Origin of the sequence: Shimia biformata (genome assembly GCF_016888515.1) — a bacterium.
GTDB lineage: Bacteria > Pseudomonadota > Alphaproteobacteria > Rhodobacterales > Rhodobacteraceae > Shimia_A > Shimia_A biformata.
Genome location: NZ_JAFEJK010000001.1, coordinates 341,574 through 397,578, shown reverse-complemented (window position 1 = coordinate 397,578; position 56,005 = coordinate 341,574). Strand labels below are relative to the sequence as shown.

58 protein-coding genes (2 of these 58 only partly in view) are annotated in these 56,005 nt (G+C 59.0%); 34 read left to right on the top strand and 24 right to left on the bottom strand.

Annotated elements, in window-relative coordinates:
* Positions 1-262, bottom strand: partial view of a uroporphyrinogen-III synthase gene (locus JQ863_RS01825; protein ID WP_204112627.1) — the 5' portion only. It extends 461 nt beyond the left edge of the window; 262 of the gene's 723 nt are visible here — the first part of the coding sequence; the start codon lies at positions 260-262; its stop codon lies off the left edge, out of view.
* A gap of 72 nt (positions 263-334) precedes the next feature.
* Here JQ863_RS01825 and tsaD point away from each other — a divergent pair, with 72 nt between their 5' ends.
* The 5 genes from tsaD (at position 335) to JQ863_RS01800 (ending at position 3,564) form a co-directional block, all read left to right on the top strand.
* Positions 335-1,432, top strand: coding sequence for a tRNA (adenosine(37)-N6)-threonylcarbamoyltransferase complex transferase subunit TsaD (gene tsaD, locus JQ863_RS01820; protein ID WP_204112626.1), 1,098 nt, complete (start codon positions 335-337; stop codon positions 1,430-1,432).
* Complete coding sequence (locus JQ863_RS01815; RefSeq protein WP_204112625.1) at positions 1,429-2,388, top strand: NAD(P)H-dependent glycerol-3-phosphate dehydrogenase; 960 nt, start codon at positions 1,429-1,431, stop codon at positions 2,386-2,388. The genes tsaD and JQ863_RS01815 overlap by 4 nt, the downstream gene beginning before the upstream one ends.
* Positions 2,389-2,391: 3 nt before the next feature.
* Positions 2,392-2,661: a YciI family protein gene (locus JQ863_RS01810; protein WP_204112624.1), complete on the top strand. Its 270-nt coding sequence runs from the start codon at positions 2,392-2,394 to the stop codon at positions 2,659-2,661.
* Positions 2,661-3,080, top strand: coding sequence for an EVE domain-containing protein (locus JQ863_RS01805; protein ID WP_204112623.1), 420 nt, complete (start codon positions 2,661-2,663; stop codon positions 3,078-3,080). Before JQ863_RS01810 ends, JQ863_RS01805 begins: the two co-directional genes overlap by 1 nt.
* A gap of 88 nt (positions 3,081-3,168) precedes the next feature.
* Positions 3,169-3,564 (top strand): DUF1761 domain-containing protein, encoded by a 396-nt coding sequence (locus JQ863_RS01800; RefSeq protein ID WP_204112622.1) that lies wholly within the window; start codon positions 3,169-3,171, stop codon positions 3,562-3,564.
* Positions 3,565-3,810: 246 nt separating this feature from the next.
* Here the strand turns inward: JQ863_RS01800 and JQ863_RS01795 are convergent, their stop codons facing one another.
* The 3 genes from JQ863_RS01795 to JQ863_RS01785 form a co-directional block, all read right to left on the bottom strand.
* Positions 3,811-4,152 carry a DUF2853 family protein gene (locus JQ863_RS01795; RefSeq protein ID WP_204112621.1) on the bottom strand — a complete coding sequence of 114 codons (342 nt, stop codon included), beginning with the start codon at positions 4,150-4,152 and terminating at the stop codon, positions 3,811-3,813.
* Positions 4,153-4,379: 227 nt separating this feature from the next.
* Entirely contained in the window at positions 4,380-5,774 is a 1,395-nt protein-coding gene (ahcY, locus tag JQ863_RS01790) for an adenosylhomocysteinase (RefSeq protein WP_204112620.1), read from the bottom strand.
* 66 nt (positions 5,775-5,840) lie between these two features.
* Positions 5,841-6,155 carry a hypothetical protein gene (locus JQ863_RS01785; protein ID WP_204112619.1) on the bottom strand — a complete coding sequence of 105 codons (315 nt, stop codon included), beginning with the start codon at positions 6,153-6,155 and terminating at the stop codon, positions 5,841-5,843.
* A gap of 278 nt (positions 6,156-6,433) precedes the next feature.
* Between JQ863_RS01785 and JQ863_RS01780 the strand changes: the two genes are divergently transcribed.
* Positions 6,434-7,018 (top strand): HD domain-containing protein, encoded by a 585-nt coding sequence (locus JQ863_RS01780; RefSeq protein ID WP_204112618.1) that lies wholly within the window; start codon positions 6,434-6,436, stop codon positions 7,016-7,018.
* Positions 7,019-7,059: 41 nt separating this feature from the next.
* On the top strand, positions 7,060-7,503 hold the full coding sequence (locus JQ863_RS01775; protein ID WP_204112617.1) for a GNAT family N-acetyltransferase: 444 nt from the start codon (positions 7,060-7,062) through the stop codon (positions 7,501-7,503).
* A 46-nt stretch (positions 7,504-7,549) separates the two neighbouring features.
* On the opposite strand, the gene JQ863_RS01770 is transcribed toward JQ863_RS01775, so the two are convergent.
* Positions 7,550-8,104 carry an ActR/PrrA/RegA family redox response regulator transcription factor gene (locus tag JQ863_RS01770; protein ID WP_204112616.1) on the bottom strand — a complete coding sequence of 185 codons (555 nt, stop codon included), beginning with the start codon at positions 8,102-8,104 and terminating at the stop codon, positions 7,550-7,552.
* Between the two features lie 78 nt (positions 8,105-8,182).
* Positions 8,183-8,809 (bottom strand): SCO family protein, encoded by a 627-nt coding sequence (locus tag JQ863_RS01765; RefSeq protein WP_204112615.1) that lies wholly within the window; start codon positions 8,807-8,809, stop codon positions 8,183-8,185.
* Between the two features lie 83 nt (positions 8,810-8,892).
* On the opposite strand from JQ863_RS01765, the gene regB reads away from it, so the two are divergent.
* From regB to trxA, 8 genes are all read left to right on the top strand, one after another.
* A complete protein-coding gene (gene regB / locus JQ863_RS01760) occupies positions 8,893-10,284 on the top strand; it encodes a sensor histidine kinase RegB (RefSeq protein ID WP_204112614.1) in 1,392 nt (463 codons plus the stop codon).
* An 87-nt stretch (positions 10,285-10,371) separates the two neighbouring features.
* Positions 10,372-11,892 carry a PAS-domain containing protein gene (locus JQ863_RS01755; protein ID WP_204112613.1) on the top strand — a complete coding sequence of 507 codons (1,521 nt, stop codon included), beginning with the start codon at positions 10,372-10,374 and terminating at the stop codon, positions 11,890-11,892.
* A gap of 48 nt (positions 11,893-11,940) precedes the next feature.
* On the top strand, positions 11,941-12,414 hold the full coding sequence (tsaE, locus tag JQ863_RS01750; RefSeq protein WP_204112612.1) for a tRNA (adenosine(37)-N6)-threonylcarbamoyltransferase complex ATPase subunit type 1 TsaE: 474 nt from the start codon (positions 11,941-11,943) through the stop codon (positions 12,412-12,414).
* Positions 12,407-13,435: an aminoglycoside phosphotransferase family protein gene (locus JQ863_RS01745; RefSeq protein WP_204112611.1), complete on the top strand. Its 1,029-nt coding sequence runs from the start codon at positions 12,407-12,409 to the stop codon at positions 13,433-13,435. Before tsaE ends, JQ863_RS01745 begins: the two co-directional genes overlap by 8 nt.
* Positions 13,411-14,103 carry a nucleotidyltransferase family protein gene (locus JQ863_RS01740; RefSeq protein WP_204112610.1) on the top strand — a complete coding sequence of 231 codons (693 nt, stop codon included), beginning with the start codon at positions 13,411-13,413 and terminating at the stop codon, positions 14,101-14,103. Before JQ863_RS01745 ends, JQ863_RS01740 begins: the two co-directional genes overlap by 25 nt.
* Positions 14,096-17,026, top strand: a complete 2,931-nt coding sequence (gene addB / locus JQ863_RS01735) for a double-strand break repair protein AddB (protein ID WP_204112609.1) — start codon at positions 14,096-14,098, stop codon at positions 17,024-17,026. Before JQ863_RS01740 ends, addB begins: the two co-directional genes overlap by 8 nt.
* Positions 17,023-20,394, top strand: coding sequence for a double-strand break repair helicase AddA (addA, locus tag JQ863_RS01730; protein ID WP_204112608.1), 3,372 nt, complete (start codon positions 17,023-17,025; stop codon positions 20,392-20,394). The genes addB and addA overlap by 4 nt, the downstream gene beginning before the upstream one ends.
* 60 nt (positions 20,395-20,454) lie before the next feature.
* Positions 20,455-20,775 carry a thioredoxin gene (gene trxA, locus JQ863_RS01725; protein WP_204112607.1) on the top strand — a complete coding sequence of 107 codons (321 nt, stop codon included), beginning with the start codon at positions 20,455-20,457 and terminating at the stop codon, positions 20,773-20,775.
* Positions 20,776-20,920: 145 nt separating this feature from the next.
* Here trxA and JQ863_RS01720 read toward each other — a convergent pair whose 3' ends face one another.
* Complete coding sequence (locus tag JQ863_RS01720; RefSeq protein WP_204112606.1) at positions 20,921-21,112, bottom strand: DUF1127 domain-containing protein; 192 nt, start codon at positions 21,110-21,112, stop codon at positions 20,921-20,923.
* A 224-nt stretch (positions 21,113-21,336) separates the two neighbouring features.
* Here JQ863_RS01720 and hslV point away from each other — a divergent pair, with 224 nt between their 5' ends.
* From hslV to JQ863_RS01705, 3 genes are all read left to right on the top strand, one after another.
* Positions 21,337-21,894: an ATP-dependent protease subunit HslV gene (gene hslV / locus JQ863_RS01715; RefSeq protein ID WP_204112605.1), complete on the top strand. Its 558-nt coding sequence runs from the start codon at positions 21,337-21,339 to the stop codon at positions 21,892-21,894.
* A 55-nt stretch (positions 21,895-21,949) separates the two neighbouring features.
* On the top strand, positions 21,950-23,260 hold the full coding sequence (hslU, locus tag JQ863_RS01710) for an ATP-dependent protease ATPase subunit HslU (protein WP_204112604.1): 1,311 nt from the start codon (positions 21,950-21,952) through the stop codon (positions 23,258-23,260).
* Between the two features lie 61 nt (positions 23,261-23,321).
* The gene (locus JQ863_RS01705; protein ID WP_204112603.1) at positions 23,322-24,428 is read left to right on the top strand and encodes an alpha/beta hydrolase; all 1,107 of its coding nucleotides are present in this window, start codon (positions 23,322-23,324) and stop codon (positions 24,426-24,428) included.
* A gap of 73 nt (positions 24,429-24,501) precedes the next feature.
* Here JQ863_RS01705 and JQ863_RS19585 read toward each other — a convergent pair whose 3' ends face one another.
* The 3 genes from JQ863_RS19585 to JQ863_RS01690 all read right to left on the bottom strand — a co-directional run bounded on the left by JQ863_RS19585 (position 24,502) and on the right by JQ863_RS01690 (position 26,770).
* Positions 24,502-24,837, bottom strand: coding sequence for a Smr/MutS family protein (locus JQ863_RS19585; protein WP_338055466.1), 336 nt, complete (start codon positions 24,835-24,837; stop codon positions 24,502-24,504).
* A gap of 242 nt (positions 24,838-25,079) precedes the next feature.
* Complete coding sequence (gene mltA / locus JQ863_RS01695; protein WP_204112601.1) at positions 25,080-26,117, bottom strand: murein transglycosylase A; 1,038 nt, start codon at positions 26,115-26,117, stop codon at positions 25,080-25,082.
* Positions 26,114-26,770, bottom strand: a complete 657-nt coding sequence (locus JQ863_RS01690) for a Tim44/TimA family putative adaptor protein (protein WP_204112600.1) — start codon at positions 26,768-26,770, stop codon at positions 26,114-26,116. Before JQ863_RS01690 ends, mltA begins: the two co-directional genes overlap by 4 nt.
* Before the next feature lie 101 nt (positions 26,771-26,871).
* Here JQ863_RS01690 and JQ863_RS01685 point away from each other — a divergent pair, with 101 nt between their 5' ends.
* Together JQ863_RS01685 and secB are read left to right on the top strand one after the other, a co-directional pair.
* Positions 26,872-27,354, top strand: coding sequence for an FxsA family protein (locus tag JQ863_RS01685; protein ID WP_204112599.1), 483 nt, complete (start codon positions 26,872-26,874; stop codon positions 27,352-27,354).
* 58 nt (positions 27,355-27,412) lie between these two features.
* Positions 27,413-27,895, top strand: a complete 483-nt coding sequence (gene secB, locus JQ863_RS01680; protein WP_204112598.1) for a protein-export chaperone SecB — start codon at positions 27,413-27,415, stop codon at positions 27,893-27,895.
* Positions 27,896-27,943: 48 nt separating this feature from the next.
* Here the strand turns inward: secB and dnaQ are convergent, their stop codons facing one another.
* The 4 genes from dnaQ to JQ863_RS01660 are packed head-to-tail and all read right to left on the bottom strand — an operon-like array spanning position 27,944 to position 30,693.
* The gene (dnaQ, locus tag JQ863_RS01675; RefSeq protein ID WP_204112597.1) at positions 27,944-28,669 is read right to left on the bottom strand and encodes a DNA polymerase III subunit epsilon; all 726 of its coding nucleotides are present in this window, start codon (positions 28,667-28,669) and stop codon (positions 27,944-27,946) included.
* Positions 28,662-29,255, bottom strand: coding sequence for a dephospho-CoA kinase (gene coaE, locus JQ863_RS01670; protein WP_204112596.1), 594 nt, complete (start codon positions 29,253-29,255; stop codon positions 28,662-28,664). The genes dnaQ and coaE overlap by 8 nt, the downstream gene beginning before the upstream one ends.
* The gene (locus JQ863_RS01665; RefSeq protein WP_204112595.1) at positions 29,252-30,085 is read right to left on the bottom strand and encodes a shikimate dehydrogenase; all 834 of its coding nucleotides are present in this window, start codon (positions 30,083-30,085) and stop codon (positions 29,252-29,254) included. Before JQ863_RS01665 ends, coaE begins: the two co-directional genes overlap by 4 nt.
* A complete protein-coding gene (locus JQ863_RS01660; protein ID WP_204112594.1) occupies positions 30,082-30,693 on the bottom strand; it encodes a Maf family protein in 612 nt (203 codons plus the stop codon). Before JQ863_RS01660 ends, JQ863_RS01665 begins: the two co-directional genes overlap by 4 nt.
* Before the next feature lie 412 nt (positions 30,694-31,105).
* Between JQ863_RS01660 and JQ863_RS01655 the strand changes: the two genes are divergently transcribed.
* From JQ863_RS01655 to JQ863_RS01625, 7 genes are all read left to right on the top strand, one after another.
* The gene (locus tag JQ863_RS01655) at positions 31,106-31,555 is read left to right on the top strand and encodes a CopD family protein (protein ID WP_204115024.1); all 450 of its coding nucleotides are present in this window, start codon (positions 31,106-31,108) and stop codon (positions 31,553-31,555) included.
* Between the two features lie 124 nt (positions 31,556-31,679).
* A complete protein-coding gene (gene rho, locus JQ863_RS01650) occupies positions 31,680-32,951 on the top strand; it encodes a transcription termination factor Rho (RefSeq protein WP_204112593.1) in 1,272 nt (423 codons plus the stop codon).
* Between the two features lie 4 nt (positions 32,952-32,955).
* Positions 32,956-34,251 (top strand): tRNA uridine-5-carboxymethylaminomethyl(34) synthesis GTPase MnmE, encoded by a 1,296-nt coding sequence (mnmE, locus tag JQ863_RS01645; protein ID WP_204112592.1) that lies wholly within the window; start codon positions 32,956-32,958, stop codon positions 34,249-34,251.
* 3 nt (positions 34,252-34,254) lie between these two features.
* Complete coding sequence (gene mnmG, locus JQ863_RS01640) at positions 34,255-36,126, top strand: tRNA uridine-5-carboxymethylaminomethyl(34) synthesis enzyme MnmG (protein ID WP_204112591.1); 1,872 nt, start codon at positions 34,255-34,257, stop codon at positions 36,124-36,126.
* Positions 36,126-36,746 carry a 16S rRNA (guanine(527)-N(7))-methyltransferase RsmG gene (gene rsmG, locus JQ863_RS01635; RefSeq protein WP_204112590.1) on the top strand — a complete coding sequence of 207 codons (621 nt, stop codon included), beginning with the start codon at positions 36,126-36,128 and terminating at the stop codon, positions 36,744-36,746. The genes mnmG and rsmG overlap by 1 nt, the downstream gene beginning before the upstream one ends.
* Positions 36,739-37,548 (top strand): AAA family ATPase, encoded by an 810-nt coding sequence (locus JQ863_RS01630; RefSeq protein ID WP_204112589.1) that lies wholly within the window; start codon positions 36,739-36,741, stop codon positions 37,546-37,548. Before rsmG ends, JQ863_RS01630 begins: the two co-directional genes overlap by 8 nt.
* 13 nt (positions 37,549-37,561) lie before the next feature.
* Positions 37,562-38,452, top strand: a complete 891-nt coding sequence (locus tag JQ863_RS01625; RefSeq protein WP_204115023.1) for a ParB/RepB/Spo0J family partition protein — start codon at positions 37,562-37,564, stop codon at positions 38,450-38,452.
* 49 nt (positions 38,453-38,501) lie between these two features.
* Here the strand turns inward: JQ863_RS01625 and JQ863_RS01620 are convergent, their stop codons facing one another.
* The 4 genes from JQ863_RS01620 to rph are packed head-to-tail and all read right to left on the bottom strand — an operon-like array spanning position 38,502 to position 41,327.
* Complete coding sequence (locus JQ863_RS01620) at positions 38,502-38,855, bottom strand: YbaN family protein (RefSeq protein ID WP_204112588.1); 354 nt, start codon at positions 38,853-38,855, stop codon at positions 38,502-38,504.
* A gap of 3 nt (positions 38,856-38,858) precedes the next feature.
* Entirely contained in the window at positions 38,859-40,013 is a 1,155-nt protein-coding gene (gene hemW, locus JQ863_RS01615) for a radical SAM family heme chaperone HemW (protein ID WP_204112587.1), read from the bottom strand.
* The gene (gene rdgB, locus JQ863_RS01610) at positions 40,006-40,617 is read right to left on the bottom strand and encodes an RdgB/HAM1 family non-canonical purine NTP pyrophosphatase (RefSeq protein ID WP_204112586.1); all 612 of its coding nucleotides are present in this window, start codon (positions 40,615-40,617) and stop codon (positions 40,006-40,008) included. The genes hemW and rdgB overlap by 8 nt, the downstream gene beginning before the upstream one ends.
* Positions 40,614-41,327, bottom strand: coding sequence for a ribonuclease PH (rph, locus tag JQ863_RS01605; protein ID WP_204112585.1), 714 nt, complete (start codon positions 41,325-41,327; stop codon positions 40,614-40,616). The genes rdgB and rph overlap by 4 nt, the downstream gene beginning before the upstream one ends.
* Before the next feature lie 117 nt (positions 41,328-41,444).
* Here rph and hrcA point away from each other — a divergent pair, with 117 nt between their 5' ends.
* Genes hrcA through JQ863_RS01590 form a run of 3 tightly spaced genes read left to right on the top strand, consistent with a single transcriptional unit; the run spans position 41,445 to position 44,190 of the window.
* Positions 41,445-42,515: a heat-inducible transcriptional repressor HrcA gene (hrcA, locus tag JQ863_RS01600; RefSeq protein WP_204112584.1), complete on the top strand. Its 1,071-nt coding sequence runs from the start codon at positions 41,445-41,447 to the stop codon at positions 42,513-42,515.
* A 3-nt stretch (positions 42,516-42,518) separates the two neighbouring features.
* On the top strand, positions 42,519-43,079 hold the full coding sequence (locus JQ863_RS01595) for a nucleotide exchange factor GrpE (protein ID WP_204112583.1): 561 nt from the start codon (positions 42,519-42,521) through the stop codon (positions 43,077-43,079).
* A complete protein-coding gene (locus tag JQ863_RS01590; RefSeq protein ID WP_204112582.1) occupies positions 43,027-44,190 on the top strand; it encodes a TPM domain-containing protein in 1,164 nt (387 codons plus the stop codon). The genes JQ863_RS01595 and JQ863_RS01590 overlap by 53 nt, the downstream gene beginning before the upstream one ends.
* Here JQ863_RS01590 and mutS read toward each other — a convergent pair whose 3' ends face one another.
* Positions 44,191-46,806: a DNA mismatch repair protein MutS gene (mutS, locus tag JQ863_RS01585; protein WP_204115022.1), complete on the bottom strand. Its 2,616-nt coding sequence runs from the start codon at positions 46,804-46,806 to the stop codon at positions 44,191-44,193.
* Between the two features lie 195 nt (positions 46,807-47,001).
* On the opposite strand from mutS, the gene JQ863_RS01580 reads away from it, so the two are divergent.
* Both JQ863_RS01580 and JQ863_RS01575 read left to right on the top strand, forming a co-directional pair.
* A complete protein-coding gene (locus JQ863_RS01580; RefSeq protein WP_204112581.1) occupies positions 47,002-49,257 on the top strand; it encodes an NADP-dependent malic enzyme in 2,256 nt (751 codons plus the stop codon).
* Positions 49,258-49,329: 72 nt separating this feature from the next.
* Positions 49,330-50,199 (top strand): ribokinase, encoded by an 870-nt coding sequence (locus JQ863_RS01575; RefSeq protein ID WP_204112580.1) that lies wholly within the window; start codon positions 49,330-49,332, stop codon positions 50,197-50,199.
* On the opposite strand, the gene JQ863_RS01570 is transcribed toward JQ863_RS01575, so the two are convergent.
* Both JQ863_RS01570 and JQ863_RS01565 read right to left on the bottom strand, forming a co-directional pair.
* Positions 50,196-50,912, bottom strand: coding sequence for a sulfotransferase-like domain-containing protein (locus tag JQ863_RS01570; RefSeq protein WP_204112579.1), 717 nt, complete (start codon positions 50,910-50,912; stop codon positions 50,196-50,198). The two genes, JQ863_RS01575 and JQ863_RS01570, sit on opposite strands and share 4 nt — an antisense overlap.
* The gene (locus JQ863_RS01565) at positions 50,909-51,820 is read right to left on the bottom strand and encodes a D-amino acid aminotransferase (RefSeq protein WP_204112578.1); all 912 of its coding nucleotides are present in this window, start codon (positions 51,818-51,820) and stop codon (positions 50,909-50,911) included. The genes JQ863_RS01570 and JQ863_RS01565 overlap by 4 nt, the downstream gene beginning before the upstream one ends.
* A gap of 150 nt (positions 51,821-51,970) precedes the next feature.
* Here JQ863_RS01565 and msrA point away from each other — a divergent pair, with 150 nt between their 5' ends.
* Complete coding sequence (gene msrA, locus JQ863_RS01560; RefSeq protein WP_204112577.1) at positions 51,971-52,630, top strand: peptide-methionine (S)-S-oxide reductase MsrA; 660 nt, start codon at positions 51,971-51,973, stop codon at positions 52,628-52,630.
* 73 nt (positions 52,631-52,703) lie between these two features.
* Here the strand turns inward: msrA and JQ863_RS01555 are convergent, their stop codons facing one another.
* From JQ863_RS01555 to JQ863_RS01545, 3 genes are all read right to left on the bottom strand, one after another.
* Positions 52,704-52,988, bottom strand: a complete 285-nt coding sequence (locus tag JQ863_RS01555) for an SCP2 sterol-binding domain-containing protein (protein WP_204112576.1) — start codon at positions 52,986-52,988, stop codon at positions 52,704-52,706.
* An 86-nt stretch (positions 52,989-53,074) separates the two neighbouring features.
* Positions 53,075-54,301 carry an argininosuccinate synthase gene (locus JQ863_RS01550; RefSeq protein WP_204112575.1) on the bottom strand — a complete coding sequence of 409 codons (1,227 nt, stop codon included), beginning with the start codon at positions 54,299-54,301 and terminating at the stop codon, positions 53,075-53,077.
* Between the two features lie 84 nt (positions 54,302-54,385).
* Complete coding sequence (locus tag JQ863_RS01545; protein ID WP_338055465.1) at positions 54,386-54,757, bottom strand: Hpt domain-containing protein; 372 nt, start codon at positions 54,755-54,757, stop codon at positions 54,386-54,388.
* Positions 54,758-54,847: 90 nt separating this feature from the next.
* On the opposite strand from JQ863_RS01545, the gene JQ863_RS01540 reads away from it, so the two are divergent.
* A protein-coding gene (locus JQ863_RS01540) for a PP2C family protein-serine/threonine phosphatase (protein ID WP_204112574.1) crosses the window boundary here: on the top strand, positions 54,848-56,005 show its 5' portion. It continues 117 nt past the right edge of the window; only the first 1,158 of its 1,275 coding nucleotides appear in the window; its start codon is at positions 54,848-54,850; its stop codon lies off the right edge, out of view.

Genomic DNA, 56,005 nt, shown 5'->3' with positions numbered 1-56,005 from the left:
CGGCGGCGCGGGCGGCTCGGGAGGTCTCATCTCCGACGCACCATGCGGGCATCCCCGGTCGCGGTGCAGGAAGCACGCCGTTGGCCGAGGTAAAGATCGCGCCGCGCATGTCTGGGGGCATCTCAAACGGGAGTGGCGCCATGCGCAGCACTGGCGACAGGATGATCTCTCCTGAATACCCCCTGCCCTGCAACTGCTCGGCAAAACGTCGCGCCGCCGCCTCTGGGCGGGTCAGGATAATCGGGGGATGTCCAGCGTTCATATTGTGGCCGGGATTGTTTGTGCCGTCTTGTGGTGTTACCTGCCGATGAGGGCGCGCGCAACGGAAACGGGCATGTCGGATCAGATCACACTCCTTGGACTAGAAAGCAGCTGCGACGATACAGCCGCAGCGGTCCTGCGCGGCGTGCCGGGTCAGCGGGCCGAGATCCTGTCCTCGGTTGTCGCGGGTCAAACGGAACTGCACGCGCCGTTTGGCGGCGTTGTCCCCGAAATCGCCGCCCGCGCACACGCCGAAAAGCTGGACACCTGTGTCGAAGAGGCGCTCACCGAGGCCGCTCTGTCACTCAACGATATCGACGCCATCGCGGTGACGGCCGGGCCGGGGCTGATTGGCGGTGTCCTTTCGGGTGTGATGTGCGCCAAGGGCCTGGCGCTGGGTCTTGGGGTGCCGCTGATTGGCGTGAACCACCTAGCCGGGCACGCGCTGACCCCACGCCTGACGGATGGGGTGGACTTCCCCTATCTGATGCTGCTGGTTTCGGGCGGGCATTGCCAGTTCCTGATCGCCCACGGTCCCGAAGAATTCACCCGACTTGGCGGCACAATCGACGACGCGCCGGGCGAAGCCTTTGACAAGACTGCGCGGCTGCTGGGACTGCCCCAACCGGGCGGCCCCTCAGTCGAGGCCGAAGCGCGGACAGGTGATGCCAAGCGCTTCCGTTTCCCACGTCCGCTGTTGGACCGGGACGGTTGTGATATGAGCTTTTCAGGATTGAAAACAGCGATTTTACGTACTCGCGATCAACTGGTTGCCGAACATGGCGGGCTGCATGTGACCGACCGCGCAGATATCTGCGCCGGGTTCCAGGCGGCGGTGGTGGATGTTCTGTCGGAAAAAACTCGTCGTGCGCTTGGGGTCTATCTGCAGATAAACCCGGACAGTCCGACACTGGCAGTTGCCGGAGGTGTCGCGGCGAATGGGGCAATTCGGGCCGGGTTAGAGACTGTTTGCGCCGATCTCGACGTTGCATTCACTGCGCCGCCGCTGTCGCTTTGTACCGATAATGCTGCGATGATCGCTTATGCCGGGATGGAACGCTTCGCGACCGGCGGACGGGATGATATGACATTGGTGGCAAGACCGCGCTGGCCTTTGGATCAAAGCGCCCCGGCCTTGTTGGGCGGCGGTAGGAAAGGGGCCAAGGCATGAGCATTTCGGTCGTCGGGGCTGGCGCGTTTGGCACCGCTTTGGCAATCTCGCTGGCTCGGTCGGGAACACCCGTGACGCTGTGGGCGCGGGATGCTGGTGCGGCGCACCGGATGCAGGGCTCAAGGCAGAATGCGGCCCGCCTGCCGGGTATCGCCTTTCCAGACAGCTTGACCGTGACCGCTGACCTTGGCGCGGCGCTTGCCGACAACATCCTTCTTTCCGTCCCGATGCAGATGCTGCGCGATCTATTGGTCGATCACCCCGAACTGGATGGGCATTGCCTGATTGCCTGCTGCAAGGGGGTCGAACTGACCACGCTTCTTGGTCCGGTCGAGGTCATCCGCGAGGTCGCCCCGACCGCAACCCCGGCGATCCTGACGGGGCCTAGTTTTGCCGCCGATATTGCGCGGGGCTTGCCGACGGCGCTGACGCTGGCCACACCGCTAGACGAAGACGGAAGACGCATCCAAACCGATCTGCAAGCGCCGAACCTGCGCATTTATCGCACTACCGACACGATTGGTGCCGAACTGGGCGGGGCGTTGAAAAACGTCATGGCCATCGCCTGCGGCGCAGCGATCGGCGCGGGTCTGGGCGAAAGTGCCCGGGCCGCGCTGATGACCCGCGGCTATGCCGAAATGCAGCGTATGGCGCGGCGCCTTGGCGCGCGCGAGGATACCTTGGCCGGACTCTCGGGGTTCGGCGACCTTGCGCTGACCTGCACCTCGGAACTCTCTCGAAACTATCGCTTCGGCCAGTCTCTGGGCCGAGGTGACAGCTTTGACCCGGCCGTGACAGTCGAAGGGGCCGCCACCGCCCGCGCTGTGCATGACCGCGCGCGCAACATGAACATCGACATGCCGATCACCGCCGCAGTGGTTGCGCTCTTGTCCCAGAAAGTGACCGTCAAGGACGTGATGGAGATGCTTCTATCCCGACCCCAGAAAGAGGAATAACCCATGAAAACCGCTCTGATCGCCAAAGACAAACCCGGTGCGCTTGACATTCGCAAGGCCAATCGCGACGCCCACGTCGCCTATCTGAAAGCAACCGATGCCGTTGAATTGGCCGGTCCGTTCGTGGACGAAAACGGCGATATGTGCGGCTCTCTCATCATCCTCGACATGGACATGGCCGCCGCTCAGGATTGGGCTGACAACGACCCCTATAAAAAAGCGGATCTATTCGCATCGGTCGAGCTGATCGCGTGGAACAAGGTCATAGGCTGATGCGCTACTGGCTGTTCAAATCCGAACCCTCGACCTGGAGCTGGGACAACCAGGTTGCCAAGGGGGACGCCGGCGAAGAATGGGATGGCGTGCGCAATTACCAGGCGCGCAATTTCATGCGTGACATGGCGGTTGGTGATCGCGGTTTCTTCTACCACAGCCAGAAGGAAAAGGCCGTGGTCGGCATCGTTGAGGTCATCGCCGAAGCGCATCCTGACTCAACCACCGATGATGAGCGCTGGGAGTGCGTGGACATCAAGGCCGTCGCCCCCATTCCCAATCCGGTCACGCTGGATATGATCAAGGCCGACCCGCGGCTGGCCGAAATGGTGCTGGTCAAGAACTCTCGTTTGTCCGTTCAGCCGGTTACCGAAAGCGAATGGCAGGTTATCTGCACACTCGGCGGCGTCGATACCTGAACCTGTGACCGCCGACAAATATCGCTATGCCAACGCCGTTTTTCCCGGTCATACTGCCCGCATAACGCAATAGGGACAGGAGTAGGAAATGGAACTGGTAAGCGTGATTGTTGCTGCGGTGGCGTCTTTTGCATTTGGTGCGGTCTGGTACATGGTGCTGGGCGACCGCTGGATGGCCGCAGCCGGAGTTGCAAAGGGTGAAGATGGACGGCCCGCAAACGCCGCCGACAAAAGCACCTATATCATTGCCTTAATCTGCGCACTGATTGTGGCCGGTATGATGCGCCACATCTTTGGCCTCAGTGGAATTGACGGCGCGGTCAAGGGTCTGGTCGCGGGTTTTGGGATCGGTGCATTCCTGGCAACTCCGTGGCTGGTCACCAATTACACCTTTGCCGACAAACCGAGCGATCTCAAATGGATCGACGGCGGATATGCCACCTTTGGCTGTACGGTGATGGGACTGGTTCTGGGAATACTGTAACCGATACAGACTCTGGTTTCGGGAAGGCCACCGAACGCGAATGGGGGATTCGGTTAAAAAAGCCGAACCCCCCATTGCCCCACGTGCTCCCTACTCACCACACGCGTATCTTTTTAGGGTTCGGCCATCCTGACCGTTGTCCAAGACCTAGCGGAACGGGTGGCGCTGGGCAAATACCAAGTGTCTAAGATTAAAATAAAAACGCCCACCTACTGGCGGGCGCTTTCTTGCAGATCGGTGGGTTGGTCAACCGTAAACGGCTTCTTTCCCGAAATGCTTGCACAGCATGTAATAGACCACGGCACGATACTTGTTGCGCTCAGAGCGGCCATAGGTGTCAATGACCGAGTCAATGGCGGCATCCAGTTCCGGCCCATCCTTCAGACCCAACTTCTTGATCAGATAGTTGTTTTTTACCGTCTCGATCTCACCTTCCTGGGTGGCGGCCACGGTCGAGGCATCCGCGTCGTAAATCGCCGGCCCGCAGCCGATGGTGACCTTGGTCAGCAGGTCCATGTCCGGCGTCATGCCACACTTGTTTTTCAGATCATCCGCATATTGTGCAATCAGATCGTCGCGTTTACCCATTAGTTCACTCCCAAGAATTGTCGGGCCATCTGCCCTTGAATAAAATTTCAGACGTGGTCGCCTGTGTGACAACGTTAGACAACTCAACCGGCATCACAAAGGGAAAAGACACAACGCTTTCCCCACCACAACCCATGTGACCTCACGAACCCTGTCGCGTCTCTGGATCCCAACACAACAAAAAAGGCCGCCCTTTCGGACGGCCTCTTGGTGTCATCAACAGCCAATCAATAGCGGTAATGCTCGGGCTTGAACGGCCCGTCGACCGCGACGCCGATATAATCGGCCTGTTCCGGTGCAAGCTTCGACAGTTTTGCGCCAACCCGCGCCAGATGCAGCCGGGCGACCTTTTCATCCAGGTGCTTGGGCAGAACATAGACCTTGTTGTCATAGTTCTCGCCGCGGGTCCAAAGCTCGATCTGGGCCAGGGTCTGGTTGGTAAACGAGGCCGACATCACGAAGCTGGGGTGCCCGGTTGCGTTGCCAAGGTTCAGCAGGCGTCCCTCGGACAGAAGGATGATCTTGTTGCCCGAGGGCATTTCGATCATGTCGACCTGATCCTTGATGTTCGTCCACTTGTGGTTCTTCAGCGCGGCGACCTGAATTTCGTTGTCGAAATGGCCGATGTTGCCAACGATGGCCATGTTCTTCATCTTGCGCATATGCTCGATGCGGATCACGTCCTTGTTGCCGGTGGTGGTGATGAAGATGTCTGCGGTGGCAGCTTCGTCTTCCAAGGTTGTGACCTCAAAACCGTCCATTGCGGCTTGCAGCGCACAGATCGGGTCAACCTCGGTCACTTTCACACGCGCACCTGCACCGCGCAGCGATGCGGCCGAGCCCTTGCCCACATCACCGTAGCCACAAACCACGGCGACCTTGCCCGCCATCATCGTGTCGGTGGCGCGGCGAATGCCGTCGACCAGCGATTCCTTGCAGCCATACTTGTTGTCGAATTTCGACTTGGTCACGCTGTCATTGACGTTGATCGCGGGGAAAGGCAGGTGGCCCTTCTCCATCATCTGATAGAGGCGATGCACGCCGGTGGTGGTTTCCTCGGTCACACCCTTGATCATCTCGCGCTGCTTTGTGAACCAGCCCGGGCTTGCCTTCAGGCGTTTCTTGATCTGGGCAAACAGCGCCACCTCTTCTTCCGAGGTCGGAACCTCGATCAGGTTGGTCTCGCCGGCTTCGACCCGTGCGCCCATCAGGATGTACAGCGTCGCGTCGCCGCCGTCGTCCAGGATCATGTTGCAGCCGCCTTCTTCGAACATGAAGATGCGGTCGGCATAGTCCCAGTATTCTTCCAGCGTCTCACCCTTGATCGCAAAAACGGGAATCCCGGCAGCGGCAATCGCGGCGGCGGCGTGATCCTGGGTTGAGAAGATGTTGCATGACGCCCAGCGCACTTCAGCGCCCAGGGCGACCAGCGTTTCGATCAGAACGGCAGTCTGGATCGTCATATGGAGCGACCCGGCAATCCGCGCGCCCTTCAGCGGCTGGCTGTCCCCGTATTCTTCGCGCAGGGCCATCAGGCCCGGCATTTCGGTCTCGGCGATGTCCAGTTCCTTGCGACCGAACTCGGCCAAGCCGATGTCCTTGATAATATATTCTGTCGGCATGCTGGCCGTGCTCCTTCGGCAAATCGGTTTTGCCTCAGATAGCACTGGCAGAGCGGGGCGGCAATGTCAGCTTGGGCTGTCGGTTACCATTGGTGTCGGGTCGGTTTGGAACCAGTCGGTTCCCGTCGCCACCACGCAGGACACCCCGCGCGCATTGGTGACGATGACGGTAAAGGTGCCGGTGGCATCAGAGGACCAGACCTCGACCATGGTCTGTGCGCCGGATCCAGCCTGCAACCCCGCTGCAGTCAGGCTTTCGGCGAACTTCGTTTCAAGGTGGTCCACAAGCGCGTCGCGCATCGCGCAATTGGCTGCAAAAGCAGGTGGCGCGGTGGCGGCCATGCCGAACAACAAGGCGGTAGATAAGATACGTTTGAACATCTGGTGTCTCCTGCGAACAAGGGAAGGTCCGAAGGGGACACGCGGGAGGAAAACGTGCCCCCCTCGTTCCTTATGTCGTGTTGCACCGCACGGAATACAAAACACACCACTTCACGGTTCCGTCGGCAGCAGGTGAACGCGATAGAAAGAAGGGTAACGCCGAAATGTGGCAAAACCGTGGCGGTGGCTTTTTTGCGCAATGTCACGGTCCCGGCTTTTCGGGCAGGAATGATTTGGGTATCCCTTTCCGAAACAAGACATTGCACGAAGGAAAAGCCATGGCGCGCGCTTGGCAAAGGATGCTTTCGGGGCGGCGACTGGACCTGCTGGACCCGACACCGATGGATATCGAGATCGAGGACATCGCCCATGGCCTTGCCTTCGTTGCGCGCTGGAACGGCCAGACGGTCGGGGACTTTGCCTATTCCGTCGCCGAACACTCGATCCTGGTCGAAACCCTGTTTAGCCGCATGTATCCGAAAGCGCCCATGAAGTGGCGCCTGGCCGCACTGCTGCACGACGCGCCGGAATACGTGATCGGCGACATGATCTCGCCGGTCAAGGCTGCGGTGGGATCGGGGTACGGCGCGCTGGATGAACGACTGACCGCAGCGATTCACCTGCGCTTCGGCCTGCCCGCCGCCCTGCCTAAAACGGTGAAAGCGCAGATCAAGCGCGCAGACAAGATCAGCGCCTGGATGGAGGCAACCCAGATCGCGGGGTTTTCCGAGATCGAGGCCAACAAGTTTTTTGGCAAACCAAAGCCCGAAGTAATCGACGGGCTGACAATCGACCTGCGGCCACCTCTTGAAACCCGCCACGCCTTTACGTCGCGGTTTGATGCACTGATGGCGGCGTTGTGACACTTCATATCCGACGCGCCTCACGTGCCGACACGAGGGCCATGGCTGATCTTTTGAACGAGATCATCACCATCGGCGGCACCACGGCCATGACAAACCCGGTCAATTACACCGATCTGGCGAGATGGATGGACGAGGGCAGCGATCGCGTTGCCTGGCATGTCGCCGAGGACAATTCCAGCGCGCTTTTGGGGTTTCAGTGGATCGGTCCCCACCCTGACCTACCCACAGACGCCTGCGACATCGCCACATTTGCCGCGATTGGCAAAACCGGTATTGGCGTCGGTTCAGCCCTGTTTGAGACTACGAAATCCGCGGCCCGGCGTCTCGGATACAAATGGATCAACGCAAATATCCGCGCCGACAACACCGGTGGTCTGACTTATTACCAGAGCCGGGGATTCGAAGATTATGGCCGCAAAACCGATGTTACGCTCGACAACGGCCAGACCGTCGACAAGGTATTGAAACGGTTCGATCTCTGATTCAACCAGCGCTTTTTACTGGTCGCAAATACCCAATTCCGACGGTTCAGCGCGGACTGCGCTTGGCAAGGATGCGCTGAAGCGTGCGGCGGTGCATGTTTAGGCGACGCGCCGTTTCCGACACGTTGCGGTCGCACAGCTCATAGACCCGCTGGATATGCTCCCAACGCACCCGGTCGGCGCTCATGGGGTTTTCAGGAGGCGGCGGAAGTTCGTCCTCGGGACTGAGAAGCGCGTTCATGATATCGGCGGCGTCGGCGGGCTTGGACAGGTAATCCGTCGCGCCAATCTTGACTGCGGCAACCGCAGTGGCAATGGCGCCATAGCCCGTCAGGACCACGATCCGGGCGTCTTCGCGTTTCTCGCGCAGAACTTCGACCACATCCAGACCATTGCCATCCTCAAGCCGCAGATCGACCACGGCAAAGGCCGGTGGGCGCGCGGTTGCGATGGCTTTGCCGGCGGCAACGGAACCGGCGGTTTCAACCTCGAAGCCGCGCTTTTCCATGGCCTTGGCCAGACGCCTCAGAAACGGCTCGTCATCGTCCACCAGAAGCAAGGACTTGTCCGGGCCGATCTCCCTCAGCGTCTTTTCCGCCATGCATTTGTCCCCTTGTAACGAAACAGCCTTTGCCAAGTATTAGCCCGCAGGCACAAGGTGGTCAAACGCCGCGGGCAATTACATCTTGTCTACGAAACAGCCGACGGTTTTGGCCATCTGTTCCGGCGTCACGTCGCGTTTGAAATACTCGACAAACCCGTGTCCCGGCAGGGTCAGGTAGGTAAAGGTCGAATGATCGACCAGATAGAACTCATCCTCGGACGCCTGCTTGCGATAATAGGTGCGATAGGCCTGGCTTGCTGCCTTGACCTGTTCCGCCGTCCCGGTGAGACCAAGCATTCGCGGATGCAAATAGTCGGTAAACTCGGCCATGACCTCGGGAGTGTCGCGCTCGGGGTCAATGGTGATCATGACGGGCTGCACGATCTTGCCCTTGGATTCAAGGATTTCCACTGCCTCGGCATTGCGCGATACGTCCATCGGGCAGACATCGGGGCAGAAGGTATAGCCGAAATAGATCAGCGACGGCTGTTCGGACAGAACATCGGCATCGGTCACCGTTTTCCCAGTCTCATCCACCAGCTCAAACGGCCCACCAATGGCTGCGGCCCCACCTGCAACTGCGGATTGGCGACATTGGGCGAACTGGTCACCGCCATCGCCGACCTGAAGGTTGAGATATACCATCCACCCCAGGAAGACGATTACGATCAAGACAGCAAGAACGGCAATGGCGCGCAACATGGGTCCCATCCTCGGGCGTTGTTGATTGATCCTGCGGGGACACCTAACAATTGTGGCGTGACGAACAAGGGTAAAGGTGCCGCATGACTGATTTCTCGGCCGAACTTCTTTCCGGCCAGCGCCGCGGCAACTGGATCCGGTTGCGCACCATCATCCTTGTGCGCTGGATTGCGATCATCGGACAGGTTGTGGCGCTGATCGTGGCGCAGCAGGTGTTCAAGCTGAACCTGGAATACGGGCTGTGCTACCTTGCCGTCGGCATCTCGGTCAGCGGCAACCTGATCGCAAAATTCGTCTTCCCCGAGAACAAGCTTCTGTCGGAATACGAAAACTTCCTGATGATCCTGTTCGACCTGTTGCAGCTGTGTTTCCTTTTGTTCCTGACCGGAGGGCTGCACAATCCGTTCTCGATCCTTGTCGTCGGGCCTGTCACGATCTCTGCCTCGGTGCTGGCGGTGCGATCGACCGTGCTTTTGGCGTCGGTCGCCATTTTCCTGGTGACGCTAATGGTCGAGTTTCACTTTCCCCTGCGCACCGAACAGGGGTTTATCCTCAGGATTCCCGACATCTTTCTTTATGGAACATGGTGCGCAATCGTGATCGCGATCCTTTTCTCGTCGATCTACTCGCGCCGCGTCGTCAGCGAAATGGCATCCATGGCCGAAGCACTGGCCGCCACCCAGATGGCCTTGTCGCGGGAACAGAAGCTAACGGACCTCGGCGGAGTCGTGGCAGCAGCGGCGCATGAACTGGGCACGCCTCTGGCGACGATCAAGCTGACCTCGGCGGAACTGATGGAAGAATTGTCCGACGATCCCGACCTTTACGAGGACGCAGCGTTGATCCGGGAACAGGCCGACCGGTGCCGTGATATTCTGCGGTCGATGGGGCGTGCGGGCAAGGATGACCTGCACCTGCGGCAAGCCCCCCTGCCAACAGTGATCGAGGAAGCGGCCGAACCGCATCTGGATCGTGGCAAGGCTGTGCATTTCGAAACGCTTCTGTCTGAAAACAATGACGGCCAGATCCCGTCCATCCTGCGCCGCCCCGAGATCATCCACGGACTGCGCAACCTGATCCAGAACGCGGTAGATTTCGCCCGCGCCAATGTCTGGATCGAGACCGGCTGGACCGATCAGGTAATCACCATTCGCATCATGGATGACGGCAAGGGCTATCCGTCGCACCTGATCGGGCGCATCGGCGATCCGTTTGTGCGCAAGCGGCGATCGGAACGCAAACAGCGCCCCGGATACGAGGGCATGGGACTGGGTCTTTTCATTGCCAAAACTCTTCTGGAACGGTCGGGGGCCGAGCTGATCTTTGCTAACGGGTCCGACACGTTCTCACCCCGGCAAGGCACCGGCGAACGGCGCGGCGCCATCGTCGAGGTGATCTGGCCACGGGCTGAAATCGACGCCAAGTCCGGGGATCACGCGGTTGGAATGGGCGACAACCCATTGATTGATACATGACAATTTCAAAAGCTTAACCGCCTGTTAACGATTTGACCTGCTAGGATAGGGCTCGGAGCGGGTGCTGGGGTCAGGAAGGGACGGTCCATGGCATCGAACATTATTGAATACCTTGCGATTGCTGCGTTGGGATTGTCATTGGCGGTGGTGCTGACCCGGCTATTACCGATGGGAAAGCGCGCCGCCTTGCCTCCGGCCACGCCTGATCTGGACGGGTTGGAGGCATCGCATCAGGATCCCTTGATGATTTTTCGTCAGGGCATGCTGATCGCCTGTAACGCCAATGGACGTCGATATCTGGGTGATGCTGCTCTTGACCCCGACACAGCGGACTGGCCGGTGGTGTCGAAACTCCTGGGTCAGAGGTACAAGAACATCCCTGACGTTCTGGGTCTTTCACCGCAACCCGACACCGTGCATCCATCAAGCCGGGGCGACACTGCCACCGCCGTGCGGATCGAACGGTTGGAGGACCGGACAAAGGTCTTTGTTACCGCTCTCCCGGAAACACCGGAAACCCGCAAGGCCACCACCGAAATCAGCGCCGCAGCGCGACTTGCGCCCTATCCGATCTGGCGCACAAATTCGGCGGGTCAGCTGATTTGGGCCAATGACGCCTATCACTCAATGCACAATGAACTGGGGCTGGCGACTGGCACGGCCCTGGCCGCCCCAGGCGATGGCACCGGACCGACACGCACCCGCCTGGGTGAAGGAGAGACCACGCGCTGGGTGGATGTGACCGAAGTACAGGCCTATGGCGATCGGTTCTTTTTCGCCACCGATGCCGGACCCGCAGTCCGCGCCGAGATCGCCCAGCGCAACTTTGTGCAGACACTGACCAAGACATTTGCCCATCTTTCAATCGGGCTGGCGATTTTCGATCGGCACCGGCAATTGGTCCTGTTCAACCCCGCCCTGATCGACCTGACAGCGCTTCCAGCGGATTTTCTGTCAGCCCGTCCGAACCTTCTGACGTTTTTCGACCGGATGCGCGACAATCGGATCATTCCTGAGCCCAAGAACTATTCCACGTGGCGCGAACGGATTGCCGAACTGGTCGCGGCGGCCTCGGATGACCGATTCTCCGAGACATGGACCCTGCCATCCGGCCTGACCTACCGCGTTTCGGGCCGCCCCCACCCGGACGGAGCGATCGCTTTCCTTTTTGAGGATATCTCGGCCGAAATCTCGCTGACGCGCCGGTTCCGCGCTGACCTTGAGTTGGGTCAGTCGGTTCTGGATGCGGTCGATCCCGCCGTCGTGGTCTTTGCCACCAATGGCGTCCTGTCGCTGTGCAATACGGCCTATTGCACGCTTTGGGACAGTGATCCCGAAACCGGCCTTGGCGAATACGCGATCAGCGAGGCCCTGAATGTCTGGGAATCAGCCTGTCAGCCCAGTGCGATCTGGGAACGGGTGGCCGACAGCATCATGACCGACGGGGCCCGCGAACCGTGGTCTGGCCAGGTTTCACTGCGGTCCGGGCGGGTCTTGAACCTGCATCTGCGACCGGTATCCGGCGGCGCCACTGTCATCGTGTTCGAGGATGCGCCGAAAATGGGCCTCTCGCGCCCTGGCCTTGCCCGCAAAAAAGAAAGCGCCTGAGCCCCGTTCCACCTTGCAGGGGATGGGCGGCGATGCGATCATTTGCAGATGTCGCAGGCGACCGAATTTTCCCTTTCCTCCCCTGATGCCACCGCTGATCTTGCGGCGCAACTGGCGGTGCGCCTTTTGCCCGGTGACGTGGTGCTTCTGGAAGGGGATATCGGCACTGGAAAGACCCATTTTGCCCGCAGCCTGATCCAGCATCTTCTGCCCATCCCCGAGGACGTACCCTCCCCGACTTTCACACTGGTCCAGACCTATGACACCGCAGACTTTGAAATCTGGCACGCCGACCTGTATCGGCTGACGTCGCCCGATGAAGTGGTCGAACTGGGGCTTGTCGACGCGTTCGAAGATTGTCTTTGCCTGATCGAATGGCCAGATCGCCTGGCCGACCTGACCCCGGAGAACGCCCTTCTGCTACAGTTTTCACTTGGTCCGGTCGAAGGCAGCCGCACCCTGCGCGCATCCTGGAGCGACCCGAAATGGACCGCCCGACTGCAAGGCGTTTCCAATGGCTGACCGTGACGCGCTGATCCGCGCTTTCCTGGCCCGAGTTGGATGGGGCGCCGCTGCACGTCGGGAAATTGCCGGGGATGCCTCGGCCCGCCGGTATGAGCGCCTGATCGGGGACGCGGGGCAATCCGCGATACTGATGGACGCTGACCCAGCCAAAGGCGAAGACATCGACCGATTTCAGCAGGTTGCGCGCCACCTGACGTCGTTGTCCCTGTCCGCGCCTGCCATACTGGCCGCCGATTCCGTCAATGGTTTCCTTCTGTTGGAAGACCTGGGTGACGCGGTTTTTGCCCGCCTGATCGAGGCAGAACCGTCACGGGAAAAGGAGCTTTATGATGGTGCGACCGACCTTCTTTTGACGCTTCATCAACACCCCGCCCCGGAGTGGCTGGTGCGTTTTACACCACAACTGATGACGGAACAGGCCGGGTTTGCCTATTCGTGGTATATGCGCGGCGCCGTTGACGCAGACACGGCAGGCGCCGCTGAGCTTCGCGCCCTGCCCGTCCTGCACGCGCTTCTGAACTCTCATGCCGCGCAGAGCGACGTGATGATCCTGCGCGACTATCACAGCGAAAACGTAATCTGGCTGCCTGAACGAACCGATGCGGCGCGGGTTGGCCTGTTGGATTTCCAAGACGCGCTGGCGGGGCACCGGGCCTATGATCTGGTGTCATTCCTGCAGGACGTGCGACGCGATGTGACTCCCGAAGTCGCAACCTCCCAGATCGACCGCTATGCAAATGCGGCGGGGCTGGATATTGACGCGTTTTCAGCCTCTTGCGCCGTTCTGGGCCTGCAGCGCAACCTGCGGATACTTGGGGTTTTTGCCCGGTTGTCCCTTGTTGCGGGCAAGTCAGACTATATCGACCTGATCCCGCGCGTCTGGGCCCATATTGAAAGCGCGTTTGACCACCCTGCCCTTCGCCCCGCACGCGCCGAACTGATTGGCGCCCTGCCCCCGCCTTCGCCTGAAATCCTTTTGCGACTGAAAGACCAATGCCCCACGACCCCGACGCCATGATGCTGTTTGCCGCCGGGTTCGGAACCCGGATGCGGCCACTGACGGATACCGTGCCAAAGCCGTTGATCGAAGTTGGCGGCCGCGCCCTCATCGACCACACGCTGGACCTGGCCCGAGCGCTTGATCCACGGGTCATCGTTGTCAACGGCCACTACCGCGCCGCGCAGCTTGCCACGCATCTGGCCGGGTCCGGGGTAATCTTTCGCCACGAAACACCCGACATCCTTGATACTGGCGGCGGGCTGAAAGCCGCCCTGCCCGATCTGGGCGACGGCCCGGTCTATACGTCGAATACCGACGCGATCTGGTCCGGCCCGAACCCGTTCCGGGTGCTGCGTGACAATTGGGACGCCGAACGGATGGATGCGCTTTTGCTGTGTGTTCCGGTGGCCAACGCCAACTCGCACGCCGGGAATGGCGATTTCACTCTGGGCTCTAACGGCCGGCTGGCCCGCGGTCCCGGCCTGGTCTTTGGCGGCGTTCAGATCATACAGCAAGATCCGGTCATGCGAACGAACGGCACCGTCTTTTCACTCAACCGAACCTGGGATCAGATCGCCGCTGATGGCCGTCTTTTCGGGGTCAGCTATACCGGTTCGTGGTGCGATGTCGGATCGCCTGCGGGGATCGCACAAGCGGAACGGATGTTGGAGTCACCCGATGTTTGAGCCTAACGAATCCCCGCGGTTGTTCGGGCTGGCGCCCGGTGTCGATTTCCCCAAGGCATTGGTCGATGGTCTGCGCGCACGAATGGCCGGGCGCGCGCCCGAGGACATGGCCCGCGTGCGGCTAATCGTGAACACACGCCGGATGCAGCGCCGGGTCCGCGCCATTTTTGACCAAGGGCCACCTACGATCCTTCCGCGCATTCAGCTGGTCACCGATTTCGGCGCCGAGGTTCAGGCCGCCGAGCTTGCCCGCCCGGTGCCCCCTTTGCAGCGCCGTTTTGAGTTGATTGAGCTGATATCGCGCCTTCTTGACGCCGAACCTGACCTTGCTGCGCGTGCTTCGCTTTTTGATCTGGCCGACAGCCTTGCGGGGCTATTTTCTGAAATGGCCGGTGAGGGCGTCACACCCGATACAATTGCCAGTCTGGATGTGTCCGACCTTTCCGGTCATTGGCAAAGGGCGCTGCGGTTTATCGACATTGCCCGGACATTTCTTGACGCCACCGACACCGCGCCGGACGCGGAAACCCGCCAACGCAAGGTGATTGAGGCGCTGGCCGATCAATGGGCGCAGGTCCCGCCACAGGATCCGATCATCCTGGCCGGCTCGACAGGGTCGCGCGGCCAGACGATGCTGCTGATGCAGGCCATTGCACGGCTGCCGCAAGGTGCGATCGTCCTGCCCGGGTTCGACTTTGACACGCCTGACACGGTCTGGGCACGCATGGATGATGCGCTGACGGCCGAAGATCATCCGCAATTCCGGTTCCGCAAACTTGCCGATATGCTGGACACAACCCCGGCTTCTGTCCGTCCCTGGATCGAGGCGGCACCGCCTAACTCTGCGCGCAACAAGCTGGTGTCTCTGGCCCTGCGCCCAGCACCTGTAACCGATGCCTGGTTGGGTGAGGGTCCCGCCTTGCCCGATCTGGTCCCTGCGCTGGCACAGGTTACACTGCTCAAGGCACCTTCCCAGCGGGACGAGGCTTTGGCGATCGCGCTCAGACTGCGCGAGGCCGCAGAACAGGGCCAGACGGCTGCGTTAATCACACCTGATCGCATGCTGACTCGTCAGGTTTCAGCCGCTCTTGAGCAATGGAACATCCGCCCGGATGACAGCGCGGGCATGCCGCTGCAACTTAGTCCGCCGGGGCGGTTCCTGCGGCATGTTTCGACCCTGTTTCACCGCAAAATCACAGCCGAGACTTTGCTGACCCTGCTCAAGCATCCCCTGTGTCACAGCGGCACGGACCGCGCCGACCACCTGCTGAACACCCGCGATCTTGAGCTTTGGATACGTGACAAAGGCGTGGTTTACCCCGACGGTCCAACCCTGGCGGCATGGGCAGTGGGACGGAAGCGGGACGTGTCGGATTGGGTAGAGTGGATTGCAAACTGGCTGACCGCTGACACCAAGGACGTGGCAAGAACCCTGTCGGAAAGGCTGGACACCCATATTGCCGTCGCCGAACGGATTGCGCAGGGGCCCGGCGACGGGGCAGGCAGGCTTTGGGATGAAAACGCTGGCCGGGAAGCGGCCCGGTTGGTACAGGACATCGCCGAATCTGCGCCTCATGCAGGCGAGATCTCGGCACCGGATTACAGCGATTTGTTTGGCGCAGTCATGGCGGGCCGCGAAGTGCGCGACCGCGATGCCGGACATCCACATATCCTGATCTGGGGCACACTTGAAGCGCGGGTTCAGGGGGCGGACCTGGTCATTCTAGGCGGGCTGAACGAAGGGTCATGGCCGGAAACTCCGCCGCCCGACCCGTGGCTTAATCGCCAGATGCGTCACGACGCCGGGCTACTTTTGCCGGAACGTCGGATTGGCCTGTCGGCGCATGATTTCCAGCAAGCCATCGCCGCGCCCGAGGTCTGGCTAACCCGGTCCTTACGCAGCGACGAAGCCGAAACCGTGCCATCGCGCTGGCTGAACCGGATCGAGAACTTGATGTCCGGACTGCCAGGGCAGGGCGGGCAACAAGCGCTCTCGGACATGGCCGCGCGCGGCAATCATTGGCTGTCGCTTGCCCGGGCTCTGGAAGCACCAACACATGTGGCGCCGGCTCACCGCCCTTCGCCTTGCCCGCCGATTGATGCACGACCGCGCCAACTGTCGGTTACAAGGATCAAAACGCTGATCCGCGACCCTTATGCGATCTATGCCCGTGATGTCCTTCGCCTGAAACCGCTCAACAGCCTGATGAAGACGCCTGACGCGTTGCTGCGCGGGATCGTGGTGCATGACATCCTCGAAGGTTTCATTCGCCAGACTCTGGACAGCGCCGACGCTTTGACGGTTAGCCGGTTTCTGGCCATAACAGACTCTGTTCTAGCCGAAAACGTGCCCTGGCCTTCGGCTCGGGCGCTTTGGAAGGCGCGCCTGATCCGGCTGTCCGACTATTTCGTGACCTCCGAACAAAGACGGCGCCAGACTGCGGTTCCGATCGCACTTGAACGGTCTGCGACATCGGTCATCACGGCGCTTGGGTTCACTTTGACGGGCAAGGCCGATCGCATCGACCAGCGCGAAGATGGCCGGCTGATCCTTTATGATTACAAGACCGGCAACCCGCCGACTCCGAAGCAACAAAAGGATTTCGACAAGCAACTACTGCTAGAGGCGGCGATGGCGGAAAGGGGGGATTTCGACCGTATTGACCCGTCCGATGTCAGCGACGCGGTGTTCATCGGCCTTGGCAATCCGCCCAAGGACGTCGCGGCCCCACTTGATGAGATCCCTGCCACGCAGGTCTGGGAGCAGTTCGAAGCGCTGATCGGCGCATACCTGTCCGAAAACCGCGGCTTTTCGGCCCGGATCGCCATGTTCAAGGACACCGATACGTCGGACTATGACCAACTTGCCCGGTTTGGCGAATGGGACCTGACCCAATTGCCGGTAAAAGAGGTGCTGTCATGATCCTGCGCAACGATGCCACCGAAAGCCAGGTTCAAGCCGCGCGGCCCGAAGTGTCGACATGGCTTTCGGCCAATGCCGGATCGGGCAAAACGCGGGTTCTGACCGACCGGGTGGCCCGTCTGTTGCTGGCAGAGGTACTGCCACAGCATATTCTTTGCCTGACCTACACCAAGGCCGCCGCCAGCGAGATGCAGAACCGGCTTTTCCGGCGGCTTGGGGAATGGGCGATGAAGCCCGACGCGGAACTGCGCAAGGATTTGGCCGAGCTTGGCTATGAGGGCGACATTGGTGCGCAGCGGCTTGGCAAAGCACGCACGTTGTTTGCCCGCGCCATCGAAACGCCGGGTGGCTTGAAAATCCAGACGATCCACTCCTTCTGCGCCACCTTGTTGCGCCGGTTCCCACTGGAGGCCGGCGTTTCTCCACTTTTCACCGAGATGGAGGACCGCGCGGGCGAATTGCTGCGCGAGGAAATCCTTGATGACATGGCGCTGGGTGCGCAGGCCGGGCTGGTGGACGAGGTCGCGCTGCATTTCACCGGTCAAAGCCTTGTCGACCTGGCCGGACAGATCGTTGGAAAACGGGCTCTTTTCCTGTCGCCCCCGGATGAGACCGCACTGGCACAGGCGTTGTCGTTGCCCATCGGTACAACCGAATCTGACATCGCTGGTTCAGTATTCCTTGGCAGCGAACGCGCGTTGCTTGCAAATGTGATCACAGCGATGCGTGGCGGGTCGGTCACCGATCAGAAAAATGCAGACAAGCTTGCCACGATCACGCGGTTTGACTTTGGCGACCTGCCGGTTCTCGAGAGTGTCTTTTTGAGCGGGTCCGGCGCAAAAGAGCCCTTTTCCGCCAAAATAGGCTCTGTTCCAACCAAAAAGACACAGTCCGCGCTGACCAGCGATATGCCTGCGCTTGACGATCTGATGCGGCGTGTGGAAACAGCCCGCCAACAGCGTATTGCCCTCACAACCGCCCGGCGCAGCATGGCATTGCATCGGTTTGGTCATGCATTCCTGACCGAATACGAAGCCCGGAAACAGGATCGCGGCTGGTTGGATTTCGACGACCTGATCCAGCGCGCCGGGCAATTGCTGGCCAGTCCTGGCGTCGCGGAATGGGTGCTGTATCGGCTGGATGGCGGGATTGACCATATCCTTGTGGACGAGGCGCAGGATACCAGCCCGACCCAGTGGCAGGTGATCGAAAGCCTGGCGCAGGAATTCACATCCGGTACCGGCGCCCGCGACACCACCCGCACGATTTTTGTCGTCGGGGACAAGAAACAGTCAATCTACAGCTTCCAGGGCGCGGACCCTGCGGAATTCGACCGGATGCGGGCCGATTTCGCGGCCCGGCTTGAAACCATCGGCGAGCCGCTTCAGAACCGGGTTCTGGAGTATTCCTTCCGATCGTCAGAAGCGATCCTGCGTCTTGTCGATGCCTGTTTCGAAAACCGCGCACCAACAAGCTTCCCGCAAGAAATGAAGCACCGCGCCTTTCACGGCGACTTGCCGGGCAGGGTGGATATGTGGCCCGTCGTCGACACGGTTCAGGCACCAGAGGACGGGGACTGGTTCGACCCGGTCGACCGCGTGGCTGAAACCCACCACTCGGTCATCCTTGCCGAAAGGATCGCATCCGAAATCGCCCGGATGATCGCAGAAAACGAGACTATTCCGGCCCAAAAGGGGACAGACGGGCAGTATGAAATGCGTCCGGTGCAACCGGGAGATTTCCTGATACTGGTGCAACGACGCTCAACCCTGTTTCACGAGATCATTCGCGCCTGCAAGGAAGCTGGGCTACCGATAGCGGGGGCGGACCGTCTGAAGGTCGGGGGCGAATTGGCTGTCAGGGACCTGGCTGCGCTGCTGTCGTTCCTGGCGACGCCAGAAGACGATCTGTCTTTGGCCACGGCGCTCAAATCGCCGCTGTTCGGATGGTCCGAACAGGATTTGTTCACTTTGGCCCACGGACGCGGCAAGCAGTTCCTGTGGCAGGTTCTGCGGAAAAAGGCCCAGCAGCACCCGAAAACGCTTGCCATTCTCAATGACCTTTTGGCCCAAACGGACTTCCTGCGGCCCTATGACCTGATCGAACGCATCCTGACCCGGCATGACGGGCGGCGAAAACTGTTGGGGCGTCTTGGGGTCGAAGCCGAGGATGGCATCAACGCACTGTTGTCTCAGGCGCTGTCTTATGAAAAAAGCGCCGTCCCCAGCCTGACGGGGTTCCTTGTCTGGATGGAAACCGACGACATCGAGATCAAACGCCAGATGGACAGCGCCGGAAACCGTATCCGGGTGATGACGGTACATGGGGCCAAGGGGCTTGAGGCGCCGATCGTGATCCTGCCGGATACAGCGCATCGCCAGAAACGCGGCGCAGCGGCAATTGTTGGCGTTGATGGGGCGGCAGTTTGGCCCGGCTCCAAGGACGAAACTCCGCAGATTATTGAAGAGACGCGGGCCGAAGCCGCAGACCGCGATGCCGAAGAACGGCTGCGCCTGCTTTATGTTGCGCTGACACGGGCGGAAACCTGGCTGATCGTGGCGGCATCGGGCAACCTTGGGACGGATGGCACCGCCTGGTATGACATCATCGAACAAGGCATGACCGCGGCGGGCGCTGTCGAAATGGATATGCCGGGCGGGGCAGGGCGACGGCTTGAGCATGGGTCCTGGACCGGGCCAACCGTTGAAGCGGATAGCACATCAGCCGTCGTACTGCCCGAGGTGCCAGCACATTTTCGGCAGCCGGCGCCAACTCCGACGCAACAGAACAAGACCCTCAGCCCGTCGGACCTAGGGGGTGCAAAGGCGCTGGCGGGCGAAGCGGGACTGGACGAAGAGGCCGCGAAGCTACGTGGCACCTGGATTCATACTCTTTTGGAACACCTGCCAAGCTACGCGCCAAAGGACTGGGACACGGTATCGCGTACTCTTCTGTCTCTGGATGAGATCGCGCCCAAAGCTGCCGACTTGCCCGACCTTCTGGCCGAGGCATCCGGCGTTCTGACTCGGCCCGAACTTGCCAACCTGTTCCGCGAAGATACGCTTGCAGAAGTGTCCGTCACCGCCGCATTGGGAGCAAACCGCATCCACGGCACCATTGACCGGCTGGTCATAGAAGATGACCGCGTGCTTGCCGTGGATTTCAAGACAAATGCCGTGGTTCCGGGTGACCCGTTGCAAGTGCCGGGCGGGTTGTTACGGCAGATGGGAGCCTATGCTCACGCGCTGACGCAGATCTATCCCGACCGCCGGATTGATACGGCGATCCTGTGGACCAGAACCGCCGAGCTTATGCCGATACCACACGATCTTGTGACAGATGCCCTGCGCGACGCCCAGATATCTTGACCTTGGCTAGAGGTCTTCCTAGGTTCGTTCGAACCCGCTCACTCTCAGGAGAATTTCAAAATGGCAACCGTCGCTGTCACCGACGATACCTTCGACGCCGAAGTCAAGAATTCCGATGTCCCCGTTGTGGTGGACTTTTGGGCCGAATGGTGCGGCCCCTGTAAGCAAATCGGTCCGGCACTGGAAGAACTGTCGGACGAGATGGCCGGCAAGATCAAGATCGCCAAGGTCAATGTCGATGAACACCCCGGCGCCGCGGCTGCGCTTGGTGTCCGTGGCATCCCGGCGCTGTTCATCTTTAAAGATGGTCAGGTGATTTCGAACCGTGCGGGCGCGGCCCCGAAAGCTGCGCTGCAAAGCTGGATCGAAGACTCGATCTGATCCGATTACCGGATCGACTGAAAAGGGGCGTCCCATTCGGGGCGCCCTTCTTTTTTGAACGGATAGGCAGAGGAATGCCCACAAAGAAAAAGCCGCCCCGACATATCGGTGCGGCCTTTTCCTGGGAGGAGAGAGCGAAAAACGCTTAGTAGTAGTCAATACGGCGCAGGCCGATGTCTTTCAGCTGATGGTCGGTCAGACGGTCCAGCGCCAACAGGGTACGGCGGGCGTCACGACGTTCACGCAGCCAATCTGCGGTGTTCGAAAATGCGTTGACCAGACGGAGAGCCGCGACTGCTCCGAAAGGCACTTTGGTGGCGTTCAGAATATATGCCATGTGTCTTTCCTTTCAGATGGTGCGACCGACCCGATGTCGGCCAACGCGCCGCATGTAATTGTGTCACAGAACTTTCACAATAGCCGCCAAAACAGCCCCGATATGCACGCATTGCATAGCTTTTGAGCAGTTTGAAAACGGCTTGACCCTATCCGCGACGCGATGGCTGTTGCGTCACCCCGCGCCGCGCCCCATATACGATCTCAACCAAAGTGGAGGTTTTCATGGGCGAAGATACATTCCCCGGCTGGCACGGGACCACGATCATCGGTGTGAAGAAGGATGGCGAGGTCGTGATCGCCGGTGATGGACAGGTCTCTCTTGGTCAGACCGTCATCAAGGGATCGGCCCGCAAAGTGCGACGCCTGACCCCCGGCGGGCACGAGGTCGTCGCCGGTTTCGCCGGATCAACAGCCGATGCCTTCACCCTCTTGGAACGTCTGGAAGCCAAGCTTGAAGCAACCCCCGGCCAACTGGCCCGTGCCAGTGTCGAACTGGCCAAAGACTGGCGCACTGACAAGTACCTCCAAAAGCTTGAGGCGATGCTGATCGTATCGGATGGCAAGGACATCTTTGTCATCACCGGGGCAGGGGACGTTCTGGAGCCGGAACATGATGTGACGGCGATCGGCTCGGGTGGGAACTTCGCGCTGGCGGCAGCCCGCGCGATGATGGACACCGATAAATCGGCCGAAGAGGTGGCACGTCAGGCGATGGCGATCGCCGCCGACATCTGCGTCTATACCAACGGCAACCTGACGGTTGAGAAAATCAAGGCCTGAGAGCCCAACCAACAATCCTACCCGTAAAACCAAACAGGTTTTCAGGAGAATTCACATGACCGACCTGACCCCCCGCGAGATCGTCTCGGAGCTTGACCGTTTCATCATCGGCCAAAAGGACGCCAAGCGCGCCGTGGCTGTCGCCTTGCGCAACCGCTGGCGACGCAAGCAGCTGACGGACGACCTGCGCGACGAGGTGTATCCGAAGAACATACTGATGATCGGACCCACTGGCGTTGGCAAAACCGAAATCAGCCGCCGCCTGGCGAAACTGGCCAAAGCGCCCTTCATCAAGGTCGAAGCCACCAAGTTCACCGAAGTCGGCTATGTCGGGCGTGATGTGGAACAGATCGTCCGTGATCTGGTTGATGCCTCGATCGCGATGACCCGCGAGCATATGCGCGAAGACGTGAAAGCCAACGCGCACAAGGCCGCCGAAGACCGCGTGATTGCTGCGATTGCCGGCGAAGACGCCCGCGAGGGCACGCGCGAGATGTTCCGCAAAAAGCTGAAATCAGGCGAGCTGGACGACACAATCATCGAACTGGACGTCGCCGACACGTCGAACCCGATGGGCGGCATGTTCGACATCCCCGGCCAACCCGGTGGCCAGATGGGAATGATGAACCTGGGTGATATTTTCGGCAAGGCCTTTGGCGGGCGAACCGTCAAGCGGCGCATGACCGTCGCAGAAAGCTATGGCATCCTGATCTCGGAAGAGGCCGACAAGCTTCTGGATGATGAAATCGTGACCAAGGCCGCGCTTGAGGCAGTTGAGCAGAACGGCATCGTCTTTCTCGATGAGATCGACAAAGTCTGTGCCCGGCAAGAAGCCCGCGGCGGCGACGTCAGCCGTGAAGGGGTTCAACGCGACCTGCTGCCGCTGATCGAGGGCACGACGGTTTCCACCAAACACGGCCCGGTCAAAACCGACCATATCCTGTTTATTGCGTCGGGGGCGTTCCACATCGCCAAACCGTCGGACCTGTTGCCCGAGTTGCAGGGCCGCCTGCCAATCCGGGTCGAGTTGCGCGCCCTGACCGAAGAGGATTTCGTACGGATACTAACCGAAACCGACAATGCGCTGACGTTGCAATATACCGCGTTGATGGCAACCGAAGAGGTCACGGTATCCTTTACCGAAGACGGGATCGCGGCGCTTGCCAAGATTGCGGCAGAGGTCAATCAATCGGTCGAAAACATCGGCGCCCGGCGGCTTTATACGGTGATTGAACGGGTGTTCGAAGACCTTGCCTTCTCGGCCCCCGACCGCGCGGGCGAAGCGGTGACGGTGGATGCGGCCTTCGTCGAAACGAACCTTGGCGAACTTGCGCGATCTACAGATGTAAGCCGCTACGTGCTGTGATACATGTGACTCATTTCGGGGTGGCCAAATCAACCCGGCCACCCCTTTTTCGGAGTTCACATTGAAACGCGTTCTGAGCTTCCTGTGTGTTGCGCTGTTTCTTGTCGCCTGCAGCGACCGCGCCTATGCGCCCGTCGTACCCGAGGCGGCCGCAATCCAGAAAAAACATACCTTGCTGGTGGCTACCAACCGAACCCTGTCGAATCAGGGCTTTTTCGATTCCGGGCGCGGATCGCAGGTGCAATTTCGCAAGACCTCGGTTTCTGTGCCGCTGAAACACCAGCCTGGCAAGTTCTCGGTCTCGTACCGCGATCCAAACCCTGAGAAACATTTTGCCATTGCCGCGCAAACGACACTTGAAAGCCAAGAGGCGTTCCTGCGTGAAGTGAACCGCGAACTGGCCCAGCGACCACCGGCGGATCAGGATGTCCTGGTCTTTGTCCACGGCTATTTCAACTCATATGCCAACGCGGTCTATCGCTCGGCGCAGGTCGTCGAGGACCTGAAAGTGCGTGGAGTCGTGGTGCCGTTTTCCTGGCCCAGCGCCGGCAAGGCCTTTGGCTATACCTATGACCGTGAAAGCGTTTTGTATTCGCGTAACGATTTTGAAACGCTATTGCGGCTGTTGTCCCGGTCCAACGCCCGGCGGGTTATCGTGGTGGCGCATTCCATGGGATCGGCCCTGCTGATGGAAACCATGCGCCAGATCGAGCTTCAGGAACCCGGGTGGTCACACCGCAATATCTCGGCCGTTGCACTGATTTCGCCCGACGTGCCGATTGACCTGTTCCGGCAACAGGCCCACCAAATTCAGCCGCTTCCTGATCCGTTCGTGATCGCCGTTTCCCAAAAAGACCGGGTGCTACAGCTTTCACAACAGCTGAACAACAACACGGTGCGCCTTGGTCGCGCCAAGGATATCGACCAATTGGCGGATCTTGATGTCATCATTATTGACCTGACCAATGTGGCCGACGGCAAAGGCGACGGGCATTTCGCAGTTGCTGAATCGCAGGGGGTCATTGAGTTGTTCGACAAAGTTGGCGATCTTGAGCGCATCCTGGGACTACAAACCGACAACCCGCTGGATCAGTTGACCAGCACCGTGGTCAGGTCGCAACGTGCAACGGAATACGTGCTGTCGCCATCCGGCACCGGGACGCCCTGATGTCCGCCGACGTATCGAACCTTTGATTTACCCACGTGAACTGAAAGATCAGGTTGTGCCGCCTGAGTGACGCTTATCGCCTAAGATAGACGTAATAGGCCCCGGTGCCACCATGTTTCAGATGTGCCTCGGCGACCTGCAAAACATGGGATGCCATCGGCGGCATCGACAGCCATTGCGGAACCTGATGTTTCAGGACGCCGCGCCGCACCGGGATCGGCCCGTCATCCGGTTTCGACTTGCCTTTGCCGGTAATGACCAGGACCAGCCGTTTTCCTTCCGCGCTGGCCCGCAGGATGAACCCGGTCAGGGCAGGATGTGCCTGATCAATGGTCATTCCGTGCAGGTCAATCCGTCCTTCCGGCATCAGCTTGCCGCGTTTCAGACGTCCAAAGGTTTTCTTGTCCATCTGCAAGGGCGCGCGGGCAACTTGATCAGAAATCCCGCCCCACAGGTCATGGCCCGACGCAGCGTTCTCTGCTTTTTCTCCCAGTCGAAAGGCGGGAAGGGACGCAAGCGGGCGCGGCTGTTTGATTGGTTTGGGCTTGGGCTTCGGGCCCACACCTGACTTGCGCTCGGGATGAAGTCGCGCGGTCTGTTCGGCGACTTTCTTCCATAATGCGATTTCGTCTTCTGTCAGGCGGCGGCGGGTCACAACACACTTTCCGGCAACATGGCGTAAGCCCGCTGAATAGGCAAAAGCACCACCATTCGTCCAGTGTCCTTCAACATTCCCGCCGCTTTGCCCGCCGCGTCGCCGGTGCCAAAGAAGATATCCGCCCGTTGTGCGCCCTTAATCGCCGAACCGGTGTCCTGTGCAATCATCAGCCGCCGCATCGGAGTTTCCCCGTCCTTTTCAACCCAGACCGGCGCGCCCAGCGGCACAAATCTGGGGTCCACCGCAATTGACCTCATTGTCGTGATCGAGCGGTTCATCGCGCCCAGCGGCCCCAGTTCGGGCGAGACCCGGTTCACTGTACGAAAGAATACATAGCTGTCGTTGTGGCGCAGCAGTTCAAGGCCCTCGACGGGGTTACGACGCACCCAGTTCTTGATGACCTCCGCGCTGACTTGGTGGGCGGAGTAGATCCCACGCCGGACCATTTCGGCACCAACACTGCGATACGTGTGGCCGTTGAATCCGCCATAGCCGACACGGATATGGCTTCCATCTGGCAAACGAATACGACCCGATCCCTGGATTTGCAGGAAAAACAACTCTACAGGGTCGTCGACCCAGGCAATTTCAAGCCCGCGACCCTGGAGAACATCGGTTGTCTCGATCTCGCGCCGCGATAGCCAGGGCGTTGTGTTCCGGGCCTCGGGTGGCATGCGATAGACCGGAAACCGGAACCGTGCATCAGGGTAACGGGCGCCATTCAGCTCCGGTTCGAAATAGCCGGTGAACAAGGGCGGTGCCCCGTCTTCGATCAGGACCGGGCGGAAAAACAGCTCAAAAAACGCACGCGCGTCAGGAATGTTGTCAGCGGCAGAACACAACGCCCGCCAATCCGGGGCGTCGAAATCGCCGCATGTGTTGCGAAAAACCGCAAGCGCGGCTTCGTGGTCGTCCTCGGACCAACCGTCAAGCGCATCGAATTCGAGGATGGAGTAGGTGGTCTCAGACATTGCCGCGGCCCCGGTCCACACCAGCGCCGCGGTCAGAAATGCCCGAAACGCCGCACTCATTCGCCCGTGGCGACAAGCTGCCAGTTCGGGTCGGCAGAGCCCATGGTCCGGGCAAATGTCCAGACATCCTTCTGGCGTTTGACCTTGCGCTCGTCGCCCTCGACGATCTGCCCAGCATTGTCGCGCACGACATATGTCAGCTCGCCAACAAACTTGACGCTGACCTCGCCTTCATTTGTCGCCCCGTCGAAATGCGCATCATGCAGCGTCATTTCGCGCACACCTACAAATTCGGCCTCGACCGTCAGACCCTGTTTTTCACGCGCCTCGACCACTTGGGCAAAGCTTTCATAGACATCGTCCGACAGGAACGGCTTGATCTCGGCCAATTCACCACGTTCGAACCCCATGAGGATCATCTCGTAAGCGCCGCGGGCGCCCTGCAGGAAATCGGAAACGCCAAACGACGGTTCGACCTTTTTCATCGCCGCAAGCGCCAGCGCGCTGTCACTGCCTTCGGGCACGTGATCGACGATGTCGTGATCCGGACCGCCTTCGATCACCTCAAGCGCAGGCCCCCGTCGTTCGGCGGGTTGCAACGGCTCGGGCGGTTTTTCAAACCCTTCCCGGGTTCCCAGAACGCTTTTCAGGCGCAGGATCAGGAAGACCGCGATGCCAGCCAGAACAAGCAGCTGGAGGATGGGTGAACTCATGGGAACCTCGTCTCGGGCATGGAAGTAACGTCTGTTGGCACTTATGTAGGTGACGGGGTGGACCAAGTCCACCTTACCGGAAGTAACGGAGAACCAAAATTATGTGGCTTTTGTTGGCCTTCATCGCCGTTCCGATGATCGAGATCGCCCTGTTCATCCAGGTTGGCGACATCATCGGCTTATGGCCGACGCTATTTATCGTGTTGTTTACGGCTGTATTGGGCACCTGGTTGGTCAGGACACAAGGTCGCATGGCGATCGGTAATCTTCAGAGGTCTTTCAATGAGTTGAACGACCCGACCGAACCCCTGGCCCACGGTGCGATGATCCTGATCGCGGGGGCGCTTTTGCTGACGCCGGGCTTTTTTACCGATGCGGTTGGTTTTGCGCTTTTGTTTCCGCCGTTTCGCGTCGCCGTCTTCCGCTATCTGCGGTCAAGGGTCACTGTGCAAAGCTTTTCCATGGGCGAAAACCGCGCAACATACCGCCGGGAACCGCGCGCGGATGTCATTGACGGAGAGTTTTCCGAAGTGGATCCCGCGAAAAAGCCCACTCATACCCCCTCGGGCTGGACGAAGCATTGAGACCCGGCGCCCTTCCTGATAAGGCGATTTCAAACAATTTTGCAGGAGAGTCCGCCAAATGGCCGAAACCGAGAACGGTGCCGCTCAGGCCGCACCCCAAATCAAACTGAACGTGCTGAATCAGTATATCCGTGACCTGTCGTTCGAGAACATCCTCGCGCAGAAACGAGTCTCGGGAGAGGTCCAGCCCGACGTTAGCGTTCAGGTCAATCTTGATGCGCAAAAGCGCGAGGCCGAAAACCAGTACGAAGTGGCAATCAAGCTGAAAATCACCTCGAAGGCCAAAGATTCCGGCGCCGAGCTGTTCGTGATGGAACTGGACTATGCCGGACTGTTCAACATTTCGGGTGTACCGAATGAGCAGCTTCACCCGTTCCTTCTGATCGAATGCCCGCGCCTGTTGTTCCCCTTCGTGCGCCGCATTGTATCGGATGTGACCCGTGACGGTGGCTTCCCGCCGCTGAACCTGGAAAACATCGATTTCATGCAGCTGTACCGCCAGGAACTGGCACGTCAACAGGCCGCGCAAGCGCAAGCCTGATAGCAGTATCGACATCTCTATTGAAAGACGCCTCTTCGGGGGCGTTTTTTATTTGGCCTTAGTCCAAAGCGCGTTTTCCCCCAAACCGGCGATAAATGCGTCATGCGCATCTTTCTCAGCTTCGGTCAAACGCGAGGGCAGGGCTGTCGGGCGTTTCTGTGGGCGCCAGTCGTCGGTTTGCGCAGCCCCACCTGAAGCGGTGGTGGCCAGGCCGAAATCCGGTTGCCGACCGCCGATCAGTTCAAGATAGACCTCGGCCAGGATTTCCGAGTCCAAAAGCGCCCCATGCAACGTCCGGTTCGAGTTGTCGATACCGAAACGCCGACAAAGCGCATCCAGCGAGGCCGGCGAACCGGGAAACTTTTGCCGCGCAATGGCCAGCGTGTCGACCGCACGTTCCCACGGAATCTGCGGCAGACCGATCCAGCGCAGTTCGGCGTTGAGAAATTTCATATCGAAGCTGGCATTGTGGATCACCAGCTTGGCATCGCCGACAAAATCCAGAAATCCCTGGCCAATTGCCTTGAACAGAGGTTTGTCCCGCAACGTGACCGCCCCGGCGGCTGGTTCCTGCGGTGGCTCAAGCAGATCGGGCCCGATACCATGCACTTCAAACGCGCCCTGGGGCATCGACCGTTCCGGGTTGATATACTGGTGATAGGTCCGGCCCGTTGGCATGTGGTTCAGCAATTCAACTGCACCGATCTCGACGATCCGGTCTCCGGTTTCGGGATCGAATCCGGTGGTTTCGGTATCAAGAACGATCTCACGCATGTGCCAGCCTTTCACGGATCTGCACCACGATGTCTTTCACCTGCGCGCGGGCATGGTCAAGCGTGTCAGTCACGATGATAAAATCGGATCGCGCGCATTTTTCGTCATTTGGCATCTGCTTGTCGAGAATGGCGTGGAATTGATCGGCGCTCATCGTGCCACGTGCCAAAACGCGGGATTTCTGGATTTCAGGTGAAACAGTGACACATGCAACCGCATCCATCGCGACGTTCCCCCCGGTTTCGAACAACAACGGGATGTCGAGAACCACGATATCGGCGGTAGCGTTTTGGATAAACGTGGCCCGATCATTTGCCACAAGCGGATGCACGATCGCTTCGATCTGCTTCAATACAGCAGGGTCCTGCGCAATCATCGCTTTCAACCTGTCGCGTGACACGGCACCATCGACGATTGCGTTGGGTAGGGCAGCGGCAATGGGCGCGACGGCTGCGCCGCCTTTGGCATACATCCGGTGAACTGCGGCATCGGCATCCCACACATCACAGCCTTCTGCGGCGAACATCGTCGTCGTCGTCGATTTGCCCATACCGATCGACCCGGTCAGGCCCAGAAGAAAGCTCATGCCAGCACCGCGCGGCGGGTTGCGTCGGTGACTTCGGGTCGTTTGCCGAACCAGCGTTCGAACCCAGGCACCGCCTGATGCAGTAGCATGCCCAGACCATCGACTGTCCGGCAGCCACGTTCATTGGCTTCGCGCAGCAAGCGGGTGGTCAGCGGCGTATAGACAAGATCCGTCACCACTGATTTCGGGTTCAGCCCATCAAGCGGCACCCGCAATTCCTGTTTCCCCGTCATGCCAAGCGAAGTCGTGTTCACCACCAAAGCGCCGTCTTCCAACGCATTTCCGGCCTGTACCCAGTCAACCACCCGGATCCGCGTTCCGAAATCCTCGCGCAGCTTGTCGGCGCGGGTGCGGGTGCGGTTGGTCAGGATGATCTCGGGCACTTTTGCCTCTAGCAGCGACACGATCACCGCCCGCGCCGCGCCGCCCGCGCCCAGCACCACTGCAGGACCGGCGCCCGGCGCCCAGTCCGGCGCACCCTGGCGGAGGTTTTCCAAAAAGCCGTAACCATCTGTGTTATCCGCGTGGATCTTGCCATCTTCCCGAAAAATCAGCGTGTTCGCCGCCCCGATCAGCGTGGCCCGATCGGTAATCAGGTCGGCAATCTCCATCACCCGTTCCTTGTGAGGAATGGTGACGTTGGCCCCGACAAACCCCAGTTTCGGCAAGCTGCGCAAAGCGGTTTCAAGATTGGCTGGCGCCACATCCATTGGGATGTAATGACCCCGCAACCCATAAGTTTTGAGCCAGTGCCCATGCAGGGTGGGCGATTTGGAATGGGCAATCGGGTGGCCAATCACACCGGCTAGGGGAATGGGTGGCAATGTCATTTCGGCAAGTCTCCCCTCAGGGTCAGGCACGCAAGGATATCCAGAAGCGGCATTCCAAGCACGTTGAAATAGTCGCCTTCGACGCGGGTGAACAACCGCACGCCTTCCTCTTCCAGCTTATAGCCGCCAACCGAATGGCGGACGCTTTCCCAGTTCCGCGACAGGTAGTCGTCAAGATATTGATCCGAGAAGTCGCGCATCGTCAGTTTCGCCACCCCGACATGCCGCCAGACCGGTTCATTGTCGGCAAAGACAACAGCGGCCGACATCAGGGTATGCGTCTTGTTGCGCAACTGCCGCAATTGATCGCGTGCCATGTCAGGGCTGTCAGGTTTGGTAAACACCTCGCCCTCAAATTCCAGGATCTGGTCGCAGCCAATTACCAGCGCGGCGGGTGCTTTCATCGCGACTTTCCCAGCCTTGGCTTCGGCCAGCGCATCGGCGATCTCGCGGGGTGTCGCGCCCTCAGCCTCAAGTCCGCGCCGCAACATCTCTTCGTCCACCCGCGCGGTCTGTACGGTGAAGTCCACCCCGGCATTTCGCAGCAACTGTGCGCGGATCAAAGAACCAGAGGCAAGGATGATGGGGCGGCGATTGGTCGGAGGCATGTGGATAATTCCGTGGATGACCGGCTTATGGATCCGTGGCCTCTTTCTGGGCAATTCAGGGGCTTATTGCAAGCCGGGGAGAACATCGGTGTTTCACGGCCGATCACGAGTTTCCGTCCACCGTGGATGGGGAAAACTGAGATCATGTGTGCAACCAGGGTCATTCCGGTTTTTCCCACAGTTATCCCCAGTTTTGTCTTCCGCAACTTGATATTCAACGCATTGATAATAATGCAAAAATTCAGAAAGTTCAGCTAAACCTGCCAGACCCATTCAGAACTTGTCCATCCAGTGGATAACCTTTGTGAAACCAAGTAATCCCCAGCTTTTGCGTTACCAACAAAATCATCATCCTTTCTATCTTTTCTTTATTTATTTATTGAGGGCCAAGGCAAAGAGAGCGACCCATATGATCACCGACGTCCTGGCAGAGATTTACCCCTATACCCTGTCGTTTCACATTATGGCGGTGATCAGCTGGATGGCGGGTCTGTTCTACCTGCCCCGTCTGTTTGTCTATCATGCCGAGAAAGCGACGGTAGGTGATCAGCTGGACGAAACCCTGCGGATTATGGAGTTCAAACTTCAGCGTTACATCATGTCGCCTGCCAGCATCGCGACCTGGGTGGCTGGTCTTATGCTGGTCTTTACACCCGGTATCGTCGACTGGTCGGAAATCTGGCCGTGGACTAAGGCTGCCGGTGTCGTGTCGATGACGGTTTTCGACCATTGGCTGATGATCAAACGCAAGCAGTTTGGGCGCGGTGAGAACACGCTGACGGGTCGGCAATACCGGATGATGAACGAAGTGCCGACCTTGCTGATGGTGCTGATCGTTTTCTCGGTTGTGGTCAAGTTCTGACGCGCGAATTGACTCTGGCGTCAGCTTTCCTTATCTAGCCTCGCAACAGGTCCGTCCGGGCCATGTGTCTTCCGACTGTTATCTTCCAAGACGAGGCCCTGAATGGGGCCCATAGGGTTTTCCCATGACAACTGAAAAACTCTCGCTGGCCGAACTCAAGGCGAAAAGCCCCAAAGACCTTCTGGCGATGGCTGAAGAGCTTGAGATCGAAAACGCCTCGACCATGCGTAAAGGCGAGATGATGTTCCAGATCCTGCGCGAACGTGCGGATGAGGGCTGGGAAATCGGTGGCGACGGTGTTCTCGAAGTGCTTCAGGACGGTTTCGGCTTTTTGCGCTCTCCCGAGGCGAACTATCTGCCGGGTCCCGACGACATCTATGTGTCGCCCGACATGATCCGTCAGTTCTCGTTGCGCACCGGGGACACCGTATCCGGTGAAATCCGCGCACCCGAGGAAAACGAACGGTATTTTGCGCTGATCAATGTCGCCCAGATCAACTTTGGCGCGCCCGAGCAGGCCAAACACAAGATCGCCTTTGACAACCTGACCCCGCTATATCCCGATGAGCGCCTGAAGATGGAGATCGAAGATCCCACTATCAAGGACCGCTCGGCCCGGATCATCGACCTCGTAGCGCCCATCGGGAAAGGCCAACGATCGCTGATCGTGGCGCCGCCGCGGACGGGTAAGACAGTTCTGTTGCAGAACATCGCCCATTCGATCGAGGCGAACCACCCCGAGTGTTACCTGATCGTCCTGCTGATCGACGAACGCCCGGAAGAAGTGACGGACATGCAGCGGTCTGTGAAGGGTGAGGTGATTTCCTCGACCTTCGACGAACCCGCCACGCGCCACGTCGCCGTCGCCGAGATGGTGATCGAAAAGGCGAAGCGCTTGGTCGAGCATAAACGAGATGTTGTTATTCTTCTCGATTCCATCACAAGACTTGGTAGGGCATACAACACCGTTGTGCCGTCCTCGGGTAAAGTTCTGACCGGTGGTGTGGATGCTAACGCGCTGCAACGCCCCAAACGTTTCTTTGGCGCCGCCCGTAATATCGAGGAAGGTGGATCGCTGACCATCATCTCGACCGCGCTGATCGACACCGGCAGCCGGATGGACGAGGTCATCTTTGAGGAATTCAAGGGTACCGGTAACTCGGAGATCGTGCTGGACCGCAAGGTTGCCGACAAGCGCGTTTTCCCGGCCATCGACATCCTCAAATCCGGCACCCGGAAAGAGGACCTGCTGGTCGACGCCAAGGACCTGCACAAAACCTTTGTGCTGCGCCGTATCCTGAACCCGATGGGTACGACGGACGCGGTGGAATTCCTGCTGTCGAAGCTGAAGCAGACCAAGACCAACAGCGAATTCTTCGATTCCATGAACACCTGAGGCCATGGCCCATACCGACACGATTTTTGCACTTGCCACGGCCCCCGGGAAATCGGGGGTCGCTGTCGTTCGGGTCTCTGGTCCCGCCGCGGCCGATGCCGTGCGTGCGCTTGCGGGTTCGGTTCCGAAGCCAAGGATGGCATCGCTCAAACTGTTGCGAGATGGGGATGGGCGACGGCTTGACCAGGCGCTGATCCTGTTCTTCGAGGCGGGTAAAAGCTTTACCGGGGAAGAGGTGGCTGAATTCCAATTGCATGGCTCGGTCGCCGTGGTGAATGCGGTGTTGCGACAGTTGGGCGACTTGCCCGGTCTGCGCCATGCTGAGGCCGGGGAATTTACCCGCCGGGCTTTGGAAAACGGCAACATGGACCTGGCGCAGGTTGAAGGGCTTGCCGATCTGATCGAAGCGGAAACCGAGGCGCAACGCCAACAAGCGCTGCGGGTTTTGTCCGGTGACCTTGGTGACCTGGCTGAAACATGGCGACGCGACTTGATCCGTGCCGCTGCGCTGCTTGAGGCCACTATTGATTTTGCCGATGAAGAAGTGCCCGTTGACGTGACCCCAGAGGTTACGGCGCTTTTGCGGGGGGTTGATGCCAACCTTGCCAGGGAAGTGGCAGGGGTTGCTACAGCGGAACGTATCCGACAGGGGTTCGAAGTTGCGATCTTAGGAGCGCCAAATGTGGGGAAATCCACCCTTCTCAACGCTTTGGCGGGTCGTGAGGCGGCCATAACCTCGGAATTTGCCGGAACGACGCGGGACGTGATTGAGGTTCGGATGGACCTGAACGGGTTGCCGGTGACGCTGCTTGATACCGCCGGATTACGCGAGACGGATGACGTGGTGGAAAGCATCGGAATTGAACGGGCCCGCAGCCGTGCAGTGGCAGCTGACCTAAGGGTGTTCCTGGTCGATAGTGATGAGTCTCCCGAATTCGACATGCGCCCCGGTGATATCGTCCGCCGGGCCAAGGCAGACCTTCACGGTTCTGCCGAGGACGCGGTGTCGGGCAAGACAGGGCAGGGTGTTGATGCGCTGGTGGCTGAAATCACGCGACAGCTTTCCTCACGCGCGCAGGAAAGCGGAATTGCAACACGCGAGCGGCATCGATTGGCGATGCAGCGCGCAAGCGCTTGTCTGAATGCGGCGCGGTCTGTTCTTGAGTCGGGACCAGACCTATATGATATCGCGGCGGAAGAATTGCGGACAGCGATTCGAGCGTTGGACTCGATTGTTGGCCGAGTGGATGTTGAGAACCTTCTGGATGAGATATTTTCCAGCTTTTGCATCGGCAAGTGAGGGGTGTTTCACGTGAAACAATTTGACGTCATTGTTGTAGGTGGTGGTCACGCGGGCTGTGATGCCGCCCACGCAGCCGCCCGCACGGGTGCGCAAACGGCCCTCGTGACGTTGACGTTGGGTGGTATCGGTGTGATGTCGTGCAACCCGGCCATTGGTGGCCTTGGTAAAGGTCACCTTGTTCGTGAAATCGACGCGTTGGATGGTGTTATGGGCCGGGTGGCGGACCGTGCGGGAATCCAGTTCCGGCTTCTCAACCGGCGCAAAGGACCCGCCGTTCAAGGACCAAGAGCGCAAGCGGACCGCAAAATCTATCGCGAAACCATGCTGGCCGAAATGCAGGCTCAGGAAAACTTGACCATTATCGAAGGCGAAGCCGTTGATTTCTTGATGAATGGCGATGCGGTTGGTGGAGTGGTTTTGGCTGACGGAAGCGAAATCACGGCCGGGGCAGTCGTTCTGACGACGGGCACATTTCTGCGTGGCGTCATTCATATCGGAGATATCGCGCGCCCCGGTGGGCGTATGGGCGACAAACCGTCGGTCAAGCTAGCGGAGCGTATCGACAGTTTCGAGTTGCCGCTTGGGCGTCTCAAAACGGGAACACCTCCACGGTTGAATGGCGACACCATTGATTGGGACAAACTGGACGATCAGCCAGGCGACGATGAACCAACAATGTTCTCATTCTTGTCAAAAGGACCCTTTGTGCGGCAGATCTCATGCGGTATCACGCATACTAATGAGAAAACCCACGACATAATCCGAGAGAACCTGTCTCGTTCCGCGATGTATGGCGGTAATATCGAGGGGGTCGGGCCGCGGTATTGCCCGTCGATTGAGGACAAGATTGTCCGTTTTGCCGACAAGGAATCGCACCAGATTTTCCTTGAACCTGAAGGACTTGACGACAAAACCGTTTATCCGAATGGAATTTCGACCTCATTGCCGGTCGATGTTCAACACGACTATGTCCGCTCGATCTATGGGTTGGAGAACGTCGAAATTCTGCAACCCGGTTACGCGATTGAATACGACTACGTCGATCCTCGCGCTCTGAACGCCGGGTTGGGTGTAAGGTCTGTGCCTGGGTTGTACCTGGCGGGCCAAATTAATGGCACAACCGGATATGAAGAGGCTGCCGCTCAGGGCCTTGTCGCGGGTTTGAACGCTGCGCGTGCCGCACGGGGACTTGAGCCGCATCATTTCAGTCGGTCTGACAGCTATATCGGCGTCATGGTTGATGACCTGATTACCCGCGGGGTGACAGAACCATATCGTATGTTCACCTCGCGGGCCGAGTTCCGCCTTTCCTTGCGAGCAGACAATGCCGATCAGCGTTTGACGCCAGTCGGGGTAGAGCTGGGTCTGGTGGGTGAAGTGCGGAAAGCCGTGTTTTCCGACAAGCAGGAAAGGTTGTCAGGCGGACGCAACCTGTTGGAATCACTAAGTTATACGCCGAAGGAATTGAAACAGGCGGGTATTTCGGTCAATCAGGATGGCAATCGAAGAAGCGCCTTTCAGGTTCTTGCGTTTCCCGATGTCGGCTTTGGTGATCTTCTGCCTCTGGATGTTTCGCTTACTTCGGTGGATGCTGAAATTCGCCAACAGCTAGAGCGGGACGCCTTGTATGCAAATTACATCGAGCGGCAACAACGGGACGTCGAAGCGATGCGACGTGACGAAGATCACGTCATTCCAGCCGGGTTCGACTTTTCGGCTGTGGACGGGCTGTCGAATGAATTGAAGTCCAAGCTGTCCCGCGTTCAGCCGGGAAATCTGGGGCAGGCTGGTCGCATCGACGGGATGACACCCGCGGCTTTGACACTGATTCTCGCCAAGCTGCGGCAATTTTCGCGCGAGAAATCCGCATAATGCGCTGCCCCACGGACATTGCCGCAGCGCTGAATGTTTCACGTGAAACACTCGACCGGCTAGAAAAGCTGGCAGAGTTGTTGCAAAAGTGGAACCCCAAGATCAACCTGGTCTCCAAATCCACACTTTCACAGCTTTGGGCGCGTCACATCCTCGATTCCGCACAGGTTTTCAAACTTGGACGCGATGTTGTGCATTGGGTGGATATTGGCAGTGGCGGCGGATTTCCTGGCCTTGTTATCGCGCTGATGAAGGATGAGCAGGGCGCGCCAAAACGCGTCACCATGATCGAAAGCGATCAGCGAAAATGCGCATTTTTGCGAACTGTGCTGCGCGAAACCGGGTGCGAGGCTTCAATTCTTGACCAGCGAATAGAGAAGGCGCCACCCCAGGCTGCGGATATTCTTTCCGCGCGGGCCCTGGCGGATTTGTCCGTGTTGTGCGGATTTGCTGAGCGTCACTTGGGTGGAAGCGGCCAAGCGGTGTTTCCAAAAGGGGCAAATTGGCAAAAAGAAGTCGCGCTTGCACAGGAATCGTGGTCATTCGATTTGGACGTGATACAAAGCAAGACAGAACCAGAGGCAGTCATTCTCAAGCTTGGAGCCATCCAACGTGTCTGATCCCAGCCGGCCGCGTGGGCCGAAAATTATCGCCGTCGCCAATCAGAAGGGTGGTGTCGGCAAAACAACCACCGCGATCAACCTGGCGGCCGGGCTTGTCGAGATAGGCAAGCGCGTCCTGGTTGTCGATCTGGATCCGCAAGGTAACGCGTCGACCGGTCTGGGGATTGAACCAGATGATCGGGAGTACACGACCTATGATCTCTTGGTGGATGAAGTCGACCTGCACGACGTAATCCGGCAAACCGCGATTGACGGGCTTTGCATTGTTCCGGCAACCGTCGACCTTAGTTCGGCTGATATCGAGTTGATTTCGAATGAAAAACGCAGTTTTCTTCTGCATGATGCGCTGCGTCAAACGGCGATGGATGCCTATCATTGGGACTATGTCCTGATTGATTGCCCGCCATCGCTGAACCTGTTAACGGTGAATGCGATGATTGCAGCGCATTCGGTGCTGATACCGCTGCAAAGTGAGTTTTTCGCGCTTGAAGGCCTGTCTCAGCTAATGCTGACAATCCGCGAAGTACGCCAGACCGCAAATCCAACGCTTCGGATCGAGGGCGTGGTTCTGACAATGTTCGACGCACGCAACAACCTTTCACAACAGGTTGAACAGGATGCCCGCGACAACCTTGGGGATATTGTCTTCCGAACCAAGATTCCGCGAAATGTCCGCGTTAGCGAAGCACCGTCTTTTGCTCAACCGGTTCTATCCTATGATGCCGCGTCCAAAGGGGCCGAAGCCTATCGCCAACTGGCAGCAGAATTGGACGACAACAACACAAAAGCCGCAGCCTGAAGGGGAAATCGACATGAGTGAAAAGAAGAAAACCCGTGGGCTGGGGCGTGGATTGTCGGCGCTGATGGCGGATGTGACCGAAGAGCGCGCAGCTGGGGATTCCGCACCGCGTCGGGCTGACATGACGGTTCCCATTGAAAAGGTGTTTCCGAACCCCGATCAGCCACGCCGCACATTTACGGCCGATCAGCTGGATGAATTGACCGCTTCGATCAAGGAAAAGGGCGTGATTCAACCGCTGATCGTGCGCAATCGCCCGGGTCACGAAGGTGAGTACGAGATTGTCGCCGGCGAAAGGCGGTGGCGTGCATCGCAGAGGGCAGGGCTGCACGCGCTGCCGATCATCCTCCGAGAGTACTCGGATACCGAAGTGCTTGAGGTTGCCATTATCGAAAACATCCAGCGGGCCGATCTGAACCCGGTGGAAGAAGCAGCCGGGTATCGGCAACTGATGGACAAATTTGGCCATACTCAGGAAAAACTATCGGAAGCACTGGGGAAATCGCGCAGTCACATTGCCAACCTCATGCGTTTGCTGAACCTGCCGGAGCCGGTGCAGGAGATGTTGAAGAATGGAGAGCTGTCTGCCGGTCATGCCCGCGCATTGATAACGACAGATGATCCACTCGCCATTGCCAAGAAGGTGGTCAAGGGCGGCCTTTCGGTGCGCCAGACAGAGGCGCTGGCCAAGAAGGGCGGTGCGGCAACGCAGAAGCAACCCGCAACCCGCCCCAAGGTCGAAAAGGATGCCGATACACGGGCTCTGGAGGGGGATCTTTCGGCGAATTTGGGCCTGAGAGTTTCGATTGACCACAAACCAGGCGGAGAATCCGGGCAGATCGTGATCCGCTATGACTCGCTTGATCAACTGGATGAGTTGTGTCGAATTCTGAGCGCTAGCTAAATTGGGGATGTGTGGCCAAAAACACTCAAGCTATTGATTTAAAAGAAATTCATCCGTTCGGCCGGCTCCAGATGAAGATCAGAACAGCACCGAGCGTGATTGCCTGAATTCCGAGGATCAATGGGCGCAGGCCCAGCACAAGCGACAAACCAAAAACTAAACCGATGGACAGCGTTGCCAGACGCTTTGCTGCGGGACGAATCGCGCCGCGGCTGTGCCAGTCGTCGATCATCGGGCCCATGCTTGGGTGCGATAGTAGCCAGTAATGCAACCGTTCGGAGCTTCGTGCGAAGAAGAATGTCGCCAATAGAAGAAATGGAACGGTTGGCAGCAGCGGCAATACAATTCCGATCAAAGCAAGGCCAACACTAAGAAGGCCAAGAACCAGCCAGACAATGCGCATCGTTCAATCCTCCAGCAGCTTTTGCAGCACTGTATTCAGGATCATGCGCCCCGAAGGGGTCGGTATGATGCGGTTGTTTCCGACCACCAAGAGACCCTGTTCCACCAGAAAATCCAGAGAATCCGCGTTCAGCGTCCCGCCCAGGCTCGAAAACCGGCCAAGATCGACGCCCTCGTTGATCCTCAGGCCCATCATCAACATTTCGGCAGCTTGGTCTGATCCAGAAAGGGTTTCCCGCAGTTTTTCGGGTTGCCCCTTGTCGCGTTCTTCAAGCCATTTGGCCGGATTCAACCAGGCTTCAGTTGCCTGTTTCTGACCATCAAGTGTCAGCCGACCATGCGCGCCGGGACCAATCCCGGCATAATCGCCATACCGCCAATAGATCAGGTTGTGACGGGATTCTGCACCGGGTTTGGCATGATTAGAGACTTCATAGGCAGGCATTCCGGCCTTGTCGCAAATTTCCTGCGTCGCCTCATACATGTCCGCGGCGATATCGTCCGGGGGCAGGCCGCGCAGCTTGCCGCGGGCGTAACGGTCCCCAAAAGCGGTGCCTTCTTCGATTGTCAGCTGGTAAAGTGACAGGTGATCAATGGCCATCGACAATGCCTCGGTCAGTTCGGTCCGCCAATCGGCAAGCGATTGATCCTGTCGGGCATAGATAAGGTCGAAACTGACCCGGTCGAACTCTCCTCGCGCAATATCAAAAGCGGCGCGGGCCTCGGCGACGGTATGAATTCGGCCCAACCGCTTCAAGTCGCGGTCGTTCATTGCCTGAACACCCATCGAAATACGGTTAACGCCGCCTTGTCGAAACGCCGCGAATTTTCCGGCTTCCACTGATCCTGGATTGGCCTCTAGCGTGATCTCGATGTCATTGGCAAAACGCCAGCGTCGCTGCACACGGTCTATGATCGCGGCAACCGTATCCGGATCCATTAAGCTGGGTGTGCCACCTCCGAAAAAGACTGAATCCAGAATGCGGTCCGACGTCAGTGCAGCAACGCGGTCAATTTCCGAAAGGTAAGCCTCGCGCCAACGCGATTGATCAATCGACCGCGACACATGGCTGTTGAAGTCGCAATAGGGGCACTTGGCCTCACAAAACGGCCAATGAATATAAAGGCCGAAGCCCCCGTTTTGCCAATCCTCAGCCAAAACAACCCTTTACAAAGGCGGAAATTGCGCGGGCGCGGTGGCTGATCTTGTTCTTTTCCCAGCGATCCATCTCACCAAAGGTCTGGTCATAGCCATCAGGCTGAAACATAGGGTCATACCCAAACCCGTCCATTCCGCGCATTGGCCAGACGCATTGACCTTCGACCTTGCCTTCGAACACTTCGTCATGTCCGTCGGGCCACGCCAGAACAAGGGTCGAGCAGAACCGCGCCGTGCGTGGATACGGGGCGTTTACCTTTTCCAGTTCATCGTGGGTGCGAGTCATCGCCATGACAAAATCGCGCCCCTGGCCAGTTTCGGCCCAATCCGCCGTGTAGACGCCCGGCGCACCGTTTAGTGCATCAACTTCGATGCCGGAATCATCCGCCAAGGCGGGCAGGCCGGTGGCTTTGGCTGCGGCATGTGCCTTGATCCGGGCGTTACCAACAAAAGTATCTTCGGTTTCTTCGGGCTCTGGCAGGTCCATCTCTGCAGCGCCGACCACCGTTACGCCAAATGGTTCCAGAAGATGCGCAATCTCTTCCAACTTGCCCTTGTTGTGAGTGGCGACCAGCAGGCGGTCGCCGTCAAACATGCGGTTCATTTGACCGCCGCCATCTGTGCGGCAACCAGTTCGTCCACGCCCTTTTCAGCAAGATCCAGAAGCGCGTTCATCTGGTCGCGGGAATACGTCGAGCCTTCGGCGGACATCTGCACCTCGATCAGGCTTTTGTTGCCCAGCATGATGAAGTTTCCGTCAACGCCGGCTTCGGAGTCTTCGGGATAATCGAGGTCCAGAACGGGTTGGCCGGCGTAGATACCGCACGACACCGCCGCCACCGGTGAAATCAACGGATTCGACACCACGTCGCCCGCCTTCATCAGCTTGTCGACCGCCAGGCGCAGCGCGACCCAGCCGCCGGTGATCGATGCACATCGGGTGCCGCCGTCGGCTTGGATCACGTCACAATCCACGGTGATCTGACGTTCCCCCAAGGCAACACGATCGACGCCAGCGCGCAAAGAACGACCAATAAGCCGTTGAATTTCAACAGTTCTTCCGCCCTGTTTGCCCGCAGAAGCCTCGCGTCGCATGCGGCTGGTGGTTGACCGGGGCAGCATGCCATATTCCGCCGTCACCCAGCCAAGGCCGGATCCCTTGATAAAGGGTGGCACGCGGTCTTCGATCGTGGCGGTACACAGAACATGGGTATCGCCCATGCGGATCATGCAGGACCCCTCAGCGTGTTTGGTGACGCCGGTTTCAATGGAAACGGGCCGCAGTTGATCAAGGTCTCTTCCCGAAGGGCGCATCTGTCATATCCTCTTGATGGTCTGGCGCCTTCGATACCGCCCCACGGTGTCGTGACGCAACCCCGATTGACCTTTGATTGCGGGATGATTTTATATGGATCAGAGGCGAATTGGCAGATGACAGACAGCGCTAGCATACTTGAAGAAATGAATGACCGCTCGCGCGAGGTGTTTCGCCGCGTGGTCGAAGGATATCTTGCCAGTGGCGATCCCGTCGGATCCCGCACTCTGACGCGCACCCTGTCCGAAAAAGTCAGCGCGGCGACGATCCGCAACGTAATGCAGGATCTCGAGTATCTTGGTCTTCTGGACAGCCCTCATGTCAGTGCGGGCAGGGTGCCGACTCAACTGGGCCTTCGTATGTTTGTCGATGGGCTGTTGGAGGTCAGCGACCTTGACGCCGGCGACCGCGAAAAAATCGACGCGACCCTCGGCAGCAACTCAAATGACGTCGGTGACATGCTGGATCGGATTGGTTCGGCTTTGTCGGGGGTGACGCATGGCGCATCCCTCGTGCTGGCACCGAAGCATGAGGCGCCGATAAAGCACATTGAGTTTGTGTCGCTGTCGGCTGATCGGGCTTTGGTCGTGCTGGTATTTGCCGATGGTCACGTGGAAAACCGTCTGTTCACCCCGCCGCCCGGCCAAACGCCCAGTTCCATGCGTGAAGCGGCAAATTTTCTGAACGCGATCCTTGAAGGACGGACATTGTCGGACCTGCGCACCGTGATCCGAGAGGAAATCGCCAAGCGCAGACGCGAGATTGACACCCTGGCACAGGATCTGGTCGACAGCGGTATCGCGCTGTGGGCCGAAGATGGCGACAACCACGAACGCCTGATTGTCCGCGGGCGGTCGAATCTGTTGGGCGATGAGCGCGGGGAAGAGGATCTTGATTTGATCCGAAACCTGTTCGACGACCTGGAACGCAAGCGAGACATCGCCGATTTCCTGGAACTGGCGGAACAGGGCGAGGGCGTACGCATTTTTATTGGCTCTGAGAACAAACTTTTTTCACTTTCGGGTTCCTCTTTGGTGGTCTCTCCTTATATGAACGCTGACCGAAAGATTGTGGGCGCTGTGGGCGTGATCGGACCGAAACGTCTGAACTATGGACGGATCGTGCCGATTGTCGACTATACGGCGCAACTGGTCGGGAAGCTGATTTCCGACCGGGGACAGAGGTGAGACATGGCAGAGCCGAAAGAAGACGATTTCCTGGACGATATTGCCCAGGCTGAAGCAGAAGAACTGGCCGAGGAAATGGCCGAGATCGACGCCGGGGCGCTTGAGGTGGAAACACTTCGCGCCGAGCGGGATGAGTTGAAAGACCGTTGGATGCGCGCGTTGGCCGAGGCCGAAAACGCCCGCAAGCGTGGTGAACGCGCCCGCCGTGACGCCGAGCAATACGGTGGCTCGCGTCTGGCCCGCGACATGCTGCCGGTCTATGACAATATGAAACGCGCCGTGGAATCGATCACGGACGACCAGAAAGAAGCATCTGCCGCGCTGATCGAAGGGATCGAACTGACGATGCGCGAGCTTCTGAACGTCTTTGGCAAACACGGGATCGAAGTGATCGCACCCGAGGTCGGCGACAAGTTCGATCCGCAGTATCACGAAGCTATGTTCGAAGCTCCGGTGCCAGGCACCAAGTCGGGTGAGATCATTCAGGTCTCGGCCGAAGGATTCATGTTACATGATCGCCTGCTGCGCCCGGCAAAGGTCGGTGTGTCCAGCAATCCGGGCTAACCCGTTTGACAATCTGCGTGTTAGAAAGCCTCCGAATAGATATTCGGAGGCTTTTTTCATGCGGCTGATCCTTGCCTTGTTGTTGGCAGCTTTTCTTGGGCAACACACCAGCGCCCAAACCTTTCCCAGTTATTCTGAGCTTTACGTCAATGATTTCGCCGGGCTTCTCGATTTTGATCAGGCGCAGCGCGTTCGGGAGAAGTTGATTGAAATCGACGAAAAGCGCGGGATCGAATTTACGCTGGTGACCATTCGGTCCATGACGGATTACGGGTATTCCGGTGAAATAGAAGCGTTTGCAACCGGGCTGTTCAATGATTGGGGTGTCGGCAGCAGTGACCAAAACGACGGCCTGATGATGCTCGTCGCGCGCGACGACCGCAAACTGCGGATCGAGGTTGGATCAGGCTATGGCGACAGCATGAACCTGGCGATGCGAAACATCATTGACGATGTGATTTTGCCGGAGTTTCGCAACGACCAATACGGCGTCGGCATTGAAATAGGGGTCGACGCGGTGATCCGAGAAGTGACTGGCGAGTGGCCCGGCAATATCGACGCGCAACCCGGTGAGCGCGCGATCAACAATATTCAGCGGTTTCTCGATCGGATCGGTGCGTGGATCTGGGCGTTACTGGCGCCTTTTGCTGGGGTGGCGGTCTGGCTGCTGCGTAAATGGCGGCGCAATCGCCCGCGTATCTGTCCAATCGACAAGCACAAGATGCAGAAATTGGCGGAACATTGGGACGACAACCACCTGCAACCAGGCCAGATTACCGAGGAACAGCTGAAAAGCGTCGACTACGATGTCTGGCAATGCCCGCATTGCGACCACGTCACAATTGAGGGCTATCGAAGCTGGTTTTCGGGCTACGGTGCTTGCCGCGCATGCGGGTTCCGCACGGTTGAGGGTGAAACAACCATCCTTTATCCCGCAACGACCAGTTCAGCCGGGCAAAAACGCATAGACTACCAATGTCACCATTGCCACGAGGACTGGTCAGTCACCAAGATCATCCCACGCAAAACAAAAAGCTCGTCCTCATCGGGGGGCGGATCGAGTTTTGGCGGCGGATCATCCTCGGGTGGCGGTGCTTCGGGAAGCTGGTGATCAGCTTTCGTTCAACGCCTTCAGCTCATAAAGGATGTCCAGCGCCTCGCGCGGAGTGAGGTTGTCGGGCAGAACCTCATTCAGTCTCTGTTCCAGCGGATTTGGCCCTTTTTTCGCGGCGGGGGCCGGGGCAGGAGTCGCGGCGAATAGCGGCAGGTCGTCGATCAGCGCTTTTTGCGCCGGACCTTCCCGCTCGCCTTTTTCAAGCGCCTCCAGAACCACACGCGCACGTTCGACAACCACTGGGGGAAGGCCAGCCAGTTGTGCGACCTGAACACCATAAGACCGGTCGGCGGCACCTTGTTTGACCTCATGCAGGAAGATCACGTCGCCTTCCCATTCCTTGACGGCAACGGTGGCGTTTTCGACGCCGTCCAGTTTCCCGGAAAGCGCGGTCATCTCGTGATAATGGGTGGCAAACAACGCGCGGGACTTGTTTACGTCATGCAGGTGTTCCAGCGTTGCCCAGGCAATCGACAGCCCATCATAGGTCGCGGTGCCGCGCCCGATCTCATCCAGAATGACAAGCGCGCGATCATCTGCCTGGTTCAGGATGGCGGCGGTTTCAACCATTTCGACCATGAAAGTCGACCGCCCGCGCGCCAGATCATCCGACGCCCCGACACGGCTGAACAATTGGGATACAAGCCCTATCCGCGCTTTGGTTGCGGGCACGAAGCTGCCCATCTGCGCCAGCAGTGCAATCAATGCGTTTTGGCGCAGGAAGGTTGACTTACCGGCCATGTTCGGACCAGTCAGCAGCCAGATACTGGCCATGTCGCCACCCGATAGGTCGCAGTCGTTGGCGACAAAAGGTTCGCCTGTTTTCCGCAGTGACGCCTCGACGACCGGATGCCGTCCGCCCTCGATGTGAAAGTCGCGGCTGTCGTTGACCTCGGGCCGGCACCAGTTTTCGGTAACGGCAAGCTCTGCCAGCGCCGCTGACAAATCAAACTCGGCCAGCGCGCGTGAGGCGGTGGAAATGGCGGCAGATTGGTTCAGAACAGCCCCTTTCAGGCTGTCATAGAGCCGCTTTTCGATCTCAAGCGCACGGTTCCCGGCGTTCAGGATCTTAGTCTCCATCTCGCTCAGCTCAACGGTGGTGAACCGCACCTGGTTCGCCGTGGTCTGACGGTGGATGAAGGTTTCCGACAGCGGGGGCGACATCATCTTGTCGGCATGTTTCGCCGTGGTTTCGATGAAATACCCCAGGACATTGTTGTGCTTGATCTTAAGCGACTGGATGCCAGTGGAGTCGATGTATTTTGCCTGCATCCCGGCAATCACGCCACGCCCCTCGTCACGCAGGGTGCGGGCTTCGTCCAACTCCGCGTCATAACCGCTTGCGATGAAGCCACCGTCGCGCGCCAGAAGCGGCGGGTCGGCGACAAGCGCGGTGTCCAGCAGGTCAACCAGTGCACCGTGCCCTTCAAGGTTGTTCATCGCATCCCTGAGCAAAGGTGGAAGATCAACGCTTCCACCGCCCATGGCGATCTGTTCGGCCTGCCAAAGCCCGGTGCGGATGGCTGCCAGGTCTCGTGGACCGCCCCTGTCAAGCGACAGGCGGGACAGGGCGCGATCAAGGTCGGGCACGCGCTTTAGATTTTCGCGAAGGTCCGCGGCAACCCGGCGGTTTTCCGTGAAGAATGACACCGCATCCAGCCGACCGTTCACCATTGCCAGATCAAGCGAGGGTGAGGCCAACCGCCGCTCAAGAAGCCGGGCACCAGCGGCCGTCACCGTGCGGTCAATTGTTGCCAGAAGAGTGCCGGCGCGACCACCTTGCAGGGATTGGGTCAGTTCCAGGTTGCGGCGGGTCGCGGCGTCAATCTGCATCGTTCCGCCCACTGCTTCGCGCACGGGTGGGCGCAGAAGGGGAAGTTTGCCTTTCTGGGTCAGTTCCAGATAATCGACAATCGCACCAAGCGCGCCAATCTCGGGGCGAGAGAAGCTTCCGAACGCATCAAGCGACGCGGTTTTGAACAGCTCCGCCACCCGTTTTTCGGCGCCTGTCGAATCAAATGAGCCGCGTGCCAAGGGGGTCATCGGAACCCCCATATCAGAGACTGTTCCAGCCAGTTCGCCCTCGGTGCCCTCGGCAACCAAAAGCTCGGACGGGGCAAGGCGCGCCAGTTCTGGCCCCAGTCGCACCGGGGGGATCGGCATCACGTGCAGCGCGCCGGTCGAGATGTCGGCCCAGGCCAGCGCCGCTTCGTCCCGGACCACGGAATAGGCAGCCAGGAAGTTGTGGCGTCGGGCGTCCAAAAGCGAATCTTCGGTCAGCGTGCCGGGGGTCACAAGGCGCACGACCTCGCGTTTGACAACAGCCTTGTAGCCGCGCTTTTTGGCTTCGGCGGGGCTTTCCATCTGCTCGCAGACCGCGACGCGAAATCCTTTGCGGATCAGCGTCAGGAAATAACCCTCGGCGGCATGGTGCGGCACGCCGCACATCGGGATTTCTTCGCCCTCGTGCTTGCCGCGTTTGGTCAGCGCGATGTCCAGCGCTTCGGCGGCGGCGACCGCGTCGTCAAAGAACATCTCGTAGAAATCGCCCATGCGGTAGAACAACAGGGCATCCGCATGCTCTGCCTTGATCTCAAGGTATTGGGCCATCATCGGCGTGACTGCGGATTTTGCGCTCAAGGAAGCCCCCATTCTGATCCTGTCCGCACAGGTTTATCGGGTTTTTCAGGGCGACTGAATCGGAAATTTGGCCAAAAAGTCGGTATGTTTGCGCTACCCCCCTGGTGGCGATGTTGGCAGCCCACGTCGGCGTTGTTATGAGGCCCCAACGTCCCAAGGAAACGATCCATGACCAAAACCAAGTTCACCCGCGAAGAGGCACTGGCCTTTCACCTTGAACCGACCCCCGGCAAGTTCGAGATCAAGGCCTCGGTCCCGATGACCACTCAGCGCGATCTGTCGCTGGCCTATTCTCCAGGTGTTGCCGTGCCGTGCGAGGAAATCGCGGCCAATCCCGAACTGGCCTATGACTATACCAACAAGGGCAACCTTGTCGCCGTGATCTCGAACGGGACGGCGGTTCTAGGGCTGGGCAACCTTGGCGCGCTGGGCGGCAAGCCGGTGATGGAAGGCAAGGCAGTACTGTTCAAGCGTTTTGCCGACGTGAACTCGATCGACATCGAGCTGGATACCGAGGACCCCGAGGAATTCATCAAGGCCGTGCGGCTGATGGGTCCGACTTTTGGCGGCATCAACCTTGAAGACATCAAGGCGCCCGAGTGTTTCATCATCGAGCAGACGCTGAAGGAACAGATGGACATTCCGGTGTTTCATGACGACCAGCATGGCACGGCGGTGATCTGTGCGGCGGGGCTGATAAATGCGCTGCATATCTCGGGCAAGAAAATCGAGGATGTGAAGATTGTCCTCAATGGCGCAGGTGCGGCGGGGATTGCCTGTATCGAACTGCTGAAATCGATGGGTGCCAAGCACGAAAACTGCATCACATGTGACACCAAGGGCGTGATCTATCAGGGCCGGATCGAGGGCATGAACCAGTGGAAGTCGGCCCATGCGATAAAAACCGAGCTGCGCACGCTGGAAGAGGCGATGGTTGGTGCCGATGTCTTCCTTGGTGTGTCGGCCAAGGGAGCAGTGACGCCCGAAATGGTCGCGTCGATGAACGATAACCCGGTGATCTTTGCCATGGCGAACCCGGACCCGGAAATCACCCCGGAAGACGCCCATGCCGTGCGCGCCGATGCGATTGTTGCCACGGGTCGCAGCGATTATCCGAACCAGGTGAACAACGTTCTGGGCTTTCCCTATCTGTTCCGTGGTGCGCTAGACATCCACGCCCGCGCCATCAATGACGAGATGAAGATCGCCTGCGCCGAAGCCCTGGCCGAGCTTGCCCGCGAGGACGTGCCGGACGAGGTTGCCGTTGCCTATGGCCGCAAGCTGACCTTTGGTCGGGATTATATCATCCCGACCCCGTTTGACCCGCGCCTGATCCACCGCATTCCGCCTGCTGTCGCCAAGGCTGGCATGGACACCGGTGTGGCGCGCCGTCCGATTATCGACATGGACGGCTATTCTGCCTCGTTGAAATCGCGCATGGACCCGACGGCGTCGATCTTGCGCGGGCTGAATGCGCGTGCCCGGAATGCACAGGCCCGGATGATCTTTGCCGAAGGCGACGACCCCCGCGTTCTGCGCGCTGCTGTTACCTATCAGCGTCAGGGGCTGGGCAAGGCGCTTGTCGTTGGTCGAGAAGACGATGTGCGCGAGAAGCTTGAGGCCGCCGGGCTTGGCGACGCGGTGTCGGAAATCGAAGTGGTGAATGCCCGCAATTCCGAACATATCGAGACCTATTCGGCCTTCCTTTACTCGCGGCTTCAGCGCAAAGGGTTCGACCAGCATGACGCGTTCAAGCTGGCCACGCGGGACCGGCACGTCTTTGCTTCTCTGATGTTGCAGCACGGGCATGGCGATGGGTTGGTCACTGGTGCGACGCGGAAATCGGCGCATGTGCTGGGGTTGATAAACCACGTATTCGACGCCGATGCAGAACATGGCGCGGTGGGGGTGACCGCGCTGTTGCACAACGGCCGGATCGTGTTGATTGCCGATACTCTGGTGCATGAATGGCCGGACGAGACGGACCTGGCCAATATCGCCGAGCGTGCCGCAGGCGTCGCCCGCCACATGGGGCTTGAGCCGCGAGTCGCTTTTGTCAGCTTCTCCACCTTCGGCTACCCGGTGTCCGAGCGCGCCCAGAAAATGCACGTCGCCCCGACCATCCTGGATCAGCGCGGCGTCGATTTCGAATACGAGGGCGAAATGACCGTGGATGTGGCCCTGAACCCGAAGGCGCAGGAGAACTATCCGTTCCAGCGTTTGACCGGCCCGGCGAATATCCTTGTGGTTCCGGCGCGGCATTCGGCCTCGATCTCGACCAAGCTGATGCAGGAAATGGCGGGCGCGACGGTGATTGGCCCGATCTTGTCGGGTGTCGATCATTCGATCCAGATCTGTTCCACCGGCTCGACCGCCAATGACATCGTAAACATGGCGATCCTCGCGGCCTGCAAGGTCGGCTAAAAGCAGACGGGTTGAAGTTTTGAACGGGCCGGGCATTGTTGTCCGGCCCGTTCCATTTGCAAGAAGCCTGCCATGACCATTTTCAATCTTGGGTCCATCAACGCTGACATCGTGTATCGCCTGCCGCATTTGCCCGGTCCGGGTGAGACTTTGGCCGCCACGGAGCTGACGCGGGGTCTGGGTGGCAAGGGCGCCAACATGTCTGTTGCTGCGGCGCGGGCTGCGGCACGGGTCGCGCATATTGGTGCTGTCGGAGAGGACGGGCGCTGGGCGGTTCAACGTCTGACCGAATACGGCGTCGACACCCGGCATATCACGGCAGTTGGTGATGCAACCGGCCATGCGATCATCGCTGTGGATGATGCGGGCGAGAATTCGATCATTCTCTATCCCGGCGCAAATCATGCAATTTCCGAGGCTGCCGTCTGCCTTGCTCTGGCCGAGGCCGCGCCGGGGGATACGCTGGTTTTGCAGAACGAAACCAACCTGCAAGGGTTTACCGCCCGCACCGCACGGGAACAGGGGCTGCGGGTCGCCTATGCCGCCGCGCCATTTGATGCGGACGCGGTGATGGCGGTTCTGCCGTTCCTTGATTTCCTTATCCTGAACGCGGTCGAGGCACGTCAGTTGCAAGAGGCCACCGGAAAATCTCCCAATGCGCTGGGCGTGGCGAATGTGGTCATTACCCTTGGCGCGCAGGGCTGCCGCTGGCTTGCCGCGGGCGCGGATCCGGTTGAGATTCCCGCCTTGCCGGTCGAAGTGGTGGATTCCACCGGCGCCGGTGACACGTTCACCGGCTATACTCTGGCTGCGCTGGATCGTGGCATGCCGATGGAACAAGCGTTGCGGTTGGCGACCAAAGCCGCCGCGATCATGGTCACGCGGCTGGGAACCGCAGACGTGATTCCTGACCTGAAAGAGGTGCAGAGCGCCGAGATCTAGACCAATTTCCGCGCCTTCAGCCGTTCGTAATGAGGCAGTGCAGCCTCAAGCACAGTTCGCAAAGGGTCAGGCACGGTCGGCAAGTCACCTTCCGGCCCGGCAAACCCGGTCGACTCCCAAACGGCGCCATACCAATGCGGAGCCCAGACACCGTCATCCGAGTGCCCGCCTTTTGGCCAGTTCAGCATGCTTTCGGTGAAGTCGATTCCAAGGGCGAGACAGAGTTTCCCAAGCATCAATCGCGGATTCATGCGGATGTCGAAACTGTCGATCACAACAGGATCACCACCCCAGCATTCGACCAGATCGAACAACTCGGCCTGCTGGCGGAAACCGATATCGTCCAGCGTCGGGTTTTCTCGTTTTGCGGCATAGGATGCGATCACCCGGGCGGGGTGGCGGATCAGGAACACGTTTCTGACCCCGCGCATCCAGTCGCGCGGCACACCGTCGATCATGTGTTGGGTCATGTGTTTCTGATAGAAGTGCCGCTTTTGTGCGGGATTAGAGCCTATCAATGACGCTACGACCTGTGCCGGATCGGTGGGTTGCGCGGCCAGGATGTCGTCCTGCATGGGATGGACGATGCCGGTCATAGACAGGTAAGCGGCATAAAACGGTTCATCTACCACGGCGCAGTCGCCCCGGTTGCCAAAGGCATACATCATTGCGGTCGACAAGTTTCGTGGACCGCTCCACATGGCTATCTTCATTTTTGCGCGTCCCGCGCGACGAGGTCCTTATAGAGTGAGCGGATGCGCTTGGTCACCGGTCCCATCTCTCCGCTACCAATCTGGCGTCCGTCGATCGCGCCCACCGGGGTCTGGGCGCCGAAAGTGCCGGTCAGGAACGCCTCGTCGGCGCCATAGGTGTCAACAAGCGAATAGTTGCGCTCGAACACCGGGATCCCATCGGCCCGGCAGACGTCGATGACTTTTTGCCGGGTGATGCCGTTCATGCAGTAGTCCCCGGTTGAAGTCCAAACCTCACCCTTGCGGACGATGAAGAAGTTGCAGGCGTTGGTGGTGTTCACGAAGCCGTGGATGTCCAGCATCAGGGCCTCGTCCGCGCCCGCCTTTTCCGCCGCGATGCAGGCCAGGATGCAGTTCAGCTTGGAATGACTGTTCAGCTTGGGGTCTTGGGTCATCGGCAGGCCCCGGATGTGCGGCACGGTGGCCAGATGGATCGGGCGCGGGATCTTGGGTTTTGAATGTTCCATGATGATAACCATGGTCGGCCCCTGCTGCGACAGGGACGGATGCTGAAACGGCCGGGTTTTAGGGCCGCGCGTGACCATCAGCCGGGCATGGGCATCGGTTGTCATGTCATTGGCGGCGCGGGTGGCCTCCAGCGCGTCGATCACGCCCTGACGATCAAGCCCGATCTCAAGGTCGATGGCTTTCGCGGCTTCAAACAGCCGGTCCATGTGGTCATCAAGGAACGCCCAGTGGCCGTCATAAAGCCGCAGCCCCTCCCACACGCCGTCGCCCAGCATGAAGCCGCTGTCATAAACACTGACAGTGGCTTCGGATTTGGGTTTGAGCGCGCCGTTTACATAAATCTGGATCTGTTCGTTTCGGATGTCGTCCTCGGACGTGTGGGTACTGACGTGGTCGTTCATTGGATGCCTTCCTTCTTGGCGCGACGCTAGCCGGGCGGCTGGTGCTGTCCAAGGGGTAAATTCATCTCACCAGCGCGTGACTTTTCCTTTCAGGGGATTGAGCGGGTCGCGCGTGCGGCGCAAAGCTGAGGCAGTTTCAGGAGGTGACCCATGCCCATCCGCAATTCAATCCGTGTCGTTTTGCTGGCGATTGTCCTGTTTCTCGGCACCATTGCGCAGCACAAGGCCCATGCCGCGGGGACCGAGACCCTGATCGTTGCAGGGGGGTGTTTCTGGTGTGTCGAAGCGGATTTTGAAAAAGTGCCGGGCGTGATCGGCGCGGTGTCGGGCTATACCGGCGGCAAGACGAAAAATCCGACCTACAAAGAGGTGTCGCGCGGCGGCACTGGCCATTACGAAGCGGTGAAGATCACGTTCAACCCGTCCCGCGTCAGCCGCGAGGAACTGTTGTCCATGTTCTTCCGGTCAGTCGATCCCACGGATGCAGGAGGCCAATTCTGTGATCGTGGCGAAAGCTACCGCACCGCGATATTCGTCTCTGACAAAGCGGAAAAGACGCTGGCCGAGGCAGCCAAAGCCGAAGCCCAGGCCACATTGGGGCGCAAGATCGTGACCCCGATCCTGTCGACGCAGCGGTTCTACAAGGCCGAGGATTACCACCAGGATTACTACAAGGGGAAGAAACTGGTGATCACGCGGGCTGGACCGAAGTCACAGGCCTCGGCCTACAAGTTCTATCGCAAGTCCTGTGGCCGCGATGCGCGGGTGAAACAGCTTTGGGGCAGTGCGGCACCTTTTGCGGGCGGGTAGGGGGCGCTGCCCCCTCGCCCGGAAACATGCGTTTCCAGGCTTCACCCCCGAGGTATTTGCCGCAAGAGGAAAGTCAGCCCAGGAGTTTGCCAAGGTTCATGGCAACACCCATGTCGCCCGAAACCTTGAGCTTGCCCATCATCACGCCAGTCATCGGGTTCAGTTTGCCCGTCAGCAGTTTGACCAGGTTGTCCTGGCTGATGCGGATGGTGCAATCGGTGTCACGGTTTTCTGTCGTGGCAGTCTGGTCCGCGAGGACGATGACGCCGTCATCGCCGCAATCGAACTTGAGACTTCCGTTGAAGGTTTTTCCGGTAAGACCGGACTGGATATTTGCCGCAAGATCGGAAAGGGACATGGAACCTGCCTGATATGAAAACGCCTGCCCTTGAGTAGGGCAGGCACGGTTCATTCGGCAAGGCTGACGTCGCTAGAGGCGCGGCGTTACTTTGCGACGCGTTTGTTGCGGGCTGCGATCAGTTTCAGGCGCAGGGCCTGAAGCTGGATGAAGCCGGCGGCGTCTTTCTGATCATAGGCGCCGGCGTCTTCCTCAAAGGTGACGTGGGCCTCGGAATAAAGCGAGTGATCGGACCAGCGACCGACAGTCGACGCCAGGCCTTTGTAGAGCCGCACACGCACGGTGCCGGTGACATGCTCCTGGCTTTTGTCGATTGCGGCCTGCAACATTTCACGCTCGGGCGAATACCAGAAACCGTTATAGATCAGCTCGGCATATTGCGGCATCAGCTGGTCCTTCAGGTGCATCGCACCGCGGTCCATGGTGATCGATTCGATGCCGCGATGCGCCTCGAGCAAGATGGTGCCGCCCGGGGTTTCATAAATCCCCCGCGATTTCATACCGACGAAGCGGCCCTCGACCAGGTCAAGGCGGCCGATGCCATGCTTGCGGCCATACTCGTTGAGCGCGGTCAGGATCGTTGCCGGCGACATGGTTTCGCCGTTGATGCTGATTGGGTCGCCTTTTTCGAAACCAATCTCGATGTATTCGGCTTCGTTTGGTGCGTCCTCGGGGTGGACGGTGCGTTGATAGACGTAGTCGGGCGCCTGAACTGCCGGGTCTTCCAGAACCTTGCCTTCGGACGAAGTGTGCAGAAGGTTGGCATCGACCGAGAACGGTGCCTCGCCGCGTTTGTCCTTGGCAATCGGGATCTGGTTCTGTTCGGCGAAGTCGATCAGCTTGGTCCGGCTGGTCAGGTCCCATTCACGCCAAGGCGCAATGACCTTGATATCCGGGTTCAGCGCATAGGCTGCCAGTTCGAAACGGACCTGGTCATTGCCCTTGCCAGTGGCGCCATGTGCAACCGCATCGGCACCTGTTTCGGCAGCAATTTCGATAAGGCGTTTCGAGATCAGCGGCCGCGCGATCGAGGTGCCAAGAAGGTAGAGCCCTTCGTATTGGGCATTGGCGCGGAACATCGGGAAGACGAAATCGCGCACGAATTCTTCGCGGATGTCTTCGATATAGATGTTTTCGGGTTTGATCCCCAGAAGCTCGGCCTTTTTGCGCGCCGGCTCAAGCTCTTCCCCCTGGCCGAGATCGGCGGTGAAGGTCACGACCTCGCAGCCATATTCGGTTTGCAGCCATTTCAGGATGATCGAGGTGTCGAGGCCACCGGAATAGGCCAAAACAACTTTCTTTGGTGCCGACATGTCTGAGGTCCTTGCAATCGTCTTTGTCGAGACCGCGCGATACCGGGTTTTTGGCAAAGGAGCAAGGTGGCGCAGGTGGTTCCGTCAGCCAAGTCTGTCAACAAATGCTTGTCTGGACAGGGAATAGGCCGATGTGATGGCGGCAATGTCAACCTTGGCACCACCAGCGGCCGCGCTTTCCCCCAGTTGGCACAGAGTCCCGAGGTCGCAAAATCCAAGGTTCAGTGCGCTGCCTTTCAGGAAGTGCAGGTCGGCAGCAAGATCAGTTGATCGCGGCAGGCGGGCGATGGCGTCGTCCACCTCCTCAAGAAAAATCTCGGCAACTTCAGCGAAGTCGTCTTCGCCAATTTCATCCTTCAAATCGTTTACGCGAGACCAATCGATCATGCCGTTCTCCTTTGTTGGCAGTGAAGCGGACCAGGGTTTCGAAATCGCAAAGGGAACATGTTTAATCATTAGAGTTTTCGGGTTCAGCGATTGTTAGGAAAATGCCGTCAGGTGTTTTGATCGGGTGATGGGCAACTCAGGTAACGTGGGGGTAGCGGGATGCGTTCCGTTCCAGCTATTGATACTGAACCGGCGCAGGGCGTCGCAGAAAGACGGGCGCCGACGCGCACTGTTCTGGTGGTGGATGACAGTCGCCTTCAGCGCCGCCTATTGCGCGCTGGGCTTGAGAGGTCCGGCTTCATCGTGTCCGAGGCCGAGACGGGACTGGAAGCACTGCAGCTCTGCAAGATAGACCGGCCCGACATCATTTTGTCCGACTGGATGATGCCCGGTATGGATGGGCTGGAGTTTTGTCGCGCCTTCCGGCAACTGCCTTCGGACCGCTATAGCTATTTCATTCTTCTGACGTCGAAAAGTGACAAGGACGAGGTTGCCCAAGGCCTTGAAAGCGGCGCGGATGACTTTCTGACCAAGCCCGTGAACGGGCATGAATTGCGGGCGCGCATTCAGGCCGGAGAGCGCATTCTGGCGATGCAGGCGGAATTGTTCGAGAAGAACAGGGTGATCGCCGATACGCTGAGCGAGTTGCAGGTGATCCACGACAGGCTCGACAAGGATTTGCTCGAAGCGCAGAAGCTTCAGATGTCGCTTCTACCCCGCCGCGTGGTGCGGTTTCGCGGGTCGACTGTAGCGTCTTTCCTGAAATCCTCGGGGCATGTCGGGGGCGACCTTGTGGGTCAGTACAGAATTGACGACCGTCGCCTTGGGCTGTTTTCGATTGATGTTTCGGGTCATGGTATCAGCTCGGCGCTGATGACGGCGCGGTTGGCGGGATACCTGTCAGCAACTTCACCGGAACAGAACGTGGCGATGCAGCATACGGCCGACGGATACTACCTGCATCTGCCGCCGAATGAGGTGATTGCGCGCCTGAACCGTATCGCGCTTGAGGATATGGCGACCGAACATTATTTCACGATGCTGCTGGCCGAGGTGGATTTCGAAACCGGCGCAGTGACGATGAGTCAGGCGGGCCATCCGCACCCCGTGGTCCTGCGGGCGGATGGCGGGGTCGAACAGACAGGCCCAGGGGGTCTGCCCGTGGGTCTGATCGAGGGGGCGGACTATCCGCTGTTCCAAATGACCCTGGCGCCCGGCGATCGCTTGTTCCTTTTGTCGGACGGGATCACCGAATGTCCTGGCGCGGCAGGTGGTATGCTGGGAGAGGACGGGCTGGCGGACATGATTTCTCAGATC

Coding starts and splice junctions, on each gene's coding strand:
- JQ863_RS01755 (WP_204112613.1), top strand. CDS start 10,372: ATGGCATCGAACATTATTGAATACCTTGCGATTGCTGCGTTGGGATTG.
- mltA (WP_204112601.1), bottom strand. CDS start 26,117: ATGAGTGCGGCGTTTCGGGCATTTCTGACCGCGGCGCTGGTGTGGACC.
- JQ863_RS01660 (WP_204112594.1), bottom strand. CDS start 30,693: ATGCCTCCGACCAATCGCCGCCCCATCATCCTTGCCTCTGGTTCTTTG.
- mutS (WP_204115022.1), bottom strand. CDS start 46,806: ATGATGGCCCAATACCTTGAGATCAAGGCAGAGCATGCGGATGCCCTG.
- JQ863_RS01775 (WP_204112617.1), top strand. CDS start 7,060: ATGGCTGATCTTTTGAACGAGATCATCACCATCGGCGGCACCACGGCC.
- rho (WP_204112593.1), top strand. CDS start 31,680: ATGACAACTGAAAAACTCTCGCTGGCCGAACTCAAGGCGAAAAGCCCC.
- regB (WP_204112614.1), top strand. CDS start 8,893: ATGACTGATTTCTCGGCCGAACTTCTTTCCGGCCAGCGCCGCGGCAAC.
- JQ863_RS01740 (WP_204112610.1), top strand. CDS start 13,411: ATGCCCCACGACCCCGACGCCATGATGCTGTTTGCCGCCGGGTTCGGA.
- JQ863_RS01565 (WP_204112578.1), bottom strand. CDS start 51,820: ATGAACGACCACGTCAGTACCCACACGTCCGAGGACGACATCCGAAAC.
- JQ863_RS01685 (WP_204112599.1), top strand. CDS start 26,872: ATGTGGCTTTTGTTGGCCTTCATCGCCGTTCCGATGATCGAGATCGCC.
- JQ863_RS01625 (WP_204115023.1), top strand. CDS start 37,562: ATGAGTGAAAAGAAGAAAACCCGTGGGCTGGGGCGTGGATTGTCGGCG.
- JQ863_RS01720 (WP_204112606.1), bottom strand. CDS start 21,112: ATGGCATATATTCTGAACGCCACCAAAGTGCCTTTCGGAGCAGTCGCG.
- JQ863_RS01810 (WP_204112624.1), top strand. CDS start 2,392: ATGAAAACCGCTCTGATCGCCAAAGACAAACCCGGTGCGCTTGACATT.
- JQ863_RS01770 (WP_204112616.1), bottom strand. CDS start 8,104: ATGGCGGAAAAGACGCTGAGGGAGATCGGCCCGGACAAGTCCTTGCTT.
- rph (WP_204112585.1), bottom strand. CDS start 41,327: ATGCGCCCTTCGGGAAGAGACCTTGATCAACTGCGGCCCGTTTCCATT.
- mnmE (WP_204112592.1), top strand. CDS start 32,956: ATGGCCCATACCGACACGATTTTTGCACTTGCCACGGCCCCCGGGAAA.
- dnaQ (WP_204112597.1), bottom strand. CDS start 28,669: ATGCGTGAGATCGTTCTTGATACCGAAACCACCGGATTCGATCCCGAA.
- JQ863_RS01550 (WP_204112575.1), bottom strand. CDS start 54,301: ATGTCGGCACCAAAGAAAGTTGTTTTGGCCTATTCCGGTGGCCTCGAC.
- hslU (WP_204112604.1), top strand. CDS start 21,950: ATGACCGACCTGACCCCCCGCGAGATCGTCTCGGAGCTTGACCGTTTC.
- rdgB (WP_204112586.1), bottom strand. CDS start 40,617: ATGAACCGCATGTTTGACGGCGACCGCCTGCTGGTCGCCACTCACAAC.
- addA (WP_204112608.1), top strand. CDS start 17,023: ATGATCCTGCGCAACGATGCCACCGAAAGCCAGGTTCAAGCCGCGCGG.
- msrA (WP_204112577.1), top strand. CDS start 51,971: ATGCCCATCCGCAATTCAATCCGTGTCGTTTTGCTGGCGATTGTCCTG.
- JQ863_RS01580 (WP_204112581.1), top strand. CDS start 47,002: ATGACCAAAACCAAGTTCACCCGCGAAGAGGCACTGGCCTTTCACCTT.
- JQ863_RS01815 (WP_204112625.1), top strand. CDS start 1,429: ATGAGCATTTCGGTCGTCGGGGCTGGCGCGTTTGGCACCGCTTTGGCA.
- hslV (WP_204112605.1), top strand. CDS start 21,337: ATGGGCGAAGATACATTCCCCGGCTGGCACGGGACCACGATCATCGGT.
- JQ863_RS01745 (WP_204112611.1), top strand. CDS start 12,407: ATGGCTGACCGTGACGCGCTGATCCGCGCTTTCCTGGCCCGAGTTGGA.
- JQ863_RS01795 (WP_204112621.1), bottom strand. CDS start 4,152: ATGGGTAAACGCGACGATCTGATTGCACAATATGCGGATGATCTGAAA.
- JQ863_RS01690 (WP_204112600.1), bottom strand. CDS start 26,770: ATGAGTTCACCCATCCTCCAGCTGCTTGTTCTGGCTGGCATCGCGGTC.
- JQ863_RS01785 (WP_204112619.1), bottom strand. CDS start 6,155: ATGTTCAAACGTATCTTATCTACCGCCTTGTTGTTCGGCATGGCCGCC.
- JQ863_RS01590 (WP_204112582.1), top strand. CDS start 43,027: ATGATCGCCTGCTGCGCCCGGCAAAGGTCGGTGTGTCCAGCAATCCGG.
- JQ863_RS01765 (WP_204112615.1), bottom strand. CDS start 8,809: ATGTTGCGCGCCATTGCCGTTCTTGCTGTCTTGATCGTAATCGTCTTC.
- JQ863_RS01665 (WP_204112595.1), bottom strand. CDS start 30,085: ATGACATTGCCACCCATTCCCCTAGCCGGTGTGATTGGCCACCCGATT.
- JQ863_RS01595 (WP_204112583.1), top strand. CDS start 42,519: ATGGCAGAGCCGAAAGAAGACGATTTCCTGGACGATATTGCCCAGGCT.
- ahcY (WP_204112620.1), bottom strand. CDS start 5,774: ATGCCGACAGAATATATTATCAAGGACATCGGCTTGGCCGAGTTCGGT.
- trxA (WP_204112607.1), top strand. CDS start 20,455: ATGGCAACCGTCGCTGTCACCGACGATACCTTCGACGCCGAAGTCAAG.
- hrcA (WP_204112584.1), top strand. CDS start 41,445: ATGACAGACAGCGCTAGCATACTTGAAGAAATGAATGACCGCTCGCGC.
- secB (WP_204112598.1), top strand. CDS start 27,413: ATGGCCGAAACCGAGAACGGTGCCGCTCAGGCCGCACCCCAAATCAAA.
- JQ863_RS01555 (WP_204112576.1), bottom strand. CDS start 52,988: ATGTCCCTTTCCGATCTTGCGGCAAATATCCAGTCCGGTCTTACCGGA.
- JQ863_RS01570 (WP_204112579.1), bottom strand. CDS start 50,912: ATGAAGATAGCCATGTGGAGCGGTCCACGAAACTTGTCGACCGCAATG.
- rsmG (WP_204112590.1), top strand. CDS start 36,126: ATGCGCTGCCCCACGGACATTGCCGCAGCGCTGAATGTTTCACGTGAA.
- JQ863_RS01545 (WP_338055465.1), bottom strand. CDS start 54,757: ATGATTAAACATGTTCCCTTTGCGATTTCGAAACCCTGGTCCGCTTCA.
- JQ863_RS01805 (WP_204112623.1), top strand. CDS start 2,661: ATGCGCTACTGGCTGTTCAAATCCGAACCCTCGACCTGGAGCTGGGAC.
- JQ863_RS01620 (WP_204112588.1), bottom strand. CDS start 38,855: ATGCGCATTGTCTGGCTGGTTCTTGGCCTTCTTAGTGTTGGCCTTGCT.
- tsaD (WP_204112626.1), top strand. CDS start 335: ATGTCGGATCAGATCACACTCCTTGGACTAGAAAGCAGCTGCGACGAT.
- JQ863_RS19585 (WP_338055466.1), bottom strand. CDS start 24,837: ATGGACAAGAAAACCTTTGGACGTCTGAAACGCGGCAAGCTGATGCCG.
- tsaE (WP_204112612.1), top strand. CDS start 11,941: ATGTCGCAGGCGACCGAATTTTCCCTTTCCTCCCCTGATGCCACCGCT.
- addB (WP_204112609.1), top strand. CDS start 14,096: ATGTTTGAGCCTAACGAATCCCCGCGGTTGTTCGGGCTGGCGCCCGGT.
- coaE (WP_204112596.1), bottom strand. CDS start 29,255: ATGAGCTTTCTTCTGGGCCTGACCGGGTCGATCGGTATGGGCAAATCG.
- JQ863_RS01800 (WP_204112622.1), top strand. CDS start 3,169: ATGGAACTGGTAAGCGTGATTGTTGCTGCGGTGGCGTCTTTTGCATTT.
- JQ863_RS01575 (WP_204112580.1), top strand. CDS start 49,330: ATGACCATTTTCAATCTTGGGTCCATCAACGCTGACATCGTGTATCGC.
- JQ863_RS01780 (WP_204112618.1), top strand. CDS start 6,434: ATGGCGCGCGCTTGGCAAAGGATGCTTTCGGGGCGGCGACTGGACCTG.